The 45,526-nt window shown below is 44.4% G+C and carries 39 protein-coding genes and 6 tRNA genes (1 of these 45 running past the window's edge); 34 read left to right on the top strand and 11 right to left on the bottom strand.

The genetic code is table 11. The features are described from left to right. The first annotated feature begins 366 nt into the window (after positions 1–366). The gene (locus LKD46_RS13150; RefSeq protein ID WP_022426832.1) at positions 367–978 is read left to right on the top strand and encodes an ECF transporter S component; all 612 of its coding nucleotides are present in this window, start codon (positions 367–369) and stop codon (positions 976–978) included. 239 nt (positions 979–1,217) lie between these two features. On the opposite strand, the gene LKD46_RS13145 is transcribed toward LKD46_RS13150, so the two are convergent. Next, on the bottom strand, positions 1,218–1,520 hold the full coding sequence (locus tag LKD46_RS13145; protein ID WP_242981835.1) for a helix-turn-helix transcriptional regulator: 303 nt from the start codon (positions 1,518–1,520) through the stop codon (positions 1,218–1,220). Positions 1,521–1,829: 309 nt separating this feature from the next. Here LKD46_RS13145 and LKD46_RS13140 point away from each other — a divergent pair, with 309 nt between their 5' ends. Continuing rightward, on the top strand, positions 1,830–3,236 hold the full coding sequence (locus LKD46_RS13140) for an MATE family efflux transporter (protein ID WP_110103461.1): 1,407 nt from the start codon (positions 1,830–1,832) through the stop codon (positions 3,234–3,236). Here LKD46_RS13140 and LKD46_RS13135 read toward each other — a convergent pair. From LKD46_RS13135 to LKD46_RS13125, 3 genes are all read right to left on the bottom strand, one after another. Then, on the bottom strand, positions 3,218–4,360 hold the full coding sequence (locus LKD46_RS13135) for an RluA family pseudouridine synthase (protein ID WP_110103460.1): 1,143 nt from the start codon (positions 4,358–4,360) through the stop codon (positions 3,218–3,220). The two genes, LKD46_RS13140 and LKD46_RS13135, sit on opposite strands and share 19 nt — an antisense overlap. Positions 4,361–4,425: 65 nt before the next feature. Beyond that, on the bottom strand, positions 4,426–5,046 hold the full coding sequence (locus tag LKD46_RS13130; RefSeq protein WP_110103459.1) for a response regulator: 621 nt from the start codon (positions 5,044–5,046) through the stop codon (positions 4,426–4,428). 133 nt (positions 5,047–5,179) lie between these two features. Further along, on the bottom strand, positions 5,180–6,361 hold the full coding sequence (locus tag LKD46_RS13125; protein ID WP_110103458.1) for a sensor histidine kinase: 1,182 nt from the start codon (positions 6,359–6,361) through the stop codon (positions 5,180–5,182). A 346-nt stretch (positions 6,362–6,707) separates the two neighbouring features. Here LKD46_RS13125 and LKD46_RS13120 point away from each other — a divergent pair, with 346 nt between their 5' ends. The 7 genes from LKD46_RS13120 (at position 6,708) to LKD46_RS13090 (ending at position 13,119) form a co-directional block, all read left to right on the top strand. Then, complete coding sequence (locus tag LKD46_RS13120; protein WP_059086850.1) at positions 6,708–7,637, top strand: ABC transporter ATP-binding protein; 930 nt, start codon at positions 6,708–6,710, stop codon at positions 7,635–7,637. Positions 7,638–7,649: 12 nt separating this feature from the next. Continuing rightward, positions 7,650–8,774 carry an ABC transporter permease gene (locus LKD46_RS13115; RefSeq protein WP_022426839.1) on the top strand — a complete coding sequence of 375 codons (1,125 nt, stop codon included), beginning with the start codon at positions 7,650–7,652 and terminating at the stop codon, positions 8,772–8,774. Further along, positions 8,761–9,906 (top strand): ABC transporter permease, encoded by a 1,146-nt coding sequence (locus LKD46_RS13110; protein ID WP_015524317.1) that lies wholly within the window; start codon positions 8,761–8,763, stop codon positions 9,904–9,906. The genes LKD46_RS13115 and LKD46_RS13110 overlap by 14 nt, the downstream gene beginning before the upstream one ends. Before the next feature lie 71 nt (positions 9,907–9,977). After that, on the top strand, positions 9,978–10,949 hold the full coding sequence (locus LKD46_RS13105) for a D-2-hydroxyacid dehydrogenase (protein ID WP_110103457.1): 972 nt from the start codon (positions 9,978–9,980) through the stop codon (positions 10,947–10,949). 138 nt (positions 10,950–11,087) lie between these two features. After that, positions 11,088–11,687, top strand: coding sequence for an NUDIX hydrolase (locus LKD46_RS13100; protein WP_110103456.1), 600 nt, complete (start codon positions 11,088–11,090; stop codon positions 11,685–11,687). Positions 11,688–11,862: 175 nt separating this feature from the next. Then, complete coding sequence (gene udp, locus LKD46_RS13095) at positions 11,863–12,654, top strand: uridine phosphorylase (protein WP_059085420.1); 792 nt, start codon at positions 11,863–11,865, stop codon at positions 12,652–12,654. 36 nt (positions 12,655–12,690) lie between these two features. After that, a complete protein-coding gene (locus tag LKD46_RS13090; RefSeq protein WP_015524321.1) occupies positions 12,691–13,119 on the top strand; it encodes a cytidine deaminase in 429 nt (142 codons plus the stop codon). 172 nt (positions 13,120–13,291) lie between these two features. On the opposite strand, the gene LKD46_RS13085 is transcribed toward LKD46_RS13090, so the two are convergent. After that, a tRNA-Trp gene (locus LKD46_RS13085) sits at positions 13,292–13,362 on the bottom strand. Positions 13,363–13,489: 127 nt separating this feature from the next. Further along, positions 13,490–13,577 (bottom strand) — tRNA-Ser (locus LKD46_RS13080). Between the two features lie 156 nt (positions 13,578–13,733). Between LKD46_RS13080 and epsC the strand changes: the two genes are divergently transcribed. The 5 genes from epsC to LKD46_RS13055 all read left to right on the top strand — a co-directional run bounded on the left by epsC (position 13,734) and on the right by LKD46_RS13055 (position 15,108). Continuing rightward, positions 13,734–14,654 (top strand): serine O-acetyltransferase EpsC, encoded by a 921-nt coding sequence (gene epsC, locus LKD46_RS13075; protein WP_022426729.1) that lies wholly within the window; start codon positions 13,734–13,736, stop codon positions 14,652–14,654. 125 nt (positions 14,655–14,779) lie between these two features. Then, positions 14,780–14,850, top strand: a tRNA-Gly gene (locus LKD46_RS13070). A gap of 3 nt (positions 14,851–14,853) precedes the next feature. After that, a tRNA-Gly gene (locus LKD46_RS13065) sits at positions 14,854–14,926 on the top strand. 35 nt (positions 14,927–14,961) lie between these two features. After that, positions 14,962–15,032, top strand: a tRNA-Gly gene (locus LKD46_RS13060). 3 nt (positions 15,033–15,035) lie between these two features. After that, a tRNA-Gly gene (locus LKD46_RS13055) sits at positions 15,036–15,108 on the top strand. 105 nt (positions 15,109–15,213) lie between these two features. Here LKD46_RS13055 and LKD46_RS13050 read toward each other — a convergent pair. Both LKD46_RS13050 and LKD46_RS13045 read right to left on the bottom strand, forming a co-directional pair. Continuing rightward, positions 15,214–15,429 (bottom strand): DUF378 domain-containing protein, encoded by a 216-nt coding sequence (locus LKD46_RS13050; protein WP_015524323.1) that lies wholly within the window; start codon positions 15,427–15,429, stop codon positions 15,214–15,216. A gap of 211 nt (positions 15,430–15,640) precedes the next feature. After that, complete coding sequence (locus tag LKD46_RS13045; RefSeq protein WP_227574214.1) at positions 15,641–16,804, bottom strand: DUF5067 domain-containing protein; 1,164 nt, start codon at positions 16,802–16,804, stop codon at positions 15,641–15,643. Positions 16,805–17,044: 240 nt separating this feature from the next. Here LKD46_RS13045 and LKD46_RS13040 point away from each other — a divergent pair, with 240 nt between their 5' ends. From LKD46_RS13040 to LKD46_RS13030, 3 genes are all read left to right on the top strand, one after another. Beyond that, complete coding sequence (locus LKD46_RS13040; RefSeq protein ID WP_110103467.1) at positions 17,045–17,983, top strand: alpha/beta fold hydrolase; 939 nt, start codon at positions 17,045–17,047, stop codon at positions 17,981–17,983. Positions 17,984–18,080: 97 nt separating this feature from the next. Then, the gene (malQ, locus tag LKD46_RS13035) at positions 18,081–19,625 is read left to right on the top strand and encodes a 4-alpha-glucanotransferase (RefSeq protein ID WP_110103455.1); all 1,545 of its coding nucleotides are present in this window, start codon (positions 18,081–18,083) and stop codon (positions 19,623–19,625) included. 37 nt (positions 19,626–19,662) lie between these two features. After that, positions 19,663–20,091, top strand: coding sequence for a hypothetical protein (locus tag LKD46_RS13030; RefSeq protein ID WP_092071388.1), 429 nt, complete (start codon positions 19,663–19,665; stop codon positions 20,089–20,091). Positions 20,092–20,220: 129 nt separating this feature from the next. On the opposite strand, the gene LKD46_RS13025 is transcribed toward LKD46_RS13030, so the two are convergent. Continuing rightward, on the bottom strand, positions 20,221–20,751 hold the full coding sequence (locus tag LKD46_RS13025) for a VanZ family protein (protein WP_059085423.1): 531 nt from the start codon (positions 20,749–20,751) through the stop codon (positions 20,221–20,223). Between the two features lie 225 nt (positions 20,752–20,976). On the opposite strand from LKD46_RS13025, the gene thyA reads away from it, so the two are divergent. Together thyA and LKD46_RS13015 are read left to right on the top strand one after the other, a co-directional pair. Beyond that, positions 20,977–21,825 carry a thymidylate synthase gene (gene thyA / locus LKD46_RS13020; protein ID WP_015524333.1) on the top strand — a complete coding sequence of 283 codons (849 nt, stop codon included), beginning with the start codon at positions 20,977–20,979 and terminating at the stop codon, positions 21,823–21,825. 23 nt (positions 21,826–21,848) lie between these two features. Continuing rightward, entirely contained in the window at positions 21,849–22,343 is a 495-nt protein-coding gene (locus LKD46_RS13015; RefSeq protein ID WP_227574213.1) for a dihydrofolate reductase, read from the top strand. 149 nt (positions 22,344–22,492) lie between these two features. On the opposite strand, the gene LKD46_RS13010 is transcribed toward LKD46_RS13015, so the two are convergent. Beyond that, complete coding sequence (locus tag LKD46_RS13010; RefSeq protein ID WP_118609044.1) at positions 22,493–23,518, bottom strand: branched-chain amino acid aminotransferase; 1,026 nt, start codon at positions 23,516–23,518, stop codon at positions 22,493–22,495. A gap of 149 nt (positions 23,519–23,667) precedes the next feature. Here LKD46_RS13010 and LKD46_RS13005 point away from each other — a divergent pair, with 149 nt between their 5' ends. The 6 genes from LKD46_RS13005 (at position 23,668) to LKD46_RS12980 (ending at position 34,641) form a co-directional block, all read left to right on the top strand. Further along, positions 23,668–24,903 (top strand): 5-bromo-4-chloroindolyl phosphate hydrolysis family protein, encoded by a 1,236-nt coding sequence (locus tag LKD46_RS13005; protein WP_147603475.1) that lies wholly within the window; start codon positions 23,668–23,670, stop codon positions 24,901–24,903. Positions 24,904–24,974: 71 nt separating this feature from the next. Then, entirely contained in the window at positions 24,975–26,123 is a 1,149-nt protein-coding gene (locus LKD46_RS13000; RefSeq protein WP_059085427.1) for a toxic anion resistance protein, read from the top strand. A gap of 84 nt (positions 26,124–26,207) precedes the next feature. Next, positions 26,208–27,272: a flavodoxin-dependent (E)-4-hydroxy-3-methylbut-2-enyl-diphosphate synthase gene (gene ispG / locus LKD46_RS12995; protein WP_129975633.1), complete on the top strand. Its 1,065-nt coding sequence runs from the start codon at positions 26,208–26,210 to the stop codon at positions 27,270–27,272. Beyond that, complete coding sequence (locus tag LKD46_RS12990) at positions 27,272–31,765, top strand: PolC-type DNA polymerase III (RefSeq protein WP_227574212.1); 4,494 nt, start codon at positions 27,272–27,274, stop codon at positions 31,763–31,765. The genes ispG and LKD46_RS12990 overlap by 1 nt, the downstream gene beginning before the upstream one ends. Positions 31,766–31,863: 98 nt before the next feature. Then, positions 31,864–33,822 (top strand): fructose-bisphosphatase class III, encoded by a 1,959-nt coding sequence (locus tag LKD46_RS12985; RefSeq protein ID WP_021651819.1) that lies wholly within the window; start codon positions 31,864–31,866, stop codon positions 33,820–33,822. Positions 33,823–33,882: 60 nt separating this feature from the next. Next, entirely contained in the window at positions 33,883–34,641 is a 759-nt protein-coding gene (locus LKD46_RS12980) for a hypothetical protein (RefSeq protein WP_049947001.1), read from the top strand. A gap of 105 nt (positions 34,642–34,746) precedes the next feature. On the opposite strand, the gene LKD46_RS12975 is transcribed toward LKD46_RS12980, so the two are convergent. Further along, positions 34,747–34,962: a helix-turn-helix domain-containing protein gene (locus tag LKD46_RS12975; RefSeq protein ID WP_015524345.1), complete on the bottom strand. Its 216-nt coding sequence runs from the start codon at positions 34,960–34,962 to the stop codon at positions 34,747–34,749. A 220-nt stretch (positions 34,963–35,182) separates the two neighbouring features. On the opposite strand from LKD46_RS12975, the gene LKD46_RS12970 reads away from it, so the two are divergent. The 9 genes from LKD46_RS12970 to LKD46_RS12930 all read left to right on the top strand — a co-directional run. Continuing rightward, positions 35,183–36,718: a YifB family Mg chelatase-like AAA ATPase gene (locus tag LKD46_RS12970; protein WP_227574211.1), complete on the top strand. Its 1,536-nt coding sequence runs from the start codon at positions 35,183–35,185 to the stop codon at positions 36,716–36,718. A 25-nt stretch (positions 36,719–36,743) separates the two neighbouring features. Then, positions 36,744–37,631: a DNA-processing protein DprA gene (gene dprA, locus LKD46_RS12965; protein WP_110103465.1), complete on the top strand. Its 888-nt coding sequence runs from the start codon at positions 36,744–36,746 to the stop codon at positions 37,629–37,631. 75 nt (positions 37,632–37,706) lie between these two features. Then, positions 37,707–39,779 carry a type I DNA topoisomerase gene (gene topA / locus LKD46_RS12960; RefSeq protein ID WP_021651815.1) on the top strand — a complete coding sequence of 691 codons (2,073 nt, stop codon included), beginning with the start codon at positions 37,707–37,709 and terminating at the stop codon, positions 39,777–39,779. 146 nt (positions 39,780–39,925) lie between these two features. Continuing rightward, positions 39,926–40,711 (top strand): GTP-sensing pleiotropic transcriptional regulator CodY, encoded by a 786-nt coding sequence (codY, locus tag LKD46_RS12955; protein WP_015524350.1) that lies wholly within the window; start codon positions 39,926–39,928, stop codon positions 40,709–40,711. 297 nt (positions 40,712–41,008) lie between these two features. Beyond that, positions 41,009–41,293, top strand: a complete 285-nt coding sequence (gene groES / locus LKD46_RS12950; protein ID WP_021651813.1) for a co-chaperone GroES — start codon at positions 41,009–41,011, stop codon at positions 41,291–41,293. 47 nt (positions 41,294–41,340) lie between these two features. After that, a complete protein-coding gene (gene groL / locus LKD46_RS12945) occupies positions 41,341–42,960 on the top strand; it encodes a chaperonin GroEL (RefSeq protein WP_021975898.1) in 1,620 nt (539 codons plus the stop codon). A gap of 117 nt (positions 42,961–43,077) precedes the next feature. Beyond that, positions 43,078–43,581: a DUF6106 family protein gene (locus LKD46_RS12940; RefSeq protein WP_021975899.1), complete on the top strand. Its 504-nt coding sequence runs from the start codon at positions 43,078–43,080 to the stop codon at positions 43,579–43,581. Between the two features lie 67 nt (positions 43,582–43,648). Beyond that, positions 43,649–45,103, top strand: a complete 1,455-nt coding sequence (gene guaB / locus LKD46_RS12935; RefSeq protein WP_021975900.1) for an IMP dehydrogenase — start codon at positions 43,649–43,651, stop codon at positions 45,101–45,103. A gap of 112 nt (positions 45,104–45,215) precedes the next feature. Further along, positions 45,216–45,526 carry the 5' portion of a peptidoglycan recognition protein family protein gene (locus LKD46_RS12930; protein ID WP_044961668.1) on the top strand. Its footprint extends 406 nt past the window's final position, so the window shows 311 of its 717 coding nt (coding positions 1–311); it begins with the start codon at positions 45,216–45,218; its stop codon lies beyond the right edge, outside the window.

Genomic DNA, 45,526 nt, shown 5'->3' with positions numbered 1-45,526 from the left:
CATCTCACGACTCCGTCGTTCGATGACCACCGCTGGAGTAGCCAAAAGAACAGGTGATGCAGCTTTAGCTGCGAGCCCGTGAAGAAAGCTACGGATCGGTACGCAGGTTAAAATTGATTCAAAAAAGATTAACGATCATCAATAGAACATGTATGTAGTTTTGAATATACAATCATGAAAGAGTGGCTTAAACAGCCACTTTTTTATTACCCATAAAAACTGTCCCCTAAAAAAACATAAAAATTGCCCCTTGTAATATACCCAAACAAGCGGTACTATAACATCCAAGTTATTACATTCCTACATTAATACAATCATACATTAAAGTAATAACAAAGGTAATAACGAAACGAGAGGGGAATTATTATGAACACACAGAACAACACAGTAGTTAAACTTGCAGAAACTGCGTTATTAGCAGCTTTATGTTATGTATCCTTCACATTTCTGCAGATCAAGATCCCGGTGCCGGGCGGAGACGCAACATCCATTCATATCGGAAATGCTTTCTGCGTACTTGCAGCACTGCTTCTGGGTGGCGTATATGGCGGACTTGCCGGAGCTATCGGAATGGGAATTGCAGATATCATGGACCCTGTTTATATCACAGGCGCACCGAAAACCTTTGTACTGAAATTCTGTATCGGTCTGATCGTAGGTCTTGTGGCACACAAGGTTGCAAAGATCAATGAGAGTACAGATAAAAAATATGTTTTCAAATGGAGTGTGATCGCATCTATCGCAGGACTTGCATTTAACGTAATTGCAGATCCTATCGTAGGATATTTCTACAAACAGTACATTCTGGGACAGCCACAGGAACTGGCACAGGCACTTGCAAAAATGAGTGCGGCGGCAACCTTTATCAATGCAGTTGTATCTGTAATTCTGGTAGCGATCATCTATAATGCAGTACGTCCGGTACTGATCAAAAGTCATTTGATCACAGTTACCAACAACAAAAATCAGGTTGCGTAAAACGACATACTAAAAAAATAATAGAAAACAAGAAATAACACAAGACAGCGAAATGGAAGTTAAAATCCATTTCGCTGTCTTTTTATGCGGGTATAGGATCATTTTTTATATGGTTATCCGCACATAGAAAACAAATTTCGGAACAACCAAGATCTGTTTTGACGTATCCATGGCAGTGATTGCTGCGGTACTTTCCTTCGTATTTGCGGGAAGACTGGATGGTGTAAGAGAAGGTACTGTTATTTCCGCATATTCTCCCGCACCTTCGTAGGTGTGCACCCGAAGTGCTCCTGGAACATCCGTCGAAACAGCTTATAATTGTTGAATCCATGGCGTTCCAGAATCACATGCACGGGGGCTTTCGTATTGATCAGATCTTTGTAGATAAAAGAAAGTCTGTATTCATTCTGATATTCCAGAAATGTAACCCCCATCTTTTTCTTGAAAAAACGGCAGAAATATCCAGTCTGGAGATAAGCAACACCTGCGATCTCATCCAGAGAAATAGGCCGTTTGTAATTCTCAGAAATATAATTCAGCACCAGATTCAGTCGGTCCAGATCTTTTTTCTGCCGGCTTAGATCACTTTGAAAAATTTTGACACTGAAATTGTGACACAGCTGGAATAAAAGTTCAAAGATCAGGATATTGCAGACGAGAGTCGTATGGTGGAGTAAAAAGATACAAAAAAAGCGGAGATTTATCGTTATAAAGACTATTGAAAATAAAAGAAGTTTGTAGTAAGGTAGTAGCTACAACGCTTACGAAAGGGAAGAATGTTTCAGGTGGGCAGTCTCCTTTTTGTGGAGAATTTTGGATGAAGGAAAACGAAAAACAAGGGGGAAGAATTTATGGAGAAGGTAAAAGAGAAATCTTCTTTTTTCCGAAAGTTCGTAGGAGATAAGAGGTTTTATCTGATGGTCCTGTCTATTGCAGTACCGATCATGGTACAGAACGGGATCACAAATTTTGTCAGTCTTCTGGACAATATTATGATCGGTCGTATCGGTACCGAACAGATGTCTGGAGCGGCGATCGTCAATCAGCTGATCTTTGTATATAATCTATGTATTTTCGGCGGGGTGTCCGGAGCGGGAATTTTTACAGCACAGTATTTCGGACAGAAGGATCATGAGGGTGTCCGCCAGACACTTCGTTATAAACTGTGGATGGCAGTGATTCTGACAGCGATCACCATTATACTGTTTCTGACAGCAGGGGGTTCACTGATCAGCATGTATTTAAAAGGTGACGGAACCGCACAGGAGATCAGGGATACTCTTATTTATGGGAAACAGTATTTATGGATCATGCTTCTGGGACTTCCGCCATTTATGATGGTGCAGGTCTATGCAAGTACCTTACGTGAATGCGGTGAGACCGTACTTCCAATGAAGGCCGGGATCGTGGCAGTGCTGATCAATCTGATATTTAATTATCTTCTGATCTATGGAAAATTCGGATTCCCGGAAATGGGAGTAAGAGGTGCGGCTGTTGCCACAGTGCTCTCCAGATATGTGGAAGCCTGCATTGTCTTGAGTTGGACACATAAGCATACAGAAAAGAATATTTTTGCACAGGGTCTGTATTCAACATTAAAGGTTCCGGCGAACCTGACAAAGAAGATACTTATTAAGGGAACCCCGCTGCTTCTGAATGAGACTTTATGGGCAGCCGGAGTGGCCATGCTGACACAATGTTATTCAGTCCGTGGACTGAACGTGGTTGCGGGATTAAATATTTCCAATACCATCAACAATGTATTTAATATCATATTTATCGCACTTGGAGATTCGGTAGCCATTGTTGTAGGACAGCTTCTGGGGGCAGGTAAGATGAAGGAAGCCAGAGATACGGACAACAAGATGATCGCATTTTCTGTGTTCTGCTGTACCTGCGTGGCAGCTGTGATGTTTGTAATGGCACCACTGTTTCCAAGGCTTTACAATACCAATGTTGAGGCACGTACTCTGGCGAAATATTTTATTATGCTCACAGCATTTTTCATGCCGCAGAATGCATTCTTGCATGCAACATATTTTACTTTGCGTTCCGGTGGAAAGACCATCGTTACATTTCTGTTTGACAGTGTGTTTATCTGGGTGGTAAGTGTAACGATCGCATTTACCTTAAGCCGTTTTACAGGTCTGCCTGTACTTGTGATCTACGCAATGGTCCAGGCAGCGGATATGATGAAATGTGTCATTGGATTTATCCTTGTAAAAAAAGGCGTATGGCTTCAGAATATCGTTTCATAGAATTTTTTGAAATCTTCCGGGAGGGGTGCTTCCAGGGAGATTTCTTTTTTGGCATTTTTGTCATGATGCATGGAAGCCCGGGTGTCGGAAGCAGATTCATCAATTGAAAATGGAAGTTGAAATTTAAGCTTCCATGCGTGGAGTGCAGCCCGGGAAAACGGATTCGATATGTCCGATAAACAGTACAGAGAATCACCCAGAAGAGGATGCCCGAGAGATGCCATGTGTACACGGATCTGATGGGTACGGCCGGTTTTCAAACGGAGCATTACAAGAGAAGCCGGAGCTGCTGCGTCAGGGCCGTTAGATTTCAGAACAGAATAAAGGGTTTCTGCATGTTTGCTTCCGGGAAGCGTGCCATCTGTGGATACGACCATTTTCAGACAGTTATCCGGGTCAGGTGCAAGGGGAACGGAGATCCTGTGAAAAGCTCCATCTTCATCCACAGGCATGAAACCGGAAACTGCAGCCAGATAGGTTTTCTCTGAAATCCCTTCTTCACGCTGGTTCTGTAATCTGGCGGCAGCAGTCTGGTTCCTGGCAAAGAGCAGGATACCGGAGGTTTCTTTATCCAATCGTCCGATAGACCGGACTTTGGTAGGCTCTCCTTTGGAACGGAAATAGGAAGCCACCTGGTTGGCGAGACTGTCACTGTAGTGAGAACCGGAAGGATGAGTGACAATCCCGGCAGGTTTATTTATGGCGAGGATATCCTGGTCTTCGTATATGATCGCCAACTCAGGAAGAATCTGTGACGTTGCAGCCAGTGAATGATAAATGTGAGAATTGACATCAGAACCTGCAAATTCTGAAGCTGCGGAATCAGAATATGAAATTGCGTCTGCGGAGAACTGGAAATTGTGATTGGACGAATAGACGGTAAAGGATGAAGATTCCAGCTGGGCAGAATCCACATCGTCCGCTTCCAGGCATACTATGATCTGATCCCCGGGATAAGCGGTTTCCGTTACCCGGCACTGTTGTCCGTTTTTTCGGATACCACCGGGACGGAACTTCGCCTGGCTGATCTGCTTTTTTGTAAGACCTGCCTGCGTGCGAAGAAAGCGGGAGACAGGTGCCGGAACAGCTGTTTTCGGGATATAGATAGTAAGATAGCGGTTCATTGTGAGGAATCCTCCGATTCTATTAAATTAATAAATATTTACAGGAATTTGGATGCAGGAGATTTTTACTTATGCTGATAATAAAAAACAGCAACTTGAGTCCGATCCCTCAGATGCAGTTTATCCAGAATGGAACTGAGATAATTTCGTACCGTTCCCTCACTGAGAAACAGTTCTGTGGCAATCTCCTTATTGCTGTATCCGTTGGCGATCAGCCGGATGATATCCAGCTCCCGTTCGCTGATGTTTCTGGAAGCATAATCAAATCCGTCGGAAGACTGCAGGAGTTCAGGGATTTTGGATATGATCTCTGTGCCGAATACGGTCTGTCCGGAGTAAACCGCCTGAAGAGCCGGAAGAATGCTGTTATGATCCTGCTTCAGAAGATAACCCTTTGTGCCGAGGCGGAGGGCTTTTACAATATATTCATCATCGGAAAAAGTAGTCAGAAGAAGAATCTTTGCCTCCGGAAATTCGCCCAGGATCTTTCTGGAAGCTTCCAGTCCGTCCATTCCTTTCATACGGATATCCATCAGAAGAATATCCGGAAGATACTCTCTGTACAGAGAGCAGGCTTCTTCACCATCAGAGCCGGTGGCAGTCACTTCGATATCCGGGTTTGCTTCAAGAATGGTTTTTAGTGCTCCTGCAACCAGGCAGTCGTCGTCTATGATTATAATTTTCATGTCAAAATCTCCTGTTTATGAGTTATAAAAAGTAAATTTACAGATCAGAAAAAACAGACGGATCCAATATGCCGGGAAAGTACTTTGATCAAATCAGGAAGGTTTCCGGCAAAGTGAGAAATATCTGTCTGATTCAATTAGAAACAGATTTCGGGATCGTCACAAAGATCCGAAAACCGTTCTCCTGCGTAATCTGGACCGTACCGCCCAGCGCCTTTGCACGGTCACGGATATTGGACAGTCCCATACCACCGGAAGTATTTTTGGCCTTATTGCTGTCAGATCCAGTTTGAATATCCGGAATTTCATTTTCCGGTGTCCCATTATCCTCAATGCACAATTGATAAAGTGCAGGATGCTCCCGCAGAAGAATATCCACAGAATCCGCATTACTATGCCGCATCACATTGGAAAGCCCTTCCTTTGTAATACTGATCAGACTGTATTTCACCTCTCTTGGAATCTGCCTGGACATATCATAAGTAAGATTCACCGGGCAGAAGGTGAAATCCTTTACAAGTCCTTTTATGGCATCTTCCAGATCTATCGCATCATCATGAAGATCATGTACACTGGAACGGATGCTGTTCATAGCACCGTTCAGGGATTCTTCCAGATTTCCAAGCAGAGGATCAAGAGAATCATTTTTGTTGATGGTTTTGCAGGCAGCAGTCATAAGGATAGAACGGGATAGTACATGTCCCACATTATCATGGATCTCTCTGGCAATTCTGTTTCGCTCGCGCAATGTAGCAGCATAAATCTCGTAATCCTGTTTTTCCAGAAGTGCCTTGTTTTTTTCAGAAAGAAGAAGCGTATGTTCCTCACTGTCATCCCGGATCTGATGAAAATCCTGGTAAAGAGCCTGATATTTTCCGGCATAGAGCCAGAGAAAAAATGAGAGAACGAAACCAAAAATCCCAAGCAGACAAAGAACTGCCGGAAATCTATTGATCTGAAAAACCAGAAATCCCCAAAGTGGAAGCGCAGCCACTGCCAGAGGAAAAAGCCCAGCAGATAAGGTCTGATACAGCAGCAGCGGGAAAAATAGAAGAAGATCCGAAAACCACAGGGAACATAATCCAAAGATCACATAACTTCCTGCAAGAACCGGAATGATATTTCCGGCGGGTTTCAATACTGGCAAAGAATTGTGTGAACAGGATTCTGTTTTACATACCCTGCCCAGATAAGTAATGCAGCAAAGGATCACCGCAAAAAGGAGGGCAAACACAAGAGCCTGATCTGCAGGCACATAAAAAAATGTTAAAGTACTGTATAAAAGCAATAGTATGGAATCTGTAAAATAACGCATAAAAAATATACCCTCCTTTCTCAGAATTACAGCCTTTTCCGAAAGTCAGGCAGATAACCGGCTAAAATTATCGTATCCTGTTCCGGGAGAACCCCTTTTGCTGCACAAATTTCTGAAATCAATGTGCCTTTATTATAATATACCGGTTCCTTCCCTGCAAAGAAAAATCTATCCTTCTGAAAAAGACATGACATTTGTCATTTGCAGGTGGTGACATTCAACACTTGGAGCAGACAGAAGAAAAGGATATAATGGCATCATAGAAGAAATATGAATTTCTGCGAAAAAGACATAAAAGTCCTGCTTAACGGACTGTAAAAAAGGAGGAAAACATATGCCACAGAGTATGGTCCACATAGAAAATCTGGTAAAACGATATGGTGATCTTACCGCACTGAATCATCTGGAACTGGATATCCGGGAGGGTGAGATCTTCGGATTACTTGGTCCCAACGGCTCGGGAAAGACAACGGCCATCAGCTGCCTCTTGTCACTTCTGAAATATGACAGAGGTGAAATAAAGATATTCGGAGAAGAGATGAAGCCGGACAGCTATAAGCTCAAGGAACAGATTGGGATCGTGCTTCAGAATGTAGCCGTTTTTGATGAGCTGACAGTGCAGGAAAATATCGATTATTTCTGCGGCCTTTATATACGGGACAGGAAACGGAGAAAAGAGCTGGTGGAGGATGCCATTGAATTTACAGGTCTTGAAGATTTCCGCAAAATGTACCCGAAGAAGCTTTCCGGGGGCCTTTTACGAAGATTGAACATTGCCTGCGGGATTGCCCACAAGCCAAGACTGATCATTATGGATGAGCCGACGGTAGCTGTAGATCCACAGAGCAGAAACAAGATCCTGGAAGGGATCCAGACGCTGAACCACCAGGGCTCCACCATTATCTACACATCCCATTATATGGAAGAAGTGGAGCAGATCTGTACCAGGATCGCCATCATGGATCACGGAAGAGTCATCGCTCAGGGAACAAAGGAAGAATTGAAGCAGATGATCAAAACAGGAGAGACCATCACCGTAGAAGCCATTGCCCTGGAAGAAAAAAATCTCCGGGATATCCGCACACTGGAGCATGTGTTTGATGTGCAGTATGAAAAACAGGTGCTGGTCGTGCGCTGTACCGATGCGAAGCATAACCTGATCCGTCTTCTTAATTATTTGCAAAGCCAGGATATTTCTTTTGGAAGAGTCTTTTCCGAACTGCCTACATTAAATGATGTCTTTCTGGAGATCACCGGAAAACAGCTAAGAGATTAGGAGGGATGGGAGATGTTGCATTTACTGAAATACAGTTTTCTTTCCAAGATCCGGAATTTTAACATTGTATTCTGGCCGCTGGTCTTTCCGCTTGTGCTTGGAACTTTTTTCTATTTTGCATTCGGAAATATCAATGAGGCAGATTTTCAGACGGTTCCGGTGGCAGTGGTGAAGGAAGCTTCTGCGGATACGTTTTTTATGACCTATCTGGATGAAGTGGAAAAAAGCAGTCCGGATCTTTTAAAAGCAGAAGAAATGTCGGAAAAGGAAGCGCTGGAAGCACTGCAGGATAAAAAAGTAGAAGGGATTTATTATGTGGGAAAAGAACCTTCCCTTACAGTAGCAGGAACCGGAATAGAAGAAAGTATCCTTCAGACAGTTCTCGACAGCTGTGAAAACACCAGAACGACCATCACCAATATCATGAAAAAAAATCCGCAGATGGATATGGAAACCATGAAATCCTTGTTAAGTTCCGACAGCCTGGTAAGGGAAGTCTCTCTTGGCGGCCGGACCATTGACGGAAATGTGCAGTTCTTTTACGCACTGATCGCCATGGCCTGCCTGTATGGATGCTTTATCGGATTTGGCTCTGCGATCGGGATCCAGGCCAATATCACACCTCTGGCAGCCAGAAGGTGTGTAACGCCGACCCACAAGCTGAAGCTGATCCTTACAGACCAGCTGACATCTTTTGCTCTGGGCTATGTGGACGTGATCATTCTGATCCTGTATCTCCGGTATATTCTCAATCTGGATTTTCAGGGACAGATGGGAAAAATGCTGGTGGTATCTTTTTTCGGAAGTCTCATTGGTGTATCTATGGGAATGTTTATAGGCAGCTTCGGAAAAATGCAGGAAGGCGTCAGAATCGGGCTCATGCTTGGAATCTCTATGGTAAGCAGCTTTCTTGCCGGACTGATGAACGGAAATATGAAGGATATCGTGGAAAAAAGTGTTCCGTTTGTGAACCGGATCAATCCTGCATCACTGATCTCAGATGCGTTTTACTGTATCAATGTATATGATGATATGACCAGATACTATAGAAATCTGATCACACTGGCGGTAATGTGCGTGGTGCTGGTGATGGCATCCTTTTTCATGGTCAGGAGGGAACGTTATGACAGTATTTAAAGGCTATATGAGGATCATGAAAAAAAATACAGGTCTGATCCTCCTGTATCTGGGCATTTTTTTCGGAGTGACAATGGCACTTCAGGCAGCGGCCGGTAAGGAAACTTATACCAGCTATGAAAGCGAAAAAATAAAGATCGGAGTGGTGGATAAAGACAACGGACCACTTGCAGAAGGACTGGTAAAATGGCTTGAAGGTACGCATCACGTGACCATGCTGGAGGATAACAGGGAGAAGCTTCAGGAAGAGCTTTTTTACAGAAATGTAGAATACATCGTGGTGATTCCTGAGGATTTTTATGAGAACTGTATGGTAAACGGCGAAAGTATTTCTGTGACCAAGGTGCCCGGATCTTATTCGGCATATTATGTGGATCAGCAGCTGGAGAGCTGTCTGAATACAATGCGGACATATCTGAAAGCCGGTTTTTCCCAGAAGGAAGCGGCAACAGCGATCCTGGATAAAAAAAGAGGAGAAGTCACCATGCTGGATACAGATGAAAACAGTGGTACGTCCGGATGGCTCTATTATTTCCGATATATTCCATATCTGTTTCTTGCATTACTTTGCTATGTGATGGGATATGTTCTGATGGCTTTCAAAAAAGACGATATACCAAAGAGAATGCAGGCATCTGCGATCTCTGCAAGACGACAGAGTCTGGAAGGGCTTCTGGCCATGTTTGTGATGGGTGGGGGCTTATGGGGAATCGGTATGGCTGGAGCTATCCTTATGTATGGAAAAACATTTCTCAGTTCAGAAAATTTCGGATACTATGTACTGAACACTCTGGTAATGATGGCAGTGGCACTTTCACTTTCCTATCTGATCGGTCTTTTTGTAAAAAACAGCAACATGTTAAGCGGGATCGCAAATATCCTGTCTCTTGGAATGTGCTTTCTGTGTGGTGTGTTTGTTCCCATGAATATTATGGACAGAAACGTCCTGAAGGTGTCTCAGTTTCTTCCTGTGTACTGGTATGAAAACGTAAATGAGACTCTTGGAAGTTACAGCCACCTAACAGGTGAGGCAGCTGTATCGGTGTGGAAAGGCATTGGACTGGAAGCTATGTTTGCGGTAGTTTTTGTCTGTATGATCCTGGCAGTGACCAGGTATCAGCGGCAGAAATAACAGAAAATAATAGCAGATGGCTGTTAATTATGGTAGGATATAGCTGATAAAGATGATTTGCGGAGAAAAACATGAAAAAAATACAAGTTTTAATAAAACCACAATGCAATGCAGAAATTCAAAATCAGTTTGCAACAAAATTCGGAGATCAGTGCGAATTTACATTTCAGGGCAAAGAAACTGAGGATGCGATCGCAGCAGCAGAAGTAGTGATCGGAGAGCCAGAGGAAGAAGAAATCCTGAAAGCAGAAAATCTTCGCTGGATCCAGCTGACCTGGGCCGGTGCGGACAAATATACAAAAATGAAAGCATTCCCGACAGGAGTTACATTAACCAATGCTTCCGGCGCTTTTGGAAAGATCATATCAGAATATGTGATCGGGAATATTATTGCGCTGTACCGTGAACTTCCGAACTACTGGAAGAACAAACAGAAACACCTCTGGGTACAGAATAGACCATCAGAAACCATATATGGAAAAAACATTCTCATCCTGGGAATCGGGGATATAGGAAGAAATATTGCCCATAGAATGAAAGCGTTTGAAACGCATGTGACTGGAATAAAAAGAACTGCAGTCCCGGAGCATTTGCAGCAGATGAAAGAGTTTGATGAGGTATATGATCTGACAGCGCTGGATCAGCAGCTTCAGAAAGCGGATATTGTGATCGGCTGTCTCCCGGGAACATCGGAAACAAAAGGCCTTCTGAATTACGAACGGCTGTATTCCATGAAAAAAGATGCAATTCTGGTTAATGTAGGAAGAGGAAGCCTCATTCCAACAGAAGACCTGATCAGAGTACTGGAGGAAGGCCACTTAAAAGGAGCGGTCCTGGATGTATTTGAAACAGAACCATTGCCGGAGACATCACCTCTTTGGAATATGGAAAACGTCCTTATCACTCCACACATTGCAGGACCGAGCTTCGGTGGAAACGCTGAAGTCCAGGATATGATCTGGAACATCTGCATGGAAAATATGGAACGATATCTGAATGGAAAAAATTTAAAAAATATTGTCCGGTTAAAGGATGGGTATTAAATAAAAAAGATAGTTACAAGCTCCTTCTGATAAACTGTGAAGCAGTTATCCGGTTATGAGCAAGTAGCGAAGCGGATGCTTTTATCCGCTTGACTAAAAATACATTTATGGATATTTAAGAAAGAGACAGAGTGCATAATGATAACACGCCAGAAACTGATCGATCAGATAGAAAAATACAAGCCATACAATGAGCAGGAAGAAAAAGATAAAATCCTGATCCTGAACTGGATCAGAAATAATGAGAATGCTTTTTCCAGGGAAAATGCAGTAGCCCATATGACAGCTTCTGCCTGGGTAGTAAACAGAGAACGGACGAAAGTCCTTATGGTATATCACAACATATACAATTCCTGGTCCTGGCTTGGAGGACATGCAGATGGTGAGACGGATTTACTGTCCGTTGCTGTCAGAGAAGTAAAAGAAGAGGCAGGGATTTCCAATGTTCATCCGGTGTCAGAAGAGATTTTTTCCCTGGAATCTCTGACTGTAGACGGCCATATGAAAAAAGGAAAATATGTATCCAGCCATTTGCACTTTAACCTAACATATCTCCTTGAGGCAGATTCAGAAGAGGCTGTTTCCATAAAAGCAGATGAAAACAGCGGTGTAGCCTGGTTTTCACCGGAAGAAGCATTGATGAGATCAACAGAACCGTGGTTTGTGGAACATGTTTATATTAAGCTTTTGAAGAAAATGAATCTATGTTATAATGGGATAAAGACAAAAGAGGTTTGACATTGACTGAGCAAATACGAAAATCTGACTGTAATGTAAGACAATACAGTTTTGCAGGGATCGACGGGAAGCAAGGTTAAAATAAAAGAATAAAGGACTGGATTGTATGAAAATGCAGTCTTTTTTTATTCATAAGGAATAGGTAAACTGTTAGCTGAGAAAGGGGGAAACAAACATGAAAAATTATTCAGAGGATGCGGACAGACAGTATCACATTCAGGTAGCAAAAGGAGAAGTGGGACGTTACGTTATTTTACCGGGAGATCCGAAACGCTGCAAAAAGATCGCACAGTATTTTGATGATCCGGTTTTGGTAGCAGATAACCGGGAATACGTAACATACACCGGAACACTGGACGGAGTGAAGGTAAGTGTGACATCTACCGGAATCGGCGGACCGTCCGCTTCTATCGCAATGGAAGAGCTTTATCGGTGCGGGGCTGACACATTTGTACGCATCGGAACTTGCGGTGGAATGCAGCCGGAGGTAAAAAGTGGTGATATTGTTGTTGCAACGGGCGCGATCCGCATGGAGGGCACCAGCAAAGAGTATGCACCTATTGAATTCCCGGCAGTGGCAAATCTGGAAGTGATCAATGCACTTGTGGAAGGAGCAAAGAAAGAAGGATGTGAATTCCACACAGGTGTGGTACAATGTAAGGATTCCTTTTATGGCCAGCATGAGCCGGAAACCAAGCCGGTCAGCTATGAACTGATGAATAAATGGGAAGCGTGGAAACGTCTCGGCTGTCTTGCGTCGGAGATGGAATCCGCTGCTCTTTTTATAGTGGCAAGCCATTTAAAAGTACGTGTGGGCTCCTGCTTCCTGGTGCTTGCAAATCAGGAAAGAGAAAAGCTGGGTTTGGATAATCCTGTGGTACATGATACCGATAAGGCAATCCAGGTTGCAGTACAGGCGATCCGTGAACTGATTCGTGCAGATCAGGCACAGAAAAAAGAAGAATAACGTATACATGCCTGATTCAGGAAAGGTGGGAAAATTATGGAAGAAAAACAGATCAAAGAAATGATCGATCTGGCGATCAGACAGATGGACTATTCCTATGCGCCATACTCACATTTTCATGTAGGGGCGGTACTTCTTGCAAAAAACGGTACCTATTATACCGGGTGTAACATAGAAAATGCTGCCTATACTCCAACAAACTGTGCGGAAAGAACTGCTTTTTTCAAAGCGGTCAGTGAAGGCATGAGAGACTTTCAGGCAATCTGTATCGTTGGCGGCAAGGATGGTGTTCCTACAGAGTATGCAGCACCCTGTGGAGTATGCAGACAGGTTATGATGGAGTTCTGTGATCCGGAAACCTTTCAGATCATACTGGCAGTCAGCAGAGAAAAATATGATATCTTTACGTTAAAGGAACTGTTGCCATTTGGATTTGGACCGGATAATCTGAAGAAACTGAAGTGATAAGCGCATGTGGATACGTGCAGAGATTTTCACGATATGAATGCAGTGAGAAGTAAAATATTGAAAAGTGATCGCCCGGATGTTGATATGACAGGCCGGGCGATCACTTTTTCTGCCATACAATAAAAAACGCTGAAAATCCTTAATTAAGGTTTTTCAGCGATTCTAATAGCAGGGGATGAGAGAATCGAACTCCCACCAAAGGTTTTGGAGACCCCTATCATACCATTTGACCAATCCCCTATATTAAATTGTGTTTTCATCACTGTTGCAATTATACATATAAAATATACAATTGTCAAGAGATGAGAGTGCTTTTTGTATAATAAAATATAAATAAAATTCTTCCTGTCATAAATCGGCAGAAAAGCGGAGATGGAGGGATTTGAACCCTCGCGCCGGTTGCCCGACCTACCGCATTTCGAGTGCGGACCCTTCAGCCACTTGGGTACATCTCCGGATGCAAACCTTTATTATTATATAAGGTATCCGGAGAAAGGTCAATCTTTTTTAAAACTTTTCTTTTTTGTATTATTGACGAATCTTCCAGACTATAATATGATAATGAGATAAAGTGTACAGACAGAAGTGGATGTGCAGAAATGGAGGGAATTATGAGCGATAAGAAATCAGCGATTCTCAGAGCGGCGAAGGGTCTTACTGAGAATTATGCTTCAGAAGAACTTTTTATGCCGAAGAGCGGCAGACGTCTGCCGAACCGTTCGGTGATCATTGATATAGTAAGAGATCTGAAATCTATTGTATTTCCGGGATATTTCAGTACGGATACCAGTGCTACCGTATTTCCGGAGTATTATGTGGGACACAGACTGAATGATCTTTATGACAGATTGAAGAATCAGATCGAGATCGCACTTCTTTATCACGGAGAGGAACCGGAAGAAGCAGCAGCTCATGCAGACAGAACTGCATGTGGATTTTTTGAGCAGCTTCCTGAGATCCAGAGACTGCTTCTGACAGATGTACAGGCTGGTTTTGATGGTGACCCCGCAGCCAAGAGCAAGGAAGAGATCATTTTTTCATATCCGGGATTATTTGCTATCTACGTGTATCGTCTGGCACATGTTCTTTATAAAGAAGAGATCCCATTTATCCCGCGCGTGATGTCGGAATATGCTCATGGCCGTACAGGAATCGATATCAACCCGGGAGCGACCATCGGAGAGTATTTCTTTATCGATCATGGTACCGGTGTGGTTGTAGGTGAGACTACAGAAATCGGAAATAATGTAAAACTGTATCAGGGAGTGACACTGGGAGCGCTTTCCACAAGAAAGGGACAGCAGCTTGCCAATGTAAAACGTCATCCGACGATCCGTGATAATGTAACGATCTATTCTAATTCCACAGTGCTCGGTGGTGAGACGGTTGTAGGAGAGAATACGATTATAGGTGGTAATACCTTTATCACAGAATCCATTCCTGCAAATACCAAGGTCAGTGCAAAAAGTCCGGAGCTTGTGATCAAGAAACCGAAGGCCCAGGTTTCTGCCACAAATGTATGGGAGTATTGATAAAAAATCCAATAAATAAAAAAAATAAAAAATTTCAAAAAACCTGTTGACAAATAAAACAGCATGCTATATACTAATCATCGTTGCAGCGGTCAAGCGATCGGTAATCACCGAAGCGACGATGCGCGGGTGTAGTTCAATGGTAGAACACCAGCCTTCCAAGCTGGATACGTGGGTTCGATTCCCATCACCCGCTTATGCGATAGTGGCGTAGTTGGTAACGCGCGACCTTGCCAAGGTCGAGACCGCGGGTTCGAGCCCCGTCTATCGCTCTCATCGAAGGATGAAGATTTATAATTTCATAACTGCGGGTGTAGTTCAATGGTAGAACACCAGCCTTCCAAGCTGGATACGTGGGTTCGATTCCCATCACCCGCTTGTGCGATAGTGGCGTAGTTGGTAACGCGCGACCTTGCCAAGGTCGAGACCGCGGGTTCGAGCCCCGTCTATCGCTCTTCGGAACTCTGAGGATGATCAGAGTTCTTTTTTGTTGCGAAAAAATCCTCTGCTTTATTTTTATGCAGCAGAGGATTTTTCGCGTTATGTGTTACTGCGTAGCTTATTCAGTTGTTTCACCCTGATCGATCAGAGTATAGAAGGTCAGAAGATAAAGCCCGCATAAGCCTACAAGTCCGTAGATGATCCGGGAGAGCCAGCTCATGCTTCCGAACAGGAATGCTACCAGATTAAAATTAAAGAAGCCGATCAGACCCCAGTTTATGGCACCGACCACAGCAATGGTCAGGGTGAAGTACTGCAGACATTTATTTGACATAAGTCACCATCCTTTCGTTATACAGGAAATAGTTTTTCATGGAATCGAAAAAATATACACAGGAATGAGAAAAAGAAAAACGGAAATTTCTGCCAGCCATGAAAAAATCATGAAGGAGAAATTTCCGTTTTCCTTTCATATGCAAGATAAAATGTAAATTTCCGGTTTATCGAATTTGGATCGTAAATATCCGCCAGGCGATTCCGATATCTTACTTCAGCTTCAGAATCTGAGAGGTTGTCTGTCCGCCGCTTACATTCAGAGTTTCTTTGCCCTGAAGCGTTACATCATTGGTAGTATCCTTCAGAAGAAATACCTGGCATACAGTGACGGTTTTTCCGGGATCAATGGTGCTCATGTAGTTATCTACAGCATCATCGCTGGCTTCCGGATAAGTTCCTTCCAGAACTTCTCCGTTCTGGGAAGCCTGCAGGGTGAAGTCTACAAATGCACTGGACTGGGAATCGCCGGAGTTTGTATAGTCGTAGTAGATCATCAGACAGGGATTTCCGCCGTAGTCCTTGGAAATCGCAAACTGTTTGAAACGGACGGAGAATTTGTCAGTTGTAATATCAATGGATGCACTTGTACCCTCAGCAGAGGCCGTGCTGCCTGGGGTGGAAGAATCCTCTGCAGCGGCAGAACTGCTATCTGTGCTGTCATCCGTAAGCTGGGATGATATTTCGTCTTTTACGCTTTTGAAGTTTGCGCACATAACCTTGACTGTGGTGTCATCCAGAGAAACGATCTTCCAGTCGCTGCCGATTTTGATCAGAGGATAGGTAATATCGATCTCACTGTATTTCTCATCAGCTGTGGAAGCATTTTCGGCAAGAAGTGCAGCGAGCATTTCCTGGATATCATCCTGTGTCATTTCCTTTCCGGCATAGGCTGCGACAGCAACCTTACGGGTGTATTCCTGAATAGTTGCTGCATAGATATTGGTTCCGTCAATATATTTCATGTGAACCGTTATCCTGGCAGTTCCGTTCTGGATGTCAAATTTGTTTTTGGTGATCTTGTAGGTCATTTTTTTGTTGACGGTAGTGAAGAAATCTGTGTAAGCAGAATCACGGATATCTGCATCATCCAGAGCACTGAGATCATGACTCTGGAGAAGGTTCTCCATTGTGGTAAAATCCATGTTCTGCATGCCTGTGAGAAATTCTTCTGTGGCTTCTACCGGTTTATGGCGCTGCATCATATACCAGGCGGTTCCGCCGGCTGCGGCAGCGATCAGAAGGATGATCAGACAGATCACAAGAGGCTTTTTGCTTTTTTTCTTTCTGTGGGGAGTGTCGTCTTCAAAATCATTGGAGATCAATGATCTGGAGAGCTCATCGTCATAAAAATCATTATTGTCTTCTGTATTCATTATTCCTCCTTACAATAAGTCATTCTGGTTTTCGGGTGGGTGGGTCAGAGGATATCTGTTTGCATTTGCGGGCAAACAGCATCACCCTATGTTACCGTAACGATTATATCATAGGTTTACTGTTTGAGAAACCCCCTGTGTTATGATATACTGGAAGACACAGAAAAAGTGGTTGAGTACAGGTGACAAAGCGGAATGCGAATGCCCGCTTTATGCAGCAGAAAAGGTGAGGTGAAATATATGTTACGGACAATTCAGTATTCATTTCCTTCAAAAGCAGACGGATTGGAAATTTCCTGCCTGGCAGTAGTGCCGGAGTTGGAACGTAATGAGAAATACCGTGGGATTATACAGATCGTTCACGGAATGAGTGAGTACAAGGAACGCTACATTCCTTTTATGGAATATATGGCAGAGCGAAAATATATAAGTGTGATCCATGATCACCGTGGCCATGGGAAAAGCGTACGCAGTAAAGAGGATCTTGGATATATGTACGGTGGTGGGGCGGATGCCATGCTGCAGGATATCCATACGGTGAACTGCTTGATCAAGGATCATTTCCCAGGTATTCCGCTGATCCTTTTCGGACACAGCATGGGCTCTCTGGCAGTTCGTGCCTATGCAGCGCATCATGACAGCTGTATGGATATGCTGATCGTCTGCGGCTCACCCAGCTATAATGCATTTCGGCCGGTCGGAGTAGCTCTGGCAAAGGCGGGAAAGACTGTTTTCGGGCCTAAACACAGTGCGGGTCTGATCGAGATGATGTCTTTTGGAAGCTATGCAATGCACTTTAAAAAAGAAAAAAACCGTTTTTCCTGGATCTGCTCTGATCCGCAGGTTGTGCAGGATTATTCGGATTCAGAATACTGTGGATTTACCTTTACGGATGATGCATATCTGGCACTTTTTGACCTGATGAAAAGAGCCTATGATGTGAAGCACTGGAAGTGTACAAAGCCGGAAATGCCGGTGCTGTTTATTAGTGGGGCGGAGGATCCCTGCATGGGAAATGTGAGACAGTTTGCGAAGTCTGTCCGTGCCATGCGTTGTGCAGGATACCGGGATGTCCGGGGAAAATTATATCCGGGAATGCGCCACGAGATCCTGAATGAGAAAGACAGGGAAAAGGTTTATCATGATATATTTACATATATCTGCAAAAAAGGACTTTGAACGCTCTGTGACAGAGTGATATAATAAAAATCTGAGTGCTCCTGCAGACATCTGTGAGAGGGCGCAACTACTGAGAAAACAGGAGGATTCGTAAATTATGAGAGCAAGTGGGATTTTACTTCCAGTGTCCAGTCTGCCATCGAAATATGGGATCGGATGCTTTTCTGAGGAAGCATATGAGTTTGTAGACCAGCTGGCAAGAGCAGGACAGAAATACTGGCAGATTCTTCCTCTCGGACCTACCGGATATGGAGATTCACCATACCAGTCTTTTTCTACCTTTGCGGGAAATCCGTATTTTATTGATCTGGAGGCTTTTGTAAAAGAGGGATATCTGGATAAAAGTGATTGCGAGGACTGTGACTGGGGTACAAACGAGAGCTATGTGGATTATGAGAAGATTTATAATTCCAGATTTCGGCTTTTGAGAAAAGCCTTTGAAAATTATGACTGTGAGACAGATCAGGAGTACCGGAAGTTTGTAAAAGAAAATGCTGCCTGGCTGGAAGATTACAGCCTGTATATGGCAATCAAGGACAGCCTGAATGGGATCAGCTGGATCGAATGGCCTACGGAACTCAAAAACAGAGAAAAAGCTGCATTGGCTGAAAAAAGGGAGAAGTTTGCAAAAGAAGTGGGATTTTACTGTTTTCAGCAGTTCTGCTTTTTTAAACAGTGGACAGCATTGAAAGCTTATGCAAATGCTAAGGGAGTGGAGATGATCGGAGACATCCCGATCTACGTTGCGTTTGACAGTGCGGATGCCTGGGCACAGCCGGAATTGTTCCAGTTTGATAAGGAAAATATTCCGATCGGCGTTGCCGGATGCCCGCCGGATGCTTTTTCCGCCACAGGGCAGCTCTGGGGAAATCCGCTTTATGACTGGGAATATCACAAGAAAACAGGCTATGCATGGTGGACACGCCGAATGGCAAATTGTATGAAGCTTTATGATGTGGTAAGGATCGACCATTTCAGAGGCTTTGATGAGTATTATTCCATTCCGTACGGAGATAAAACTGCGGAGTTCGGTCACTGGGAAAAGGGACCGGGAATGGATCTGTTCCGTGCGCTTGAAAAGAATCTTGGAAAGCTGGATGTGATCGCAGAGGATCTTGGTCTCCTTACAGACAGTGTGATCGAGATGGTGGAAGAATCCGGATTCCCGGGAATGAAGGTATTGCAGTTTGCTTTTGACGAGAATGAGGACAGTCCGTATCTGACGCATAGATATGAAAGGAATTGCATTGTTTACACAGGTACTCATGACAATGAGACAACAAGAGGATGGTTCCGCAATCTGAGCCAGCATGACCGAAATTTTGCCAGGGCCTATATTGGCTGTGAGGGCAAGCATGAGACTGCGGCAGTGTGGAGCATGATACGTGCGGCGATGTCCAGTGTTGCAGATCGCTGCGTGATCCCGGTACAGGATTATCTCTGCCTTGGAAATGAGGCAAGGATCAATGAACCGTCAACTCTTGGTGACAACTGGAAGTGGCGTATGAAAAAAGGCCAGCTCAATGAAACAATTATTCAGAAGATTTATAAAATGACAAAGCTTTATGGAAGACTTGTAAAAGAAGAAACGGAAGAGAAGGAAAAAACAGAAGCTGACAGGGAAAAGATATCTGACAAATAGAGAAATATAAGGATATCAGAAAGGACAGAAATACATCATGGAAGAACAGAAAAGAGAAAATAAGGAAGAGCTGCAGCAGGAAACTGCTGAGGAAAAGAATTCCGGACAGGGAAATTCTTCCACAAGAAGCAGTCTTCTGTGGATCTTTGCAGGCGGTTATCTTGTGTATACAGGATATCGTCTCTGTGCCAGTGTCATAAGCGGAGCAGAAGACTCCGGTGTGGTATTTCTGGCAGCGGGAGGTATTTTTGTTGTGATCGGAGCAGTGCTTCTGATCATGGCGATCCGTAATCTTGCAAAGGCTGGCGCACAGAAACATGAGCTGGAAGAAGCTGCTGCGAAAAAAGCGGCAGAGGAAGCTTCTCAAAATCCGGAAACCGTGGCAAAGAAAAAAATGTCAATTGCGGAGCGGGCGCATCTTGCGGAAAATCTGGATGACGCACCGGAGGAGAAAGACGAAAAATAAAACTGGATGCAGGTGAGAGTAAAATGCCTGCTGAGATATGACGATTAGTAATAGCAAAAACGGAACATCATAAGGCAAAAAAATCCTTATGTATGTTCCGTTTTTTAGATCAGGCAGATCGCAAAACAGTTATCTGCGTCTTTGTGCGTTTCTGCGCTTTTTTCGAGATTTTTTTCTGCCGGGGGTATGTAAGGTAGACCAGCAGAATGCCTGTACCAGCAAAATTCCGATCATTGCTCCGCAGCTGTCGATCCCTACATCCCTTACGGAAGGTCCGCGGGCCTCTACAAAAGACTGGTGGTATTCATCCAGTCCGGCAAATCCTACACATACAAATCCGGCAAGGAGCATCAGCCAGATTCCCCGAACTCCGTATACATAGATGGGGAAGGAAATAGATATGGCCAACAGGCAGTATTCTGTCATGTGAGCAGCCTTACGGACATAAAATTCGATACCGGCAGCTTCCTGGGAAAGCTGTTCCAGGCTTTTGCCGGAAGCTAATATTTCGTTTTTGGTTTCTACGATCTGGTAGCTGATCTTGTAGCTCAGGGCACCGGAAACATCTCCGGTCTGTGCGGAAAAAGAGTAGATCACGCACATCATCAGGATCGCAGGTGCAAAAGAAAAAGGTTTTAATAATGTAATCAGTATTTTCATGGCTCTTAATATAGCACTCCCGCATGGAAAAGTCCAGAAAAATACAGAAAAAGAACAGGGAAAAGGAAAAACAGGGAGAGAAGGTTAAATGGGATAGGAGGTTAAAGGGGAAGTGGACAGTAAGGACTGAAATGTGTTAGAATATAAAATAAATTTCAGGGGCATTTTTAAGAAAAAAAGCAGCCCGGGATCGAATAGAAGAAAATTACAGGAGGAAATCAACAAATGAGTCTTGCAGATAATATATTCATTGACATGTGCAAAGATGTCATAGAAAACGGAACCAGCACAGAAGGTGAGAAGGTACGTCCTGTGTGGGAGGATGGAACTCCGGCTTATACCATCAAGAGATTTGGTGTTGTGAACCGTTATGATCTCCGGAAGGAGTTTCCGGCACTGACTTTAAGAAAAACAGCGTTAAAGAGTGCAATGGATGAGATTCTATGGATCTGGCAGCAGAAATCTAATAATATCCATGATCTTCACAGCCACATCTGGGACAGCTGGGCAGATGAGAACGGTTCCATCGGAAAAGCCTACGGCTATCAGTTAGGTGTGAAGCATCAGTATAAAGAGGGAATGATGGATCAGGTAGACAGAGTTCTTTTTGATCTTAAGAACAATCCGTACAGCAGAAGGATCATGACCAATATTTATGTACATCAGGATCTCCATGAGATGAATCTTTACCCATGTGCCTATTCCATGACTTTCAATGTAACCAAGGAACCCGGAAAAGACAAGCTGGTACTCAATGCGGTGCTGAACCAGAGATCTCAGGATATCCTGGCTGCCAACAACTGGAATGTGTGTCAGTATTCTCTTCTTCTCATGATGATCGCACAGGCCTGCGATATGGAAGCCGGAGAGCTTGTTCATGTGATCGCAGACTGCCATATTTATGATCGTCATATTCCGGTAATTAAAGAACTGATCTCCAGAAAACCGTATCCTGCACCGACAGTAAAACTGAATCCGGAGATAAAGGATTTTTATAAATTCACCACCGATGATCTGATCGTGGAGAATTATGAGACATGGCCACAGATTAAAAATATTCCCATTGCAGTATAATTGCATAAAGAAAGGAAGAAAGAATGAATATTATTGTTGCAGCAGATAAAAACTGGGGAATCGGAAGAAATAATGAACTTCTGGTAAGTATTCCGGCAGATATGAAGATGTTCCGTGAGGAAACTACAGGAAAAGTGGTTGTTATGGGAAGAAAAACACTGGAATCTTTTCCAAACGGACTTCCTCTGAAAAACAGAACCAATATTGTGATCTCCGGCAACAGGGATTATCAGGTAAAAGGTGCGGTGATCGTTCACAGCATCGAGGAAGCACTGAAGGAAGTGGAGAAATATCCGGCAGAGGATGTGTACTGTATCGGCGGAGACAGTATTTACAAACAGATGCTCCCGTACTGTGATACAGCTCATGTGACAAAAATCGATTTTGCATATGAAGCGGATGCGTATTTTCCAAACCTGGATGAGGACCCGGACTGGGAGATCACAGCGGAGAGTGAAGAACAGACATACTTTGATCTGGAATATGCGTTTGTAAAATATGAGAGAAAAGATAGATAATGTGAGCACAGATCATAAAGCAGAATGAGAATGCCCGCTTTGTACAGAAAAACAATGAAGAAATAATAAAAAAACAGACCACCGAAAAAAATACGGCGGTCTGTTTTTTTTACTTAATGAATGTTATGTATAATATCAAAATCCGGTAATTACTCGATTACGTGGATCCATCCCTTCGGTGCTTCGATACGTCCCATCTGGATACCGGTCAGTGTGTCGTACAGCTTCTGGATGACCGGACCCATTTTTTCCATTCCGCTTGGGAAGCAGATTTCTTTGCCGTGATCATTGATCTTTCCGACAGGAGAGATAACTGCAGCAGTACCGCAAAGACCACACTCTGCAAAATCTTTAACCTCATCGAAGTAGACCTCACGCTCTTCAGCTTCCAGTCCAAGGTATTCCTTTGCAACGTAGATCAGAGAACGACGTGTGATGGAAGGAAGGATGCTGTCAGACTTCGGTGTTACAACCTTGCCGTCTTTAGTAACGAAGATGAAGTTTGCTCCGCCTGTCTCCTCAACTTTTGTACGAGTCTTGGGATCAAGGTACATGTTCTCATCAAAGCCCTGTTTGTGAGCATCTACGATAGCATGAAGGCTCATTGCGTAGTTCAGGCCAGCCTTGATGTTACCGGTTCCGCAAGGTGCGGCACGGTCATAGTCGCTGACACGGATCGTGATCGGTTTGGCGCCGCCTTTAAAGTACGGACCAACCGGTGTTGTAAGGATACGGAACTGATATTCGTCAGCCGGTTTAACACCGATCACGGCGTTGGAACCAAACATGTACGGGCGAAGATAAAGTGTTGCGCCGGAACCATATGGCGGAACCCATGCAGCATTTGCCTTAACAACCTGCTCAACAGCGTCGATAAATCTTTCCTTCGGGAATACCGGCATTTCAAGTCTTGCTGCAGATGCAGCAAGACGCTCTGCGTTCAGGTCAGGACGGAAAGTAACGATATGTCCGTCTTCTGTTGTGTATGCCTTCAGACCTTCGAATACACTCTGAGAATACTGAAGCACACCAGCACACTCGTTGAGTACGATATTAGGGTCTGTGCTTAAAGTACCCTCATCCCATTTTCCATCTTTAAAATTAGACACGTATCTGTAGTCGGTTGGCATGTAAGCGAATCCGATGCTGGACCAGTCGATGTTCTTTTTTTCCATAACGATTCCTCCGTTTACAATTTTTACTTTTTACCATTGTAAAACTTTTACGTGATGACTTCAATAGTTTTTTGTTCCTTTTTTTCATTTGCTTGTAATTTTAATATGATTTCGATATAATAAAAATTATCTATGGACTGGAGGGAAAAATGGACAATCACGAATTTGAAGACCTTGGAAAAAAGATGCAGGATATTGTAGATAATGCAGTGAATTCAAACAGCTATCACGAATTAAGCCATACGATCAACCAGACAGTAAATAAGGCCATTGATTCCGGAAGCGAAGCGCTAAAAAATGCGCTGAATTCCGTGTTTGATCCGGGTGCTGATCCGGAATTCCGTAAGAAAAGCTATACATACCAGAGCCCTTATTACGGAAAAAACAGAAAAGCAAAGCAGCAGGCTGCAAGGAAACAGTCGGAACTGCTCTACGGAAAGACTACCGGTGAGAATCTCAAAGGCATGATGATGGCAGTTTCCGGTGGGATACTTTTAAGTGGCATGGGGCTTGGAGCCATGGTGCTTCTGATCTGGATGGGCATTGGACACAGCGGTGCACTTGCAGCAGGTGTGCTTGGAGTGATGTGTGCAGGCGCAGCAGGTGGCGGTGCTCTTCTTGGAGCAGGAACAAGCCGTCTCGGAAGACTGGGACGTTTCCAGAAATATATCCGTGCGCTGGGAGACCACACCTACTGTAATTTTCAGAAGCTTGCCCAGGCAGCAGGAAAGAACGAGAAATTTGTAAAAAAAGATATCAGCAGAATGATCCAGAAGGGCTGGTTTCTGGAAGGCCATGTGGATGAGCAGGGAACCTGTCTGATCACCAGTAATGAGACCTATCAGCAGTACCTGGAAACACAGAAGCAGCTGGAGCTTCGTAAACAGGAAGCAGATCCTAAGGTTCAGCTGGAGGAGAATATGAGTCCGGAAGCCCAGGAAGTCCTGAGAAAAGGAAATGAATTTCTGGTAAAGATCCGTGAGAGCAATGACGCCATTCCCGGGGAAGAAATTTCCGCAAAGATTTCCAGGATGGAAATGATCGTTCAGAAAATTTTTGAGCGTGCAGGAGAGCATCCGGAGGTGATTCCGGATCTTAAGAAAATGATGGATTACTATCTGCCCATGACTGTGAAGCTTCTGGATGCTTATGAGGATATGGATGGACAGCCTGTACAGGGCGAGAATATCACGGCTTCCAAGAAAGAAATTGAAGAAACCATTGATACACTGAATATTGCTTTTGAGAAACTTCTGGATTCCATATTCCGGGATACCGCATGGGATGTATCCACCGATATTTCTGTGCTGCATACAGTTCTGGCACAGGAGGGACTGACAGAGGATGATTTCGAAAAAATGAAACAGAATGCGGAAATGAAATAAGTACAACGAGCAGATCAGAAGCTGGAATACAGACATCTGCCGGAAGGTACAGCTGATCAAGGAGAATGCTTATGGGAGAAGAATTTAAAGACTTTGAGGTAGAAGCACCGGTGCTGACTCTGGAACCGGATCTCACGGAAGAAAAAGAAGAAATTGCAAAAAAAGAACCGGAGAAACCCCAGGAGCCTGCAGTAGAGGAACCGGTGTTATCTCCCCAGGAACAGAAAATCGTAGAAGATTTTGCAGCAAAGATCGATATTGAAAATACAAACCAGATCCTGCAGTACGGAGCCGGCACTCAGAAGAAGATGGCAGATTTTTCTGATGCAGCGCTGGTAAATGTGAAGACACAGGATCTTGGGGAGGCAGGAGAGCTTCTTGCAAATGTGGTAGGAGAATTGAAGGATTTTGATGCCACAGAGGAAAAGGGATTTTTCGGCTTTTTCAAAAAACAGACAGCGAAGGTGGAAACTCTGAAAAACCGTTACACAAAGGCCGAGGGAAATGTGACGAAGATCACGGAAGCTCTGGAGCAGCACCAGATGCGTCTGATGAAAGATTCTGCCGTGCTGGATAAAATGTATGAGCAGAACCTTGCATACTTTAAAGAACTTTCCATGTACATTCTTGCAGGTAAAAAGAAGCTTAGGGAAGTCAGAGAAGGCAAGCTCAACGAATTGCATCAGAAGGCAGCGGCAAGCGGACTTCCGGAAGATGCACAGGCTGCCAATGATCTGGAAAGCAAATGTGACCGCTTTGAGAAAAAGCTTCATGATCTGGAGCTTACCAGAACCATTTCTATGCAGACTGCACCGCAGATCCGCATGATCCAGAACAATGATACGACGATGATCGAGAAGATCCAGACAACCATTGTAAATACCATTCCTCTCTGGAAAAGCCAGATGGTGCTGGCTCTAGGAATTGCGCACTCCACAGAAGCCGCACAGGCACAACGGCAGGTTACGGATTTTACCAATGAACTTCTGAAGAAAAATGCGGAAACGCTTCACCTGGCATCTGTGGAAACTGCAAAGGAATCCCAGCGTGGTATTGTAGATATTGAAACTCTGAAAAAAACCAATCAGGAACTGATCCAGACACTGGATGATGTGATGAAGATCCAGCAGGAAGGCCGTGAAAAACGTCAGGCAGCAGAGGCAGATATGAGACGTATGGAAAACGAACTGAAAACAAAGCTGCTGGAGATCCGACGTTAGGAGTAAGAGTAAAAAGATAGTTCGGAAAGGAAAGGCAGGGCGTTTGAAGACACCTGCCTTTCAGGATTCATAAAGGAGATTTTTATGTACAGAGATCATACAAAAGTAATAAAAATTGGAAATCGTGTTATCGGAGGAGGAAATCCGATCCTTATCCAGTCCATGACCAATACGAAAACTGAAGATGTGGAAGCAACGGTTGCGCAGATCCTTTCACTGGAAAAAGCAGGCTGTGATATTATCCGCTGCGCAGTTCCTACTATGGAAGCTGCGAAGGCTTTATCCCAGATCAAAAAACAGATCCATATTCCGCTGGTTGCGGACATCCATTTTGATTATCGCCTTGCCATTGCAGCCATGGAGAACGGTGCGGACAAGATCCGTATCAATCCGGGAAATATCGGTTCCAAAGAGAGAATCCAGGCAGTTGTGGATACAGCAAAGGAACGGAATATCCCTATTCGTGTAGGAGTAAACAGCGGTTCCCTTGAAAAAGAACTGGTAGAAAAATATCACGGTGTTACAGCCGAAGGACTTGTGGAGAGTGCTCTTGATAAGGTGCACATCATTGAAGAGATGGGATATGACAATCTTGTGATCAGCATCAAATCTTCTGATGTTCTCATGTGCGCCAGAGCCCATGAACTGATCGCAGAAAAAACACAGTATCCTCTTCATGTGGGAATTACAGAAGCAGGAACTCTGTATTCGGGAAATATCAAATCAGCTATCGGACTTGGGCTCATCCTGTATCAGGGAATCGGAGATACCATCCGTGTTTCTCTGACAGGCGCGCCGCTGGAAGAAGTGAAATCAGCCAAAAGGATCCTGAAAACGCTGGGACTTCGCAAAGGAGGCGTGGAGGTTGTTTCCTGTCCGACCTGCGGAAGAACAAAAATCGATCTGATCGGCCTTGCAAACCAGGTAGAGACCATGGTACAGGATATTCCTCTTGATATCAAGGTTGCGGTTATGGGCTGTGTGGTAAACGGACCGGGAGAGGCAAAGGAAGCAGATCTCGGAATTGCAGGAGGCGATGGTGTTGGCCTTCTGATCCGGCATGGAGAGGTTGTAAAAAAAGTACCGGAAACGGATCTTCTGGATACACTTCGTCAGGAACTTCTTACCTGGAATGAGCAGGAGTCATAATGGAGAAAGATTTTTTTGATGTATTTCCGCATCTTAAAGTGAAGAAAGAGCTGGAAGAACTTCTGGACATGGTATTTGTGACAAAGGTTTCCATGAACCCCGGAAGAACTCATTTGATGGTTTATATCGAAAGCAGCCGCTGGATACACAAGAAGAATATTTTTGCGCTGGAGGATGAGATCGAACGGCAGTGCTTTCCGGGGATTCCCATGACTGTAACAGTTGTGGAAAAATTTCATCTTTCCGAGCAGTATACACCGGAGAACTTTCTGGAAAGCTACCGTTCCAGTATGGAGATGGAGTTGCGCAACTATAACATGCTGGAGTACAATCTGTTCCGAAGATCAAAAATCATTTTTACAGGAAAAGATACCTTGCGTATGGAGCTTCCGGATACGGTTATTTCCAGACAGAAAAGCGAAATACTTGTTGAATATTTTCATAAGGTTTTCTGTGAACGCTGCGGTATGGATCTGAAAGTGGAACTGGATTTTGTGGAAGTGAAAGAGAGTAAATACCGGAAAAATGCTGCACTTCAGATCAAACAGGAAGTGGAAAATGTCCTGAAGCATGCCAAACTCAGCGGGGATCAGGAAAGCGAACCGAAGCAGGAGGATACAGCCAGGGAAGAGACAAAGAAAACCTCTGGAGATAAGAGCGGCGAAAAGACAAACGAGAAGAAATCCGTTGACAAAAAACAGCAGAAGGTTCAGAAGGGGGATTTCCGCGGCAGCTTCGGATTCCGCAGGGACAGCAATCCGGATGTGGTTTACGGCAGAGATTTTGATGGAGAAACGATTCCGCTGGAGAGCATTACCGGTGAGATGGGTGAGGTTATCATCCGATGTCAGGTTATGGATGTGGAAGCTCGTGAGATCCGAAATGAGAAAACGATCCTGATTTTCCCTGTGACCGATTTTACGGACAGTATTGTTGTGAAGATGTTTCTGCGTAACGAGCAGGTTCCGGAAGTGACGGAAAGTGTAAAAAAAGGCGCATTCCTGAAGCTGAAGGGAGTTACCACCATTGACCGTTTTGACAGTGAGCTTACTATTGGAAATATTACAGGTATCAAGAAAATCGCCAATTTTACCAGCACAAGAATGGATACCAGTCCTCAGAAGCGTGTGGAGCTTCACTGTCACACCAAGATGAGCGATATGGATGGTGTCAGCGATGCAAAGGCATTGGTAAAACGTGCCTATGAGTGGGGACATAAGGCTATCGCTATCACGGATCATGGCGTGGTGCAGTCCTTCCCGGAGGCAAATCACTGCTTTGATGCCTGGGGCGGTTGTGTTCCAAAGGAGTCTGATTTTAAGGTGCTCTATGGAATGGAAGCGTATCTGGTAGACGATCTGAAGGGTATGGTCACCAATTCCAAAGGGCAGCGGCTGGATGGAGATTTTGTTGTTTTTGATATTGAGACTACGGGATTCTCAGCACTAACCTGCAGGATCATTGAGATTGGCGCGGTAAAAGTGGAAAAAGGACAGATCACAGATCGTTTTTCCACCTTTATAAACCCGGAAGTGCCCATTCCGTTCCGTATTGAGCAGCTGACAAGCATCAATGATTCCATGGTCCTGGATGCACCTGTGATAGAGGAAGTACTGCCGAAATTCCTGGAATTCTGTGAGGGCTGCGTAATGGTGGCCCATAATGCGGACTTTGATATGAGCTTTATTATTGAAAACTGTAAACGGCAGGGGATTTCGGATGATTTTACTTATGTGGATACCGTTGGTATGGCTAGATTCCTTCTTCCTGCCCTGAACCGTTTTAAACTGGACACGGTAGCCAAGGCAGTAGGTGTTTCTCTTGATCATCACCACAGAGCTGTGGATGATGCGGCATGTACCGCAGAGATTTTTGTGCGGTTTGTAAAGATGCTGGAAGAAAGAGATATTTTTGATGTGGATGAGATGAACAGGCAGGGTGCGGTTTCACCGGATACCATCCGAAAGCTGCCCACATACCATGCTATTGTTTTTGCAAGAAATGAGACCGGAAGGATCAATCTGTACAAGCTGGTAAGCCAGTCCCATTTAAAGTACTATCACAGAAGACCAAGGGTTCCCAAAAGTGTGCTGGAAAAATACAGGGAAGGCCTTCTGGTGGGAAGTGCCTGCGAGGCAGGAGAGCTTTATCAGGCACTTCTTCGCAATGCACCGGATCAGGAGATCGCCAGACTGGTAAATTTTTATGACTATCTGGAAATCCAGCCTCTTGGGAACAATGCGTTTATGCTTGCGGATGAAAAACATGATATGATCAATTCAGAGGAAGACTTAAAAGAGATAAACCGGAAGATCGTAAAACTTGGAGAACAGTTCAAAAAACCGGTGGTTGCCACCTGTGATGTGCATTTTATGGATCCTCAGGACGAGGTTTACCGACGGATCATCATGGCAGGAAACGGATTTTCTGATGCAGATAACCAGGCCCCGCTTTATCTTCGTACAACGGAGGAAATGCTGGAGGAATTTTCCTATCTGGGAAGTGAAAAGGCGGAAGAGGTGGTGATCACCAATACCAATAAGATCGCGGATATGATCGAGAAGATATCACCGATTCATCCGGATAAATTTCCACCGGTCATTGAGAACTCCGAGCAGGATCTTAAGAATATCTGTTTCACGAAGGCCCACGAAATGTATGGAGATCCGTTGCCGAAGATCGTGGAGGACCGCCTGGACAGGGAGCTGAATTCTATTATCTCCAATGGTTATGCGGTAATGTATATCATTGCACAGAAGCTTGTGTGGAAGTCCAATGAGGACGGCTATCTGGTTGGATCCCGTGGTTCTGTAGGTTCTTCTCTGGCAGCGACCATGTCCGGTATCACGGAGGTAAACCCTCTGCCGCCTCATTATCTCTGTCCGAATCCGGACTGTAAATACAGTGATTTTGATTCCCCTGAGGTGAAAAAATACGCGGGTATGGCAGGATGTGATATGCCGGATAAGATCTGTCCGAAATGCGGTGCCAGGATGAACAAGGAAGGCTTTGATATTCCTTTTGAGACATTCCTTGGTTTTAAAGGTGATAAGGAGCCGGATATCGACCTGAACTTTTCCGGTGAATATCAGGCCAATGCCCACCGGTATACGGAGGTTATCTTCGGAAAAGGGCAGACCTTTAAGGCGGGAACCATTGGTACCCTTGCGGAAAAAACCGCATTTGGTTATGTGAAGAACTATTATGAGGAACGGGGGCAGCACAAGCGTTACTGTGAGATCAACCGTATCGTGAAGGGCTGTACCGGTGTCCGCCGTACCACTGGCCAGCATCCGGGAGGTATCATCGTACTGCCTATGGGTGAGGAGATTGAGAAATTTACACCTGTGCAGCACCCGGCCAATGATGTGAACAGTGATATCATCACCACACATTTTGATTACCATTCCATTGACGGAAATCTTCTGAAGCTTGATATACTTGGACACGATGATCCGACCATGATCCGTATGCTGGAGGATCTGACCGGCATCAGTGCAAGAACAGTTCCGCTGGACCAGAGAGATGTCATGTCCCTGTTTGCGGGAACGCAGGCTCTGGGGATCAGTCCGGAGGATATCGGCGGCTGCAGGCTGGGATGCCTCGGGATCCCGGAGTTTGGTACAGACTTTGCCATGCAGATGTTGATCGATACCAAGCCGAAATATTTTTCCGACCTGGTACGTATTGCTGGACTTTCCCACGGCACGGATGTATGGCTTGGAAATGCCCAGGTATTGATCCAGAATGGTACAGCTACCATTTCCACAGCAATCTGTACGCGAGATGATATTATGATCTATCTCATCGGAAAAGGAGTGGAAAGTGGTCTGGCGTTTACCATCATGGAGAGTGTCCGTAAGGGAAAGGGTCTTCGTGAGGAATGGATCCAGACTATGAAAGAGCATGATGTTCCGGACTGGTATATCTGGTCCTGTAAGCTGATCAAGTACATGTTCCCGAAAGCCCATGCGGCAGCCTATGTTATGATGGCGTATCGTATCGCCTGGTATAAAGTGTTTCATCCACTGGCTTATTATGCAGCATTTTTCAGTATCCGTGCCACTTCCTTTTCCTATGAACTGATGTGCATGGGAAAAGAACGTCTGGAATATTATATGGCGGAGATCCGGAAAAAAGGTGATGAGGCATCCAAGAAGGAACAGGATACACTGAAGGATATGAGGATCGTACAGGAAATGTACGCCAGAGGTTTTGATTTTGTGCCGATCGATCTTTATAAGGCAAAGGCACACCGGTTCCAGATCATCGGAGATAAACTGATGCCTGCTCTGGATACCATAGAGGGTCTTGGAGATAAGGCAGCAGAGGCAGTTGTGGATGCTGCCGCAAAAGGCAGATTCCTTTCCAAGGATGATTTCCGTGATCGTACCAAGGTCAGCAAGACCGTTATCGATCTGATGGATGATATGGATCTTTTTGGAGATATCCCGCAGTCCAATCAGATGTCACTGTTTGATTTTACGGGTTGATATATGATACCGGAAGGGCTTACAATAAATAAAAAATACTGCCGTTTATCCTGAAGGCTGATCTGGCAGTGAGAACTCCCAGGAGGATACCAGATACTATGAAAAAAGAAGAATTAAGATACCTGCAGCGACTTGCGGAGCTATATCCTACTATAGCAAAGGCTTCAACAGAGATCATCAATCTGCAGTCTATATTAAACCTTCCGAAAGGTACCGAGCATTTCATGTCGGACATTCATGGAGAATACGATGCGTTTTCCCATGTTCTTCGGAATGGATCAGGGGCTGTACGAAAAAAGATCGATGATGTATTCGGACATACCTTAAGCAACAGCGACAAACGTTCTCTTGCCACACTGATCTATTATCCGAAGGAAAAGATGGAGGTTGTAAAAAAACAGGAAGAAGACATGGAGAACTGGTACAAGATCACACTTTATCGTCTGATCGAAGTATGCAAGACAACGGCATCCAAATATACCCGTTCCAAGGTCCGTAAGGCACTTCCTGCAGACTATGCATATGTGATCGAGGAGCTGATCACAGAGAAAGCGGAAGTTCTGGACAAAGAAGCATATTACGATGCCATCGTCAATACGATCATTGAGATCGGCCGGGCAGAGAATTTTATCATTGCCCTGGCAGAACTGATCCAGCGTCTTGTTGTGGATCATCTTCATGTGCTGGGAGATATTTATGACAGAGGTCCGGGCCCGCATTTCATCATGGATCGTTTGATGAAATATCATTCGCTGGATATCCAGTGGGGAAATCATGATGTGGTCTGGATGGGAGCTGCTACAGGACAGAAAGCCTGCATTGCAACGGTGATCCGGAACAGCATCCGTTACCGAAATATGGATATTCTTGAGGATGGATATGGGATCAATCTCATGCCCCTGGCAACCTTTGCAATGGAGGCTTATAAGGATGATCCATGTACTGCTTTTGAGATGAAGGGAGATGCCAATAACTATAGTATTCTGGAAGAAGAGCTTGGACGGAAAATGCACAAGGCTATTGCCATTATCCAGTTTAAGCTGGAGGGGCAGCTGATCCGCCGGCACAAAGAATTCCATATGGAAAATCGTTGTTTGCTTCATAGGATCGATCCGAAAAAGGGAATGATCACACTTCCGGACGGAAAAGAATATCCGCTGACCGATACATATTTTCCTACTATTGACTGGAAAAAGCCATATGAACTTACTACAGAGGAAAAGGATGTAATGGAACGCTTGGATTCCGCGTTCCGAAACTGCGAGAAACTGCAGAATCATGTCCGGCTTCTTCTGGACAAGGGAGGCCTTTATAAAACTTATAATGGAAATCTTCTGTTCCATGGAAGTATTCCGCTTAATGAGGATGGAAGTCTGAAAGAAGTCCAGATTTATGGAAAAACCTACAAAGGAAAAGAATTGTACGATGTTCTTGAGACTTATGTGCGCCGGGCGTTTTTCTCTGTAAATGAGGATGAAAAGCGTAAAGGCAGAGATATTATGTGGTATATCTGGGCAGCTCCGAATTCACCGCTGTTCGGAAAAGACAAGATGACCACCTTTGAGCGTTATTTTATTAAAGATAAGGAAACACATAAAGAAACTAAAAATGCCTACTATCATCTTCTGGAAAATGAGGATGTTGTAGATGATCTGCTCCGTGAATTCGAACTGGATCCGGAAAAAGGTCACATCATCAACGGGCATGTGCCGGTTCACCAGAGTGAGGGAGAGAGTCCTGTAAAATGCAATGGCAAAGTTCTTGTGATCGACGGCGGTTTTTCCAGACCATATCAGAAGGTTACGGGGATTGCCGGTTATACACTGGTTTATAATTCCTACGGGCTGATCCTGTCTGCTCATGAGCCTTTTACTTCTGCGGAAGAAGCGGTAGCCAAGGAGCAGGATATTGTTTCCAACAGGGTGGCAGTTCACTACAATAACAAACGTACTCTGGTCGGTGATACCGATACCGGAACTGCTCTGAAGGAAAGGATCAGTGAGCTGATCCAGCTTCTGGAAGTTTACAGAAAAGGTATCATCAAAGAGAAAAAATAAGCAGAATTGAGAAATACAAGAAGGGTTTCCTGTATGCTATAGTAAACAGAGGTAATGCAGATGAGAAAAAACAAAAGAAGAAAAAAACGGCTGAGAGCAGTTCTGATCCTGTTGATCATTCTGTTTATTCTGGCAGGACTGGGAGGGATGCTGTATGTTTCCCACAGGGATAAAGTGGAAAAAGAACAACGAAGAGAGGCCGCATTGGCTGCATTGGACAGTATTCCGGAGGTGACAGCAACTCCGGCAGCAACAGCAACACCGGTTCCGACAGCGACGCCGACACCGTCATTGACACCGGTCCCGACAATCCTTCCGGCATTTGAACCGGAAAATTATCAGGGAATCTGGTACAGCGAAGACGGGCTGACAACGATCGATATTTATGATATCAGTCTGAAATCTGTTTCCTTTACCTATAAGAGAGTGAATGGAAAAGATCCTTCCATGACCGCAGAAGCAGATGTGACTGCAGAGGTAGCAGGAAATGCCACACAGTTCCGTTTTAAGGATTCCGAAGGGAATAAGGCAAAAGGAGAGTTTGTTTTCGATAAAAGTGGTGAGCTTTATGTGAAGGTAAAAACATATGAACGGGGAGATGGATCTCTGACCTATCCGAAAACAGAGTCTATTATGACCCGGCAGGAGCCATCCCTGGAAGTATCCGAAAATTCCGAAGAAGATGCTTCCTATAATGAAAGCAACGAAAGTTCCTATGAACAGGAATCCTACAGCGAAAGCAGTGAAGATTCTTCTGATGAAAATACAGAAGAATATGAGATTCCCTACGGAGAAGAAGAAACCTATTATACAGAATGATCAAAAAAAATAAAACACGGTAAAATAAAGAATCCCCGGATTTTGGCAATCAGGGAATCCCGATACAGGAATTCCCGAAACTGTTCCACATTTCCGGGGATCTCTTTATTTGATCATTTTTTTGCGGTCTGTGCGGCCGACGAGATAATCGATGCTGGTGTCGTAATAATTTGCCAGCCGGATAAGCATTTCGATAGGAATATTACGGGATCCCGTTTCATAATGGGAATAAGAACGCTGACTGATATGAAGAATCTCACTTAATTCTCTCTGGGACAGATCCGCGTCTGTACGTAAATCCTGAATACGCTGAAATTTCATTGTGCTCACCTCTTCTTTCTATTGAAAGTATAAAACAGAACGAAATGCACCCTTGCAAAAGAGAGCAAAATGGACTATACTAAATTTATTATCTTCTAAAATTCAGAAAATGTCTATCTGAAAATTCCCTTGTTTTTAACCAATGCGGATTTCGAATATCCGCCTGACCTGAAAAGACGAAAAGATGGAAGATCGGGATCCGTTTTTTTCGCAGAAAGGAATGTATTTGTTTGCGAGTGTTTTATCAGCAGCGATCTACGGAATGGAAGTACGTGAGATCCAGGTTGAGGCAGATGTCAGTGATGGTCTGCCTTCTTTTGCTATGGTAGGATTTCCCTCTGCCCAGGTGAGAGAGGCCCAGGAAAGAGTCCGGACTGCATTTAAGAACAACCGGCTTTGTCTGCCACCAAAAAAAGTAACTGTAAATTTTGCACCTGCCGATATGAAAAAGGAAGGAGCCGGTTTTGATCTGCCTGTGGCGGCTGCAGTACTTGCGGCTGCCGGAATTCTGGAACCGGATCTTCTGGAAGGAGTTATGATCGTAGGAGAGATCAGTCTGAATGGAGAGATCCATGGGGTTGCCGGAGTTTTGCCTCGGGTGATCCGCGCAAGAGAGCTGGGCTTACGCTTTTGCGTTATTCCGGAGGAAAATATCCGGGAGGGGAATCTGGTGAAGGATATGCCGGTGTTTGGAGTAAAAAGTCTGAATGACATGATCCGGTGTCTGAGAGACCCAATCACTTATACAGCTGCGTATCAGGAAAAAGAAAAAATAGAAAACAAACCGGAAATACCAAAGGTTGATTTTGCGGACATCTGCGGGCAGGAAGGAGCCAGGCGGGCGGCAGAGATCGCAGTGAGCGGTTTTCATAATATTCTTTTTATCGGACCGCCAGGATCCGGAAAGACCATGCTGGCAAGACGTCTGCCTACCATTATGCCGGAGATGACATTTGAGGAAAGCCTGGAGATCACCAAGGTATACAGTGTGGCAGGACTTCTCACGGAAAAAGATCCGCTGATCCGGCAGAGGCCTTTTCGAAGTCCGCATCATACCAGTTCCCCTCAGGCTTTGGCAGGTGGCGGCAGGATACCGGGGCCGGGGGAGATCACTCTTGCACACAGAGGTGTTCTTTTTCTGGATGAGATGCCAGAATTTTCCAGAAAAAGCCTGGAGATCCTGCGTCAGCCGCTGGAAGATAAGGAGATCCATCTGTCCAGAGCTGCCGGAACCTATGTTTTTCCGGCCAGTTTTATGCTGGCGGCAGCGATGAATCCCTGTCCCTGCGGATTTTACCCGGATATGAACAGATGTCGTTGTAAGTCAGGGGAGATCACGCATTATCTTGGAAAGATCAGCCAGCCTCTCCTGGAGCGTATTGATATATGCACAGAAGTTCCGGCAGTGAGTTTTTCAAAAATGAAAAAGAAAATTGCAGGGGAATCCTCTGCGCAAATAAGAAAGAGGGTGGAAGCAGTACAGGAGATCCAGAGAGAACGTTACAAAAAGGAAAAATTTTGCTTCAATGGGGAGCTTGACGGAAGAAAACTGGAAAAATACTGTGTAATGACGGGAGGGGCAGACAAACTTCTGGAGCAGGCATATGAGCAGTTTCAATTCAGTACCAGAGCATATCATAAGATCCTGAAAACGGCCAGGACCATCGCGGATATGGAATCTTCCGAAAAGATAAAGGAAGAACATATCTGCGAGGCGTTGGCTTACCGGGCATATGACAAGAAATACTGGTCATAAAACAGAAAAAAGGAAGGTATTTTATATGGAAGAAATACAGCAAACAAGGATCCGGTGTGCCCGGAAGGACAGTAGTGTTTATCCGGCAAGACTTAAGGAACTTCCCGGTATGCCAAAACAATTATATTACATTGGAAGCTTTCCGGATGATGCCAAACCTACAGCGGCAATCGTGGGAGCAAGGCTGTGCAGTCCTTACGGACGGATACAGGCCTTTAATTACGGAAAATTCTTAAGCGAACATGGTGTACAGGTGATCAGCGGTATGGCGGCCGGCATTGATGCTGAGGGCCACAAGGGGGCTCTGGAAGGTGGTACCCCGACCTTTGCCGTGCTGGGAAATGGTGTGGACATCTGTTATCCTTCATCCAGCAGAGGTATTTACCGGAGGATCCCCGAAAAAAACGGAGGAATCATCAGCGAATATGAACCAGGTACCAAAGGCAGGGCATATTATTTTCCGGCAAGGAACCGGATCATCAGCGGACTGGCAGATCTGGTGCTTGTGGTGGAAGCAAAAGAAAAGAGCGGATCACTGATCACAGCTGCCTGTGCACTGGAACAGGGGAAGATGGTATACGCCATTCCAGGAGCGGTAAATGATGCGCTGAGCAGAGGCTGTCACAAGCTGATCTACGACGGAGCAGGAATTGCATACTCTCCGGAAATACTTCTGGATGAGTGGGGATTATCTGTGAAAAAAAAGACAAATTTGTCTGAAAAAAGCAAGTTGGGACTTGCAACGGATTTGGATTTGGTGTATAGTTGTCTCGATTTACGACCAAAAAATCTGGATCATATTATCAGAAAAACCGGTTTTTCACCGGGAAAAACAGCCGGGATCCTGGGACAGCTTATTTTGATGGGGCTTGTGAAGGAAACCGGGAGACAGTATTATATCAGACTTGAATAAATGCTTTTATGCCCGGAGATTTAGCAGGAGTTTTTAAGCCGGACAGGAAGGCAGAATGAGATTAGGAGAGGTAAAATGGCCAAAAATCTGGTGATAGTAGAGTCACCTGCTAAAATGAAGACAGTAAAGAAATTTCTGGGGGCAAATTATACAGTAGAAGCGTCCAACGGTCATGTGAGGGATTTTCCCAAGAGCCAGTTTGGTATTGACGTGGACAATGATTTTGAACCGAAGTATATTACAATACGGGGAAAGGGTGAGCTTCTTGCAAAACTTCGTAAAGAAGCAAAAAAAGCAGATAAGATCTATCTTGCAACTGACCCTGACCGTGAGGGAGAAGCAATTTCCTGGCATCTGATGCAGGCTTTGAAGACAGATACTGCAAAGATGCACAGGATTACATTTAATGAAGTAACAAAAACAGCAGTTAAGGCGTCCATCAAGCAGGCCAGGGAACTGGACATGAATCTGGTAGATGCACAGCAGGCCAGGCGTATGCTGGATCGTATGGTAGGTTATACCATCAGTCCGCTGCTCTGGGCCAAGGTAAAAAGAGGCTTAAGTGCAGGCCGTGTACAGTCTGTGGCACTGCGTATCATCTGTGACAGAGAAGATGAGATCAATGCATTCATTCCTGAAGAATACTGGAGCCTGGAGGGTGAATTTCAGGTAAAGGGTGAGAAGAAACCGTTGACAGCCAAGTTCTATGGAACAGATAAAAAACTTCCGATCAGAAACCGTCAGGAAATGGATGAGATTCTGAAAAGTCTGGAAGACTGTAAATATGAGATCACAGAAGTAAAAAAGGGTGAGAGGATCAAAAACGCTCCCCTTCCGTTTACCACAAGTACTCTGCAGCAGGAAGCTGCCAAGACACTGAATTTTTCTACGCAGAAGACTATGCGCCTGGCACAGCAGTTATATGAAGGTGTGGATGTAAAAGGCAGTGGTACGGTAGGTCTGATCTCCTATCTGCGTACAGATTCCACTCGAATTTCAGAGGAAGCAGATGCAGCAGCAAGAACTTATATTTCTGAGCAGTATGGTTTGGATTATGTTTCTCAGACAGAGAAGGCGATCAAAAACGGACAGAAGATACAGGATGCTCATGAGGCGATCCGTCCTACAGATATTGCGAGGACACCAGTTCTGGTGAAGGAATCCCTGACCAGGGATCAGTTCCGTTTATATCAGCTGATCTGGAGACGTTTTGCGGCGAGTAGAATGGCACCGGCACGTTATGAGACCACGTCTGTCAAGATCGGAGCAGGTGAGTATGTGTTCACGGTTGCAGCATCCAAGGTTGCCTTTGATGGCTTTATGTCTGTGTACACAGAAGAGGGCGATGACAAAAAGGGTAATGTTTTAAGTCAAAGTCTGGAAAAGGGTATGGAGCTGAAGCTGAAAGAACTGAAGCCGGAGCAGCATTTTACACAGCCGCCGGCACATTACACAGAGGCTTCACTTGTAAAGACTATGGAAGAGCTTGGAATTGGACGTCCAAGTACGTATGCGCCGACCATCACAACGATCATCAGCAGACGCTATGTATCCAAGGAACAGAAAAATCTTTACGTCACAGAGCTTGGAGAGGTTGTTAATAATATTATGAAACAGGCTTTTCCAAGTATTGTGGATGTAAACTTTACAGCAACTATGGAGGGGCTTCTGGACTGCGTGGAAGCAGGTACCGTACAGTGGAAAACGGTTGTACGTAACTTCTATCCGGATCTGAAGCATGATGTGGATGAGGCTGAGAAAGAGCTTGAGAAAGTTGATATACAGGATGAGGTTACGGATGTGATCTGCGACAACTGTGGCCGCAACATGGTGATCAAGTACGGTCCTCATGGAAGATTTCTTGCATGCCCCGGATTTCCGGACTGCCGTAATACAAAACCATATTATGAGAAGATCGGTGTTGCATGTCCGAAGTGCGGCGGCGAAATTGTCATGAAAAAAACGAAAAAAGGCAGAAAATATTACGGATGTGAGAATAATCCGGAATGTGATTTTATGTCCTGGCAGAAACCTTCTGCAAAGAAATGTCCGAAATGTGGTAATTATATGCTCGAAAAGGGAAATAAGCTGGTTTGCAGCCAGGAAACCTGCGGATATGTGGAACAAAAACCAAAAGATGAAGATTGATTGAATAAATGCTTTTCTATTAATTTTCAGAAAATCCCGTTAAAAATAAAAAAAATATAAAAATGTCTTGTAAATTTCCAGAATAACGTGTAATATTAGACTAGAAAAACGATTTCTTTCAAGGTACGAAAGTGAAAGGAGGAAAAATGAGCGTTCAGTTGCTAGATAAAACTAGAAAAATCAATAAGCTTCTGCATAACAGCAGCTCAAGCAAGGTAGTGTTTAACGACATTTGCCAGGTGCTCATGGAAACCTTAAGTTCCAATATCCTGGTACTCAGTAAGAAAGGTAAGGTTCTGGGAGTCAGTATCTGCCCGGGTGTGGATGAGATCACAGAGCTGATCGATGACAAGATCGGCGGACATATCGACCCGTTATTGAATGAGAGATTTCTTGGTGTTCTTTCCACAAAGGAGAATGTCAATCTCCAGACACTTGGCTTTGAGCATGTACCCGGAAATTATCAGGGAATCGTGAATCCGATCGATATTGCAGGTGAGAGACTGGGAACGTTATTCATGTACCGCAATGATCATCCCTATGATATTGAGGATATTATCGTCAGCGAGTATGGTACAACAGTTGTTGGCCTGGAAATGATGCGTGCGGTTCATGACGAGAACGCAGAAGAAGACAGAAAACAGCAGATCGTTAAATCGGCATTCAGTACACTGTCCTTCTCAGAACTTGAGGCGATCATCCATATTTTTGATGAGCTGGATGGGGATGAGGGTATCCTGGTTGCCAGCAAGATCGCTGACCGTGTAGGTATCACCAGATCCGTGATCGTAAATGCACTGCGTAAATTCGAGAGTGCAGGTGTGATCGAATCCCGTTCATCCGGTATGAAGGGAACTTACATTAAAGTTCTTAATGAAGTGATCTTTGATGAGCTTGAGGAGATAAAAGCACAGAGAAGCAAGAAGGCATAATGTGATCAGCACTGTCAGATGCTTGATATAAGATAAAGAACGTGACAAAAGAGACTTCCCGCTAGCGTGGGAGTCTCTTTTTTGTCTGTTTCATAAAATTAAAATAAATAATGAAATTAAGAAAACAAGAGAAAACAAGAGCATAAAAGAGATAAAACCAGAATAATATAGAAAAACCATATCTTAAAAGGGTTGCGAAAATATGTGAAATTCACTAATATAGCCATAGTGATTAGCACTCGTATAAAGTGAGTGCTAGCAGACGAAGATGAAACTTATAAAGGAGGAACATAGATCATGAAGTTAGTACCTTTAGGCGACAGAGTAGTATTAAAACAGGTTGAAGCAGAAGAGACAACAGCATCCGGAATCGTACTTCCGGGACAGGCACAGGAGAAACCACAGCAGGCAGAAGTTATCGCAGTTGGTCCTGGCGGAGTTGTAAATGGCAAAGAAGTAAAGATGGAAGTAGAAGTCGGAAACACTGTTATTTACTCCAAATATGCAGGAACAGAAGTTAAGATGGATGGTACGGATTACATCATTGTAAAACAGGAAGATATCCTGGCAGTTATTAAATAATATAAACATCTTATCGTATATCAATATAAATAGGAGGTCATTTTATCATGGCAAAAGAAATTAAATATGGCGCAGAAGCAAGAGCAGCACTTGAAGCTGGTGTAAATAAACTTGCAGATACAGTAAGAGTAACACTTGGACCGAAAGGAAGAAACGTAGTACTTGACAAATCTTTCGGTGCTCCGCTTATCACAAACGATGGTGTTTCCATCGCAAAAGAGATCGAGCTTGAGGACGGATTCGAGAACATGGGTGCTCAGATCATCAAGGAAGTTGCATCCAAGACAAACGATGTAGCAGGTGATGGTACTACAACAGCGACTGTACTTGCTCAGGCAATGGTTCATGAGGGAATGAAGAACCTGGCAGCAGGTGCCAACCCGATCATCCTCAGAAAAGGTATGAAAAAAGCAACAGATGTTGCAGTAGAAGCGATCAAGAACATGAGCCAGGCAATCAACGGCAAAGAGCAGATCGCTAACGTAGCAGCAATCTCTGCAAGTGATGAGCAGGTTGGACAGCTTGTTGCTGATGCTATGGAGAAAGTTTCCAAAGACGGTGTTATCACTGTTGAGGAGTCCAAGACCATGCATACAGAGCTTGACCTTGTAGAAGGTATGCAGTTTGACCGTGGATATATTTCCGCATACATGTCCACAGATATGGAGAAAATGGAGGCAACTCTTGATGATCCGTACATCCTGATCACAGACAAGAAGATCAGCAATATTCAGGAGATCCTTCCACTTCTTGAGCAGGTTGTTCAGGCCGGTGCGAAACTTCTCATCATCGCTGAGGATGTTGAGGGTGAGGCCCTTACAACTCTGATCGTCAACAAACTGAGAGGAACCTTCCAGGTAGTAGCTGTAAAAGCTCCTGGCTATGGTGACAGAAGAAAAGAGATGCTTCAGGATATCGCGATCCTGACAGGCGGACAGGTGATCTCCGATGAGCTTGGTCTTGACCTGAAAGAAGCTAAGATGGAGCAGCTTGGACGTGCAAAATCTGTTAAAGTTGCAAAAGAGAACACAGTTATCGTTGATGGTCTCGGTGACAAAGATGCCATTGCAAAACGTGTTGCACAGATCCGTGCGCAGATCGAGGAGACAAAATCCGAGTTCGATAAAGAGAAACTTCAGGAGAGACTTGCAAAACTGGCTGGCGGCGTAGCTGTTATCCGTGTAGGTGCTGCTACTGAGACAGAGATGAAAGAAGCAAAACTTCGTCTTGAGGATGCTCTTGCAGCAACAAGAGCAGCTGTTGAGGAAGGTATCATCGCAGGTGGCGGATCTGCTTACATCCATGCTTCCAAAGAGGTTGCAAAACTTGCAACAACACTTGAAGGAGATGAGAAGACAGGTGCTTATGTGATCCTGAAAGCTCTTGAGGCTCCGCTGTTCCACATCGCTGCAAACGCAGGACTGGAAGGCGCTGTTATTATCAACAAAGTAAGAGAGTCTGAGATCGGTACAGGCTTCGATGCTCTCAATGAGAAATACGTAAACATGGTTGAGAACGGAATCCTTGATCCGGCTAAGGTTACAAGAAGTGCTCTTCAGAATGCTACAAGTGTTGCATCTACACTCCTTACAACAGAGGCTGTAGTTTCCACAATCAAAGAAGATACTCCGGCTCCGGCTGCAAACCCGGGAATGGGAATGATGTAATTATCAGCTGAGCAGGTGAAATAATTAATTCACAAAATGAGAGGGCCTGCGCCATAGACGCGGCTCTCTTTTTGTGTTATAATCAAAAAGTCAGTAAATTACGAAAGGAAGAAACAAATGAGTGACTTATATTCAGAGCTTCTGGTAAAAAAGAAGCAGACAGCGAAAGATCTGGTTGTGAAATACGGTCTGATAGCGCTGACGGTGATCATGGTCCTGGGAGGCCTTGTGCTGAATGTACTTTTGCTGGTACCGGCTATTGCACTTGGTATTGCATGTTATTTTGTAATACCGAAGACAGATCTGGAGTACGAGTATCTGTTTGTTAACGGAGAACTGGACATTGATATGATCATGTCAAAATCAAAAAGGAAAAGAGTGAAATCGCTCCAGCTTGCGGAGGCAGACCTTGTGGCACCATTAAAGTCCCACAGAATGGACTATTATAATGGCAATCAGAAGATGAAAGAGTATGATTTTTCATCAGGAATTGAGGATCATAAACGCTATGCAATGATCATAAGAGACAGTGGAGAAACCTGCAAAGTGATCCTGGAACTGGATGACGCACTTGCAAATACCATGAAAAATTCTGCACCAAGTAAAGTTTTTTTGGATTGACATGAATCTTGTTTTTTGTTACACTAGTTCACAAATTTAAAATATCTTACACAAGGGAGGAAATGCAATGGGTACTATTATTGGTGAAGGCATTACGTTTGATGACGTCCTTCTGGTTCCGGCTTATTCTAAAGTGATTCCGAATCAGGTAGATGTTTCAACGTATTTAACCAAGAAAGTAAAGCTGAATATCCCCATGATGAGTGCGGGAATGGACACAGTTACAGAGCACAGAATGGCAATTGCCATGGCCAGACAGGGTGGTATCGGTATCATCCACAAGAATATGTCCATCGAAGCACAGGCAGAAGAGGTTGATAAGGTTAAACGTTCTGAGAACGGTGTTATTACAGATCCATTTTATCTTTCACCGGAGCATACACTGAAAGATGCCAATGATCTGATGGCGAAATACCGTATTTCCGGTGTTCCGATCACAGAAGGCAGAAAGCTTGTAGGTATTATCACAAACCGTGATCTTAAATTTGAGACAGATTTCAGCAGAAAGATCAAGGAGTGCATGACTTCTGAAGGACTGATCACAGCCAAGGAAGGAATCACACTTGAGGATGCCAAGAAGATCCTTGCGAAATCCCGTAAGGAGAAATTACCCATTGTAGATGACGACTTTAATTTAAAAGGACTCATTACCATCAAGGATATCGAGAAACAGATCAAATATCCGCTTGCAGCCAAGGATGCACAGGGACGTCTTCTCTGTGGTGCGGCAGTTGGTATCACAGCCAATGTACTTGCACGTGTAGATGCACTTGTGAAAGCGAATGTGGATGTAATCGTAATTGATTCCGCACATGGTCATTCTGAGAATATCTTAAAAGCAGTCCGCGAGATCAAGGCTGCATATCCGGAACTTCAGGTTATCGCAGGTAACGTTGCAACAGGAGCAGCTACCAAGGCACTGATCGAAGCTGGTGTAGATGCAGTTAAAGTTGGTATCGGACCTGGATCTATCTGTACCACACGTGTTGTTGCAGGTATCGGTGTACCGCAGGTTACTGCTGTTATGGATTGCTATGAAGTAGCCAACAGCTACGGAATCCCGATCATCGCAGATGGTGGAATCAAGTATTCCGGAGACATCACCAAGGCTATCGCGGCAGGCGCCAATGTCTGCATGATGGGCAGCATGTTTGCTGGATGCGATGAGAGCCCGGGAACATTCGAGCTCTATCAGGGAAGAAAATATAAAGTATACCGTGGAATGGGATCTATTGCAGCTATGGAGAACGGCAGCAAGGATCGTTACTTCCAGGAGAACGCCAAGAAGCTTGTTCCAGAAGGTGTTGAAGGACGTGTTGCATACAAAGGACACGTTGAGGATACCGTATTCCAGTTAATTGGCGGTTTAAGATCCGGTATGGGTTACTGCGGAGCAGAGAACATTGAGAAGCTGAAAACAACAGGCAGATTCATTAAGATCTCCGCTGCATCTCTCAAGGAGTCACATCCACATGACATCCATATCACAAAAGAGGCTCCAAACTACAGTGTAGATGAATAATAAAGGAAAAAAAGGTAAGACCGGTAAAAAGTCACCCAGGCCGTCCCATAGCGGGCGGCCTGTTTCCGTAAAGAAAACTTCCTCCGGGTCTTCCAGAAGAAAAAAGAAGTCTTTGAGAAAAAAGAACCCGATCAAGATCCTGCAGAGGATTGTGCTGATATGTATCATTGTGATCGTTGCTTTTGCTGCGTGTGCGTTAGGATACGCATTTTTTGAGATGCGCATGGAACAGAGTGAAACTCAGTCCGGACAGGAAGAAATATCCGGGAATGCCAGCGGAAATGGCGGACCGGAACAATGGCAGGCAGAAGGAGCACCTTTTATTGATGTGGAGCTTCTGACACCGAATTCCTATTCCAGACCACAGATTTCTATCGAACAGGTAAATTATATAGCCATTCATTATACGGCCAATCCGGGATC

It is taken from the genome of Blautia fusiformis, from assembly GCF_020686995.1.
In the GTDB taxonomy this organism is placed as follows: domain Bacteria; phylum Bacillota; class Clostridia; order Lachnospirales; family Lachnospiraceae; genus Blautia_A; species Blautia_A fusiformis.
Note: the sequence above shows the minus strand (reverse complement) of the source record. Positions and strands in the feature narration are given on the sequence as shown.

What these genes read in the sequence shown, in the direction of transcription:
- LKD46_RS13150 (WP_022426832.1), top strand. Translation starts at nt 367, where the DNA reads ATGAACACACAGAACAACACAGTAGTTAAACTTGCAGAAACTGCGTTA.
- LKD46_RS13140 (WP_110103461.1), top strand. Translation starts at nt 1,830, where the DNA reads ATGGAGAAGGTAAAAGAGAAATCTTCTTTTTTCCGAAAGTTCGTAGGA.
- LKD46_RS13135 (WP_110103460.1), bottom strand. Translation starts at nt 4,360, where the DNA reads ATGAACCGCTATCTTACTATCTATATCCCGAAAACAGCTGTTCCGGCA.
- LKD46_RS13130 (WP_110103459.1), bottom strand. Translation starts at nt 5,046, where the DNA reads ATGAAAATTATAATCATAGACGACGACTGCCTGGTTGCAGGAGCACTA.
- LKD46_RS13125 (WP_110103458.1), bottom strand. Translation starts at nt 6,361, where the DNA reads ATGCGTTATTTTACAGATTCCATACTATTGCTTTTATACAGTACTTTA.
- LKD46_RS13120 (WP_059086850.1), top strand. Translation starts at nt 6,708, where the DNA reads ATGGTCCACATAGAAAATCTGGTAAAACGATATGGTGATCTTACCGCA.
- LKD46_RS13115 (WP_022426839.1), top strand. Translation starts at nt 7,650, where the DNA reads ATGTTGCATTTACTGAAATACAGTTTTCTTTCCAAGATCCGGAATTTT.
- LKD46_RS13110 (WP_015524317.1), top strand. Translation starts at nt 8,761, where the DNA reads ATGACAGTATTTAAAGGCTATATGAGGATCATGAAAAAAAATACAGGT.
- LKD46_RS13105 (WP_110103457.1), top strand. Translation starts at nt 9,978, where the DNA reads ATGAAAAAAATACAAGTTTTAATAAAACCACAATGCAATGCAGAAATT.
- LKD46_RS13100 (WP_110103456.1), top strand. Translation starts at nt 11,088, where the DNA reads ATGATAACACGCCAGAAACTGATCGATCAGATAGAAAAATACAAGCCA.
- udp (WP_059085420.1), top strand. Translation starts at nt 11,863, where the DNA reads ATGAAAAATTATTCAGAGGATGCGGACAGACAGTATCACATTCAGGTA.
- LKD46_RS13090 (WP_015524321.1), top strand. Translation starts at nt 12,691, where the DNA reads ATGGAAGAAAAACAGATCAAAGAAATGATCGATCTGGCGATCAGACAG.
- epsC (WP_022426729.1), top strand. Translation starts at nt 13,734, where the DNA reads ATGAGCGATAAGAAATCAGCGATTCTCAGAGCGGCGAAGGGTCTTACT.
- LKD46_RS13050 (WP_015524323.1), bottom strand. Translation starts at nt 15,429, where the DNA reads ATGTCAAATAAATGTCTGCAGTACTTCACCCTGACCATTGCTGTGGTC.
- LKD46_RS13045 (WP_227574214.1), bottom strand. Translation starts at nt 16,804, where the DNA reads ATGAATACAGAAGACAATAATGATTTTTATGACGATGAGCTCTCCAGA.
- LKD46_RS13040 (WP_110103467.1), top strand. Translation starts at nt 17,045, where the DNA reads ATGTTACGGACAATTCAGTATTCATTTCCTTCAAAAGCAGACGGATTG.
- malQ (WP_110103455.1), top strand. Translation starts at nt 18,081, where the DNA reads ATGAGAGCAAGTGGGATTTTACTTCCAGTGTCCAGTCTGCCATCGAAA.
- LKD46_RS13030 (WP_092071388.1), top strand. Translation starts at nt 19,663, where the DNA reads ATGGAAGAACAGAAAAGAGAAAATAAGGAAGAGCTGCAGCAGGAAACT.
- LKD46_RS13025 (WP_059085423.1), bottom strand. Translation starts at nt 20,751, where the DNA reads ATGAAAATACTGATTACATTATTAAAACCTTTTTCTTTTGCACCTGCG.
- thyA (WP_015524333.1), top strand. Translation starts at nt 20,977, where the DNA reads ATGAGTCTTGCAGATAATATATTCATTGACATGTGCAAAGATGTCATA.
- LKD46_RS13015 (WP_227574213.1), top strand. Translation starts at nt 21,849, where the DNA reads ATGAATATTATTGTTGCAGCAGATAAAAACTGGGGAATCGGAAGAAAT.
- LKD46_RS13010 (WP_118609044.1), bottom strand. Translation starts at nt 23,518, where the DNA reads ATGGAAAAAAAGAACATCGACTGGTCCAGCATCGGATTCGCTTACATG.
- LKD46_RS13005 (WP_147603475.1), top strand. Translation starts at nt 23,668, where the DNA reads ATGGACAATCACGAATTTGAAGACCTTGGAAAAAAGATGCAGGATATT.
- LKD46_RS13000 (WP_059085427.1), top strand. Translation starts at nt 24,975, where the DNA reads ATGGGAGAAGAATTTAAAGACTTTGAGGTAGAAGCACCGGTGCTGACT.
- ispG (WP_129975633.1), top strand. Translation starts at nt 26,208, where the DNA reads ATGTACAGAGATCATACAAAAGTAATAAAAATTGGAAATCGTGTTATC.
- LKD46_RS12990 (WP_227574212.1), top strand. Translation starts at nt 27,272, where the DNA reads ATGGAGAAAGATTTTTTTGATGTATTTCCGCATCTTAAAGTGAAGAAA.
- LKD46_RS12985 (WP_021651819.1), top strand. Translation starts at nt 31,864, where the DNA reads ATGAAAAAAGAAGAATTAAGATACCTGCAGCGACTTGCGGAGCTATAT.
- LKD46_RS12980 (WP_049947001.1), top strand. Translation starts at nt 33,883, where the DNA reads ATGAGAAAAAACAAAAGAAGAAAAAAACGGCTGAGAGCAGTTCTGATC.
- LKD46_RS12975 (WP_015524345.1), bottom strand. Translation starts at nt 34,962, where the DNA reads ATGAAATTTCAGCGTATTCAGGATTTACGTACAGACGCGGATCTGTCC.
- LKD46_RS12970 (WP_227574211.1), top strand. Translation starts at nt 35,183, where the DNA reads ATGTATTTGTTTGCGAGTGTTTTATCAGCAGCGATCTACGGAATGGAA.
- dprA (WP_110103465.1), top strand. Translation starts at nt 36,744, where the DNA reads ATGGAAGAAATACAGCAAACAAGGATCCGGTGTGCCCGGAAGGACAGT.
- topA (WP_021651815.1), top strand. Translation starts at nt 37,707, where the DNA reads ATGGCCAAAAATCTGGTGATAGTAGAGTCACCTGCTAAAATGAAGACA.
- codY (WP_015524350.1), top strand. Translation starts at nt 39,926, where the DNA reads ATGAGCGTTCAGTTGCTAGATAAAACTAGAAAAATCAATAAGCTTCTG.
- groES (WP_021651813.1), top strand. Translation starts at nt 41,009, where the DNA reads ATGAAGTTAGTACCTTTAGGCGACAGAGTAGTATTAAAACAGGTTGAA.
- groL (WP_021975898.1), top strand. Translation starts at nt 41,341, where the DNA reads ATGGCAAAAGAAATTAAATATGGCGCAGAAGCAAGAGCAGCACTTGAA.
- LKD46_RS12940 (WP_021975899.1), top strand. Translation starts at nt 43,078, where the DNA reads ATGAGTGACTTATATTCAGAGCTTCTGGTAAAAAAGAAGCAGACAGCG.
- guaB (WP_021975900.1), top strand. Translation starts at nt 43,649, where the DNA reads ATGGGTACTATTATTGGTGAAGGCATTACGTTTGATGACGTCCTTCTG.